A 57671-nucleotide genomic window follows, 5' to 3' on the forward strand; every position below is an offset into this window, starting at 1 on the left:
TGCCCTCCAGCCGGACCCCCTCCAGCTGCGCGGCATGCAGATCCGCGCCCCGGAAGTCGTGCGCCGCCCGGTGCACCAGGCTCACCCCCACCCGCAGGGCCACCGCCTCCCGGTGGGCCAGCTCCAGATCGTCCGCGAGATCCTGCGCCACCTCCAGCGCGCCCGACCACCGCCCCCCGCCCGCGCCGCCCGGCCGGGGCAGCAGCTCCAACTCCAGTTCGAGCAGGGTGCGGCAGTTGCGGGCGACACTCAGCAGCCGGGCCGCCCGCCCGCCGAGCAGATCCGACACCAGCTCCGGATAGGAACGGCCCACCGGCGCGGCCGGCCGCACCGGCGGCTCCGGCAGGGCGAGCACCCGGCCGATCGCCAGGTCCACCTCCGCCAGCGCGTCCCGCGCCCCCTCCGGCGGGCACTCCGCCTCCTCCAGCCGTGCCAGCAGCTCCTCCACGGCTCCCGAGGCACCGAGGATCAGCTCGTCAAGATCGTGCGGCCAGTGCGACCGCGCGATCCGCAGCGCCTCCGCCCGGTACTTGAGCCGCACCGACGCCAGCCGCCGCATCAGCCCCCCGGCGCCCCGGCCCCCGCCGCCCGGCCCCGCGCCGCGCCCGGACACCTGTTCATCCCACCGGGTCCAGTCCGTGCGCCGGACCACGGCGGCCAGCGTCTGCCGGTGCACCCCCGCCAGCAGCCGCCCCAGCGCCCGGTCCGGATCGCGCGGCTCCGGCGGACCGCCCTGGCTCATCAGCGAGTCGTAGACCGCGATCCCCAGCCCCTCGTGCGCGGACGCGAGCAGCGTGTCCAGCCGGGCGGATCCGCTCTGCCGGTCCATCACTCCACCTCCCCGCCCGGGCCGTCGCCCGGATCCTCCAGACCGAGCCACACCTTCAGCGACGCTCGGGCGCGGCTGAGGTTCTGGCGTACCGCCTCCGGTGTGATGCCCATGGCCTGCGCGCTCTCCTGCGCGGTGAAACCGTCCAGATTCCAGGCCATCGCGGCCCGCTGCTTCGCCGGCAGCCGCAACAGCATCTCCACCACCCGGCGTTCCTCCACCCCCAGCTCCGCCGCGTGCGCCGGGCTCTGCCAGTGTGCGGACCGCACATCGGGGACATCCGCGCACGGGTCCTCCGGCCGCACCTGCTGGCGTAACCAGGAGCGCCACGCCACCGTCCGCAGCCACGCCTTGGGATGGGTGATCCGTGCGCCCGGCCGGCACATCTGGGTGAAGGCGTCCTGCGCCGCGTCCTGCGCCTCGGTCCAGGACGCCCCGCTCAGCAGCAGAAACCGCACCAGCCCCGGGTACTCCGCCTGGTGCAGCCGCTCCGCGAGCTCTCTGCCCCGCACCACCGGCGCGGGCAGCTCCACCGGCGCCGACACCCGCAGTTCAGCCCCGGCCGAGTCCTCCATGACGATTCACCCCGGCTCCCCCGAAGGGCGCTGCGGACGGCCCCGCGACACCGTTCACGCCCGCGCCCGCGCCCGGTCCCGCGCCCGGCCCCGGAATCCGCCCCGCGTCCCGCAGTGTCCGCACCACGATGTCCGACACCAGCCGTTCCAGCAGGCGCCGCGCCCCCCGCACCACACTCCATGCCGCCCCGCCCGTCACGATCGCCGCCGCCCCCAGCAACACCGGTTCCACCGAATCCTCCTGACCCGCGGTCGGTGCCGCCGTTCTGCGGCACCGTGGACACTCAAGTGCCGCCGGACCGCGAAAGTGTGACATCGCCCTGCTGAGCGCGGTTCCGTCCGGGACGGCACCCGGCCCGGACACCCCCGCGGAAGCCGCGGGACGGCCTCTCCGGCCGGAGCCGAACGGGGATATGCTGCCTGCGCCCCAGGATCCCGTACGGCCGCGGCAGGGCCGGTGACGCCCTCCGGCGCCGCCGGGAACCTCTCCGAGCGCCCTGCCGGGACCCCCGCGATCCCGTCCGCCCGCCCGGCGCTCCTCACCACGGCTTCGGAGGATTTGTGACCAGCCCGCGCCCAGACGTCCCCAGCGACGGATCCGTGCCCGCGCCGCCACCCGGCTGCCCGGCGCACCGGCCGGAATCCGGAGCGCCGCACCGGCTCCACGGACCGGCCGCGGCGGCGGATCCCCGGGCGGTGTACGAACTGCTCCGCCGCGAGCACGGCCCGGTGGCCCCGGTCCTGGTCCACGGCGATCTGCCGGCCTGGCTCGTCCTCGGACACCGGGAGAATCTGGAGGTCATGCGGACCCCCTCGCTCTACTCCCGTGACTCGCGCCGCTGGTCGATGTTCGAACAGGGCAGGGTGCCCGCGGATTCCCCGCTGATCCCGATGATCGGCTGGCAGCCGGTCTGCGTCTTCGCCGACGGCGACGAGCACGCCAGGCTCCGCCGGGCGGTCACCGACGGCCTGGCGCAGTTCAACCGGCACGGGGTGCGCCGCTATGTCACCCACCACACCCGGCGCCTGGTCGCCGGATTCGCCTCCCGGGGCGAGGCCGATCTCATCGGGGAGTACGCCGAGCGGCTGCCCATGCTGGTGATGAACCAGCTCCTGGGCATGCCCGAGGAGAACGGCCCCCGCCTGGTGGAGGCGGCACGCGACGCGACGCGCGGCGGCCCGGCCGCCCCGGCGGGCGAGGACCTCATGGCGCAGACCCTGCGCACCCTGGTCCGGCGCAAGACCGAACGCCCCGGCCGCGACCTCGCGAGCCGGCTGATCGGCCACGAATCCGGGCTCACCGGGGACGAGGTCGTCGACCATCTGCGGCTGGTCCTCCTCGCCGCCAATGAGGCCACGGTCAATCTGATCGCCAACACCCTCCGGCTGGTGCTGACCGACCGCCGCTTCCGGGCCAGCCTCTCCGGCGGCCAGATGACCCTCCCCGACGCGCTGGAGCAGGTGCTCTGGGACGCCCCGCCGCTCTCGGTGGTGGCGGGCCGCTGGGCGGTCGGGGACACCGTGCTCGGCGGCCGGCGGATCAGCGCCGGCGACATGGTGCTGCTGGGACTCGCCGCCGGAAACGCCGACCCGGAGATCCGGCCGGACCGCTCGGCCCCCGTGCACGGCAACCGCTCGCATCTCTCCTTCAGCGGCGGACCGCACGAATGCCCGGGACAGGACATCGGCCGGGCCATCGCCGACACCGGGATCGACACCCTGCTGACCCTGCTGCCCGGCCTCGAACTCGCCGTCTCCGAGGCCGAGCTGGTGACCGGCGCCGCCCGCCTCACCGAGCGGCTGGAATCCCTGCCCGTCCGCTTCACCCCCGAACGCGAGGCGGTCCCCGGACCGGAGCTACGGGTGAGCGCGGCACCGCCCGTCTCCCAGCCGCTCCCGGCCGCCTCCCCGCAGCCGCCGGCCCCGCCCGCCGTCCCGGCACCGCGCGGCGAACTCTCCCGGTGGCAGCGGGTCCTGCGGGGGCGCTGAGGGACCGGCCGGACGCGCCGGCGCCACCGTCCGGAGGGCCGGGCCGGGACTCCCCGGGCCGGTACCCGCACCGGCCCGGCGCCGGCCTCCGCCCCCGGTCCGGCCCCCGCGACCCGCCGGACCGATGAGATCACGAGCCATGAGCGCACCCCAGCCCACCATCGTCGCGACCTCCGGCGGCCACCGCGTCGGAGGCCGCACCAAGGTGAGTTTCGACTCCCTGGTCCATCATGCGATCGGCCGCTCCGGGGCACACGGCCGGCGCCCCCGGGGCATGTACGCGGGCACGGCCATCGGGGACGCCGAGTTCTTCACCGCGCGGATGAGCGAGGCCGCCCGGGTGGCGGGATTCGATCTCACCCCGCTCCATCTCTTCCCCATGCCCAATCCGGAGGACGTCGAGGGCGCCGTCCTCGAACAGGACGTGGTCCGGGTGACGGGCGGCTCCGTGGCCGATCTCCTCGCCGTCCGGCGGGTCCACGGACTCGACGGGATCCTGCGCCGCGCCAGGCGGGCCGGTGTGGTGCCGAGCGGGGCCGGCGCGGGCTCCATCCGCTGGTTCCGGGGCGGCACCACCGACTCCTCCGGCCCCCGGCTCCGTCCCGTCACCAACGCGCCGGGCCCGCTCCCGTACGGAAACGGCGTCCACCACGACGTCGACCCGGGGCGCCGGCCGCTGGTGCGCGAGCCGGTCGCGGACGGAACCCTGCCCGGGACCCACCGCACCGACGACGGCGTGGGGCCGGTCCACCGGGGCACCGAGCTCGTCGAGGCCGTCGGCGAACAGGCCGGCAAGGCCGCGTACATCGTGCGCAGGGACGGCGATTCGGCGGTGGAGGAGCGCATCGAACCGCGCCGGCTCCCCGCACCGCCCTCCTGACCCCGGCGGCGCGTTCCGTGCACCCGCGTCCGGGGCGCGCCGCCCCGGCTCCTTGCCGCCGCGCCCGGCACCGCCGCATGCTGGAACCGGCCCACGGGACGGGGACATGATGACGGAACAGACCACACCCACCACGGCGGACACCGGGGCCGGGGCCGCTGCCGGGCGGCCGGTGCCGCCGCCCGGGGACCCGGGCGGCCCGCCCGACTTCGCGCGGCTGCGCGCCGAGGAGTACGGCTACCTCGACGAGACCCGGCACGTCTATCTCGACCACACCGGCGCCGGGCTCCCCGCCCGGCGCCAGCTCCTCGCCCAGACCGAGCGGCTCACCCGCGCGGTGCACGGCAATCCGCACACCCACAGCCCCGCCTCCGCGCCCACCACCGCTCTGGTGGAGGAGGCCAGGGCGCGGGTGCTGGAATTCGCCGGCGCCGACCCCGCCGAGTACACGGCCGTCTTCACGGCCAACGCCACCGCGGCCTGCCGTCTCGTCGGCGAGGGCTATCCCTTCCGTCCCGGGCGGGCCGAGCTGCTGCTCACCCTGGACAACCACAACTCGGTCAACGGACTGCGCGAGTTCGCCCGCGCCCGCCGCACCCCCACCACCTACATTCCCCTCTCCGGACCCGGCCTGCGGGTCGACGGGGAGACCCTGGCCTCGGCCCTGGCCGGGCGCCGCGGCGAACGCGGGCTCTTCGCCTTTCCGGCGCAGAGCAACTTCAGCGGGGTGCGGCACCCGCTGGAGTGGATCCCGTACGCCCGGGAGCGCGGCTGGCACACCCTGCTGGACGCCGCCGCCTTCGCCCCCGCCAACCGGCTGTCACTCCGCGAACACCCCGCCGACTTCACCGTGCTGAGCTGGTACAAGGTCTTCGGCTATCCGACCGGAGTGGGCTGTCTCATCGCCCGTGACTCCGCCCTGGCGCTGTTGCGGCGCCCCTGGTTCTCCGGCGGCACCATCCGGGCCGCGAGTGCGCAGGGTCAGTGGCACCATCCCGCCGACGGGGCCGCCGCGTTCGAGGACGGCACCGTCAACTTCCATGCCATACCCGAGGTCACCACGGGAATCGACTGGATCGAGTCCATCGGAGTGGACGCCGTGCACGACCATGTGACCGCGCTGACGGGCCGGCTGCTCACCGGCCTCACCCGGCTCCGGCACAGCGACGGCACACCCCTGATCCGGCTCTACGGGCCCCGCACCGTGCACCGGCGCGGCGGCACCGTGGCACTGAACGTCCTGGACGCCCGGGGCTCCGTGCTGGACGAGCGGATCGTCGCCCGGGACAGCACGGCCGCCCGGATCTCGCTGCGGACCGGATGCTTCTGCAACCCGGGGGCCGGTGAGGCGGCCTTCGCGATCGACCACGGGGTCCTGGTCCGCACCGGCCGGGACCGGACACTGACCAGCATGGACGACTATCTCACCAGCCTGGGGCTGCCCTCGGGCGGCGCGGTGCGGGTCTCCGTCGGGCTCTCCTCCAGTCCCGGGGACATCGACCGCCTGCTCGGCTTCCTGGAATCCTCGTACCGCGACCGGGTGCCCGGACCGGACACCCTGCTGCCGCGCACCTTCTGCTGACCCTGAGAGGGCCGGGCGATGCCGGACCGGCCGATGGGCGGGCCGAGTTGGCGGCGCGGGCACGGAAGACGGCGCGGGCGCGGAAGATCGAAACGACCGCCGCTCAACCCTCCCGCGAATTGGTCCGGACCAATTATGGTGTCGGTGATCCGGGGGCACCCCGCACCCCGTGACATCAGGAGGTGCCGGTGCTCGCTCGTCGTTCCCTGCTGCTGGGAGCCGGAGGGGCCGCCGCCGCGGCGGCCCTGCTGCCCGCCGGCGCCGCTCACGCCGCCCGCTCCGTACCCGGCGGCCCGCTGCCGCTGCCCGCCCCCGGCGGGCCTCACCCCGTGGCCACCCGGTCCCACCCGGTGGTGGACCGCACGCGTACCGACCCCTTCGCGGCCGTGCCGGGACCGCGGGAACTCATGGTCCAGCTCTGGTTCCCCGCCGGCGGACACGGCTCCGTGCCCGCCGCGTACACCCATCCCCGGGTGGCGGATGTCCTGGAGGGCGAATGGGGTGTCGCGGCCGGCTCCCTGGCCCGGATCCGCACCGGTGTCGCCACCGCCCACCGCGCCGTACGCCGCCCGACGCTGATCCTGCTCAGCCACGGGCGCGGATCGTCCCGCTCCCTCACCACCGCGCTCGCCACCGAACTCGCCTCCCGCGGACACCTGGTGGCGGGCGTCGACCACACCCATGACGCCGCGGCGGTCCACTTCCCCGACGGGCGGCTGATCCGCGGCAGCCTGCCCGCGGCACCCGACGACTGGGACGCCCAGGACCGGCTGGAGACCGCGGTCCGGGCCGCCGATCTGCGCACCGTCGCCGACGATCTGACGGCCCGCGGTCTCGCCCCGGCCCGGATAGGACTGCTCGGCCACTCCATGGGCGGAGCCGCGGCGGCCGAGGCGATGCGGCAGGACCGCCGCTTCGCCGCCGGACTCGACCTGGACGGCGGGCTCTTCGGCACCCCGGTCGCCGATCAGGGCCTCGACCGGCCGTTTCTGCTGCTGAGTTCCTCGCCGGACCACGACACCTGGGCCCGCTGGCGGGCCGCGCACCGCGGCTGGGGCCGTCATATCCACCTCACCGGCGGCGGCCATCTCAGCGGCACCGACCTGAGCGGATACGCCGACGCCATCGGGCTCCGCACGACCTGGCCCCCCGCCGTCTGGCAGGAATTCTTCGGGACCCTCGCCCCGGCGCGGGCGACCGGGCTCGTCCGCGCCGTCACGGCCGCCTTCTTCGGGCGTTTCCTCGCGGGCCGCCCGGCCCCGCTGCTGCGAGGCCCCTCCGCGCGCCACCCGGAGCTCGACTTCCGCTGGAGCCGGGGGAGATGACGCCCCGGGGCCGCCCCCGGCCGTGTGCCGGGAGCGGCCCCGGACCCCGCTGCGGGACCGGGGGAGCGGGTCAGGCGCCGCCCGCCTCCGGCAGCACCCCGGGCGGGAACTTCTCCACCCCGATGATCCGCCGCGCGCGCTCCGGCTCGATCAGCACGCTCACCCGCTGCTCGCCGGGAATCCTCAGCTCGAACCGGTCCGTGCCGAGATACTTCCGGGCCAGCCGGTCGATGTCCCGGTCCGCCCGCTCACCCTCGACGAAGCGGATCGCCCGGCCCCGGATCTGCACCCGGTCATAGGGATCGGCCTTGTCCGTGTGCGAGAGATACAGCCGGGGATCGTGCCGCAGATTGCGCTCCTTGACCCGGCCCACGGCCGTGTTGAACAGCAGCAGATCACCTTCGACACCGAGCCACATCGGACTCACGTGCGGAGCCCCGTCCGGACCGACGGTGGCGACGAACCAGATATGGGCACCCGCCACCCGCGCACGGATCTCCGGACTCAACACACTCATGGGCCACCTCTCGGGCTGTGGGTTCGGCACTTCGGAACACCTGGCGAACACACCGGCCGCACCGGGGCCGCCCGGCGGCGGGACATACCCGCCGGCGGTGTCCGGGATGACCGCCCGCCGCCCCGCAGGGGAGCCCGCGCACGGCACGGTGTGACCGCCCTCACCCTAGCGATCACCGGGCCCGTACGGACCTCCGGGGCTCACCCGATCCGGCCCCGCCGCTCGGAAATGGTTCCGATTCCGGCCGCTCACGGTGGTAATGTCGGCCGCGTACCGCACCTCATGGCGGCCTCCTCAACCGTTACTCCACGGAGGCTCCACCATGTCCGCGTCCCTTTCCGTGCGTCCCTTCCACCGGGAGGACCGCGACCAGCTCACCGACCTGGTCAACGCACACACCGCCGCTGTCGTCCCCGGCGCGGCCGTCTCGGTCAACACCGTCCTCACCAGTCTTGAGCGCCGGCCCGAGGAATACATCATCGACCCCTGGGTCGCCGAGCGGGTCACCCTGGTCGCCGAGGAGCGGCGCCGGATCGTCGCCGCCGCGCATCTGCTGCGCTACCGCAATGATCCGGACGTCGGTGAGGACTACCGCGACACCGGCCACATCGCGTGGTTCCTGCACACCCCGCCGGAGGAGCCCGCGGCACCGGGCGAGGAGTCCGGGCGGGCCGCCGAGGTGCTGATGAGCGCCTGCCTCGCCCAGCTCACCCGCTGGCACGTCCGGGCCCGCCACGCCGACGGACAGCTGCCGTCCCCGGGCGTACAGGGGGTGCCCGAGCAGTGGCCGCATGTCCGCGCCGTCCTGGCACGGGCCGGTTTCGTCCACACCGGCCCCACCGAGGTGCTCTCGCTCGCCGCGGTCCGTGATCTGCCCGCTCCGGGCCCGGCGCCCGTGCCGGGGATGACCCTGCGCCGGACCCTCGGTCCGCTCGGCACCCGGCTCACCGCCCGGCTCGGCGGTGCGGACGCCGGACACATCGAGCTGGACACCACACTCGACCGGCCCGAGCGGCATGCCAGGTCCGGCGGCATGGCCGAGATCGCCGATCTCGAACTCCCCGGCGACGCCCATCCCGAACTGCTGGGCTGGCTGCTCGGCGGGGCCCGCCAGTGGCTGGAGCTGTGCGGCTGCGACCGGCTGCTCACCTGCGCGTACGAGGACGAGGCCGGGGAGATCGAGGCCATGTCCGGATTCGGCTTCCGCGAGCTGACCCGCACCGCGCGCGGCTGGGACCATCTGCCCGACTGATGCGGGGCCGCCCGCCGGGCGGCATGACGAAGGCCCCCTGCGGCGGCAAGGCCAGGGAGAGCCGCCGCGGGGGGCCTTCGAGTTCAGAAGCGATCAGAAGTGATCAGTGGGAAGACGGGTCAGCAGGCACCCAGGTCCTGCCAGACACCCCACTGGCCGGTGGTGCCGGGCTCGTCGCCCTTCGTCCACCACTTCGACTTCCAGTTGCGGGACTTGTGCGACACGGTCTGGGCCGAGCCGTACTCACTCGCCGCGCTCCAGGCCGGGGCGGTGCAGGTGCCGTTGCCGCCGGTCGTACCCGTGGTGCCAGTGGTACCGGTCGTGCCGGTCGTGCCGGTCGTACCCGTGGTACCGGTCGTGCCAGTGGTACCGGTCGTGCCAGTGGTACCCGTCGTGCCGGTCGTGCCGGTCGTACCGGTCGTGCCCGTGGTGCCGCCCGTGGTGCCACCGCCCGGCTCGACCAGGGTGGTGCCGCGGTTCAGGTCAGCGGCGATGGCGTAGCTCTTGCCACCGAAGGTGACCGTCCAGTTCGACGGGGTCGAGACCGGCGAGTAGTAGACGAAGTCCAGCTGGACCGACGCGCCGGGGGCCAGCGACTGCCACGCGGGCAGCTTCAGGGAGACCCGGTTGAAGTCGCCCTTCAGGCCACCGATGTTGTTGCCGGTGTGGTCGCTGCGGATGATCGACGTGCCGAAGCCGGACTGGTCCTTGGCGTTGGCCGGCGCGGAGGTCGCGTAGTCGAACTGGAACTCCGTGCCACCCGGCAGGGTCGCCTTGGTGTTGTTGGTGATCTTCAGCTTGGGGCTGATCGGGTAGTTGGAGTCACCCAGCGCGAACTGTCCGAAGTCGACGTCCACATCGATGGCCTCGGTCGGCAGCGTGATGTTGGACTTCTTGGCGCCGTACGGGGCGGCGGCCTTGAACTTGTCGTACATCAGGTTGGTGAGCGTGTTGCCGGGCTCGTACTGACCCTTGGCCGCGTTGAACTGGTAGTCGCCCGCCAGCTCCCAGATCATGGTGCCGCCGATGCCCTTGTTCACCACGTAGTCGGCCTTGGCGCCGATGGACTGCTCGTCCTCGGTCGACATGAAGACCTTGGTCTGCGCGTTCCACAGCCACGGCGCGACCAGGGTCGAGTCGTACTTGCGGGCGTAGGTGCCGGTCAGCTTGGTGGTCGCGGGGAGGCCGAACTTGGTGACGTAGTCGCCGACGACGCCCTTCTCCAGGTTCTTGGCGTGCCACATCGGGTTGAAGCCCGCGGGGGCCTCCTTGCCGGCGGTGTCCTTCTCGTGCCAGACATTGTCGATGCCGACGGCGCCGTCACCGCACTTGGTGAGGTTCTGTCCGGCCGGGCAGGTGGTCGTGGCCGCCTTGCCCCACAGACCGTCCGTGCCGCCCTGGACGTTCTTCCAGCCGCGGGTGTAGTACGGCAGGCCGACATTGATGCGGCCGGCCGGCATCGAGCCGCGGAAGTAGTGGTAGGCCCAGTCGGTGTTCAGATAACCGATTCCGCCGTACTGCGCGGTGCTGTAGACACCGGCTCCGGCGAGCTCGGAGTCCTTGCCGTCGTCATTGAGCGCGGCCTGCGGGCCGACGTGCTCGTTCCAGGTGCCGTGCAGGTCGTACGACATGATGTTGACGTAGTCCAGGTACTTCTGGACCTGGAAGGTCTCCATGCCGCGCAGCAGGTAGCCGGAGGACGGCGCCGCGACGGTCAGCAGGTAGTGCTTGCCGTCGGCCGCTCCCGCCCGGTCCAGCTTCTCGCGGAGGGTCTTCATCAGGACCGAGTAGCTCTTGACCAGACCCGCGCGGCGGCCGTTGGCGAGCTGCCAGTCAAGCGGGTTGCCCGCGTCCTTCATCGTGGTCGGGTACTCGTAGTCGACATCGACGCCGTTGAACCCGTACTTCTTGATGAAGGCGACGGCGGAGTCGGCGAAGGTGTCGATGCCGGCCTGGTTCACCGAACCGTCGGCATTGGTGGTCATCGAGTAGAAGCCACCGGAGTTCACCCGCTTGCCGCTGTCGTCGTTGTAGCCACCGGTGTCGGACCAGCCGCCGACGGAGATCAGTGTCTTCACATTGGGGTGCAGCTTCTTGTACTTCGTCAGGAGGTTGAAGTGCCCCTTGTACGGAAGCGCGGGGTCCATCTCGGCCCCGGCGACGCCCGGCCAGGTCATCCCGGTGTTGGCGTTGTTCGGTCCGTCCGTGCCCACCGTGATCTTGTTGGCGGAGTCGACGGCCGCGAACGCGTAGTTGATGTGGGTGATCTTGTTCCACGGGATGTCGGACGCGAGGTACGCCGGCGTGCCGTCCTTGCCGGTGCGCCAGTTGGTGAAGTATCCGATGATGCGGCGCTGGTGGTCCGCGCCCATCTTCTCGCGGCCGTCGGCGTCGTAGACCGAGCAGTACGGGACATCGACGCCGGGCGTCTTGTAGAGGCCTTCGGGCCGACAGGTTTCCTGCGGCGTGGCGGCCTGCGACACACCTGCGGAGAGCGATCCGGCCAGCAGCGCGGCGGCGGCCGCGCCTGCTGCGGCCAGGGCCACTCTGGTACGGAAGGGGGACAGCACGGTCGGATCCTCCTGGTGGGGGGCCCGCGTGTGGAGACGCGGGGGTGGGGCGGCCTTGCTCAACTCAATGGGGGGTGGAGCGTGTTGCCAGGGTGCGTGCACACGGCCCTGACTGATCCGCGGAGGTGACGCAGAGATTAAAAGGACTAGACCAGTACGTCAATAGGTCTGGACCTTATCTCTGCATATGCGTGGGTCCGTGATGGCCGCCGATGAGTTCCGCGGGGCCCGCCGGTCTGTGTCACCGGGGCCGGAACCCCCCCCGGGCGGGGGCGGCGGGGCGGGAGGGGATCGTACGGCCTCCGCCGGCGGTGAGCACAGGGCAGTACCGGGAGAATCCGCCGGTGATATCACCGGGAGAGGACGGAAGAACACCGGACGGAAGGAGAGAATCGGCGCGGGGCGCGTACGGGAGTCGACCCGGACGGCCCCGGGTGACGGACAGTCCGGCGGGACACCGGGAACTGTCCGGGAACTGTCCGGGAAACAGCCGGAGAACGGCCGGATGGCAGCCGTCCGACAGCCCTCCGACAGTCCGGGAACGGCCCGGAACCAGCCGGGGAACGGCCGGACCGACAGCCGGGGAACGTCCCGGGAATAGGCCCGGCGGACAGACCCGGTGCCCGTCCGGGAAGCAGTACGCGAAACAGCACGGAAACAGTACGAGAACCATGGAAAAGGAACTCCGAATGACCGCGGCCGACCACAGCCACCAGCCGGCAACCGCCGACAGCCACCATGTGATCCAGGTCAGGAGAGCCCGCGAGAACAATCTCCGCGGCGTCGATGTGGATCTGCCCAAGCGCCGTCTCACCGTCTTCACCGGGGTCTCCGGATCCGGGAAGTCGAGCCTGGTCTTCGGCACCATCGCGGCCGAGTCCCAGCGCCTCATCAATGAGACCTATGCGGCCTTCATCCAGTCCTTCATGCCCAGCCTCGGCCGCCCCGACGTGGACGGACTGCACAATCTGAGCGCGGCGATCGTCGTCGACCAGGAACGCATGGGCGCCAACTCCCGCTCCACCGTCGGCACCGCGACGGACGCGTACACCATGCTGCGGATCATCTTCAGCCGGCTCGGGACCCCGCACATCGGAACCGCCGGCGCTTTCAGCTTCAATGTTCCCGAGGGCATGTGTCCCCGGTGCGAGGGCCTCGGCCAGATCTCGGACATCGACATCGACCAGCTCGTGGACCGGGAGAAGAGCCTCAACGAGGGCGCGATCACGGTTCCCGGATATGCCGTCGATTCCTGGCCGTGGTCCATCATGGCCGCCTCCGGTTTCTACGACCCCGCCAAGAAGCTCCAGGACTTCACCGACCGGGAGTGGGCCGATTTCCTCCACAAGGCGCCGGTCAAGGTGAAGGTGGGATCCAACAACTTCACCTATGAGGGACTGGTCGCGAAAATCCAGCGCAGCTGGCTGGTGAAGGACCGGGAAGCGCTTCAGCCCCATATCCGGGCATTCGTCGACCGGGCCGTGGTTTTCAGCCCGTGCCCGGAGTGCGAGGGCACCCGGCTGACCCGGGCGGCCCTGTCCTCGCGGATCCGCGGGAAGAACATCGCCGAGTGCTCGTCGATGGAGATCAGCGATCTCGCCGAGTTCGCCCGCGGCATCACCGATCCGGGCGTCGCCCCGCTGCTGGACAGCCTCCGCCATCTGCTGGAGTCCCTGGTGGAGATCGGGCTGGGCTATCTCAGCCTGGACCGGCCCGCCGCCACCCTCTCCGGCGGCGAGGCGCAGCGGGTGAAGATGGTGCGCCATCTCGGCTCCAGCCTCACCGACACGACCTATGTCTTCGACGAGCCGACGGTCGGACTGCACCCGCACGACATCCAGCGGATGAACGATCTCCTGCTGCTGCTCCGGGACAAGGGCAACACCGTCCTGGTGGTGGAGCACAAGCCGGAGGTGATCGCCATCGCCGACCATGTGGTCGACCTCGGGCCGGGCGCCGGCGAGGCGGGCGGCGAGATCTGCTACAGCGGGGATGTGGCCGGGCTGCGCACCTCCGGCACGCTCACCGGCCGCCATCTGGCGCACCGGGCGCGGCTGCGGGACACGGTCCGCACACCCCGGGGACAGCTCTCCATCAGGGACGCCGATCTGCACAATCTCCAGGGTGTCAGTGTGGACATACCGCTCGGGGTGCTCACCGTGGTCACCGGGGTCGCCGGCTCCGGGAAGAGCTCGCTGATCCACGGTCATCTCTCCGCACGGGCGGGTGTGGTGGTCGCCGACCAGACCCCGATCCGGGGCTCGCGCCGCTCGAACCCGGCGACGTACACCGGAGTGCTCAACCCCATCCGCAACGCGTTCGCCAAGGAGAACGGCGTCAAGCCCGCGCTCTTCAGCGCCAACTCGGAGGGCGCCTGCCAGCACTGCAACGGCATCGGCCTGATCTACACCGACCTCGCGATGATGGCCGGGGTCGCCTCGGTGTGCGAGAAGTGCGAGGGGAAGCGGTTCACCCCCGAGGTGCTGACCTACCGGCTGCGCGGCAAGGACATCAGCCAGGTGCTGGGGATGTCGGTCGAGGAGGCCCACGCCTTCTTCCCCTCCGGCCAGGCGCACACGATTCTCGGCCGGCTCACCGATGTGGGGCTGTCCTATCTGCGCCTCGGCCAGCCGCTGAACACCCTCTCCGGCGGTGAGCGCCAGCGGCTCAAGCTCGCCATCCACATGGCGGAGAAGTCCTCGACCTACATCCTGGACGAGCCGACCACGGGTCTGCACCTGGCCGATGTGGACAAGCTGCTGGCCCTGCTGGACCGGCTGGTCGACGAGGGCAACACGGTGGTGGTCATCGAGCACCACCAGGCGGTGATGGCCCATGCCGACTGGCTGATCGACCTCGGGCCCGGGGCCGGCCACAACGGCGGACGGGTGGTGTTCACCGGCACCCCGGCCGATCTGGTGGCCACGGGGGAGACCCTGACCGCGCGTCATCTCCGGGAGTATGTGACCGGCTGACGACCCGGGGGCCGTCCGCCCGGCAAGGACGGCCCCCGCGCCTGTTCCCGGGATTCGGCCACCGGCGAAGCGGTCAAACCACGCTTTCCGGTGAGTGAGCAGAATCGTTAAATCACCCAGAGTGACGGCTACGGTGAGTAGTGCCCGGAGTTCCGGGCGTCACTCATCCGAGAAGAGGCGACTCTCATGCGATTTCGCGCCGCCACCGCCGCCGTTGCCGGTTCGCTGCTGCTCCTGCTCACCCTGCCCGGCCGGGCCGCCGCGGCGACCGGTGACTTCACCTACGGCTTCACCGGTCCCGACGGCCGGCCCCAGCGCACGGTGCTCGCCGATCCGGTGAGCCGGGAGTGCGTCACCATCCCCGAGGCGGCCGATCCGGGCTCCACCTCGCCGGCTTTCGCCCCGGTGAACGACACCGACGAGGTGGCGGTGGTGTGGACCAACCCCGACTGCACGGGGGAGCACTATGTACTCCGCCCGCTCGGCGGCAGCGCCTCGGAGCGGCTGAAGCTCCGCTCCGTACTGTTCTTCTGACACCCCCGCACGGCTCCCGGGGCCTCCCGCGCACCCGGGTACCGCCCGCGTGTGCCGGTACCCGGGGCGGGTGAGGCCGGGGAGCCTCCCCGGAGGTCAGCCGCGCAGGAAGGCGAGCACCTCCCGCTCGAACCGTCCGCGCGCCTCCAGGTGCGGCAGATGGCCCGTGCCGGACAGCTCCACCAGCCGGGCGCCCGGGATCGCCGCCGCCGCCCGCCTGCCCAGGACGGGGAAGTTGCCCAGCCTCGCGCGGTTCTCCGGGGTGGCGTACGACTTGCCCACCGCCGCGCGGTCCTCCTGGCCGATCACCAGCAGCACGGGAAGGCCCAGTCGCGGCAGGTCGGAGAGGACCGGCTGGTGGTACGCCATCTGATAGGTGCGGGCCGACGCCATCGCCCAGCGCGGGTACTCGCCGCCGAGGGTGACCCGGTACCGGAGCTCGACATTGCGCTCATAGGCCCGCCGCCACTCCACCACATAGGAGCGGTAGAAGCCGCGGATGGCGTTGAGGTTTGTATTGGCCAGCTCGTCGGCGAAGAGCCGTTCCGTGCTCAGGGCGGGGACGAGCTCCCGGTAGTCCTCCAGGCCCACCGGGTTGGCGAGCACCAGCCGCCGCGTGCGCTCCGGGTGGTCGAGAGCGAAGCGGACGCCGACCATGCCGCCCATCGAATGCCCGATCACATCCGCGCGCTCCACGCCGAGATGGTCGAGGAGCGCCGCGGTGTTCCCGGTCAGCAGCCCGAAGGTGTAGTCGAGAGCGGGCTTGGAGGAACGGCCGAATCCGATCTGGTCGGGCACGACGACCCGGTGTCCGGCAGCCGCCAGCGAGCGGGCGGTGGGCTTCCAGGCGCCCCCGTCGAAATTCTTGCCGTGCAGCAGCAGTACGGTGCGGCCGGACGCGGTGCCCTGGGCCGGGGGGATGTCGAGATAGGCCATACTGACCGTCTCGCCCTGGTTGACCAGCCGGAGGAAGTGGACCGGGAAGGCCGAGGGCCAGCCCTCCATCGCGATGCCGAGAGCTTCGGTGTACACCGGTTCGGCACCGCCGTCCCGCCCGTGCGCTCCGGCTGCGTGCGCGGGGGAGGCCCCGCCCGCGACGGCGCCCGCGCCCATCGCCGCCACAGCCGCCCCGGCACCCGTGGTCAGGAATATCCGGCGTGAGTTCATACTCTCCCCTGGCTCGTACATCAGTACGCCGATCCTGCCCCAACTCCCCGGATGATCAAAGGAACCGACCCGCCGGACCCGGCCGCGCCCCGCGCCGCCGCCAGTCCCTCCCGTCTCCCGCGTACGGCTCCCCGCCGGGGAGCGGCACACGCCCGCCGGGCCGCGGATCGGACGGCCGTGCCAGAATGCGAGGGGCGGGTGCGGGCCGCGACCGCGGCCCCGGAAGGACGAGGAAAGGCCGGAGCCGGTGGCGGACGAGCAGTGGCTTTCGCGACGCGACCGGGCGGCCGAGAGCACGGTCGCACCGGATTTCGACCTCGACGAGTGCGTACGCGAACCCATCCATCTCCTGGGCGGAATCCAGTCCCATGGCACCCTGCTCGCCGTCGACCGGGCGACGGGCCTGATCGAGACCGCGGCGAACACCGGCCCCCTGCTGGGAACCGACGCGGCCGACGCCGTGGGCGCCCACATCGACCGGCTCCTGGGCACCGGCCCCTTCACGGAGGTCCTCGACGCCCTGGACGGCGACGGCGCCGACATCTCCGTACATCTGCTGACCCTGCCGGTCCAGGGCACCGGCCGGGCCTTCGACGTCACCGCGCACCTCCGGGACGAGCTCGTCGTCCTCGAACTGGAACCCCGGGCGGACGGCCGGCCGCTCCACTTCCCGGGCTTCTACCAGAAGGTGCGGAGCGCTCTCGCCCGGCTGCGCGCCGCCACCGACGCGGCGGAGTGCTGCCGCACCGCCGTACGCGAGATGCGCGCCCTGACCGGTTTCGACCGGGTGGTCGCCTACCGCTTCGACGGCGCCGACGGCCCCGGCGAGGTGCTCGCCGAGTCGGTCTCGGACGGCCGTGAACCCTGGCTGGGGCTCTGGTTCCCCGCCACCGACATTCCGCCGCAGGCCCGGCGCCTCTACCGGGAGAACTGGATCCGGGTCATCGGCGACGCCGAGGACAGCGGTGTCCCGCTCCATCCGCCGGTCCGCCCCGGATCCGGGGTGCCGCTGGACCTCTCCCGCTCCGTGCTGCGCACCGTCTCCGGCTTCCATCTGGAGTATCTGCGCAATATCGGCGTCCGTTCCTCCATGTCGGTCAGTGTGCTGCGCGACGGCGAACTGTGGGGCCTCATCGCCTGCCACGGCGACAGCCCCGTACGGTTCGGTCCCGAGCTCCGCGCGGCCTGCGAGTTCTTCGGAACCGCCTTCTCCCTCCAGCTCGCCGTCATCGAGGAGCGCCGGCAGCGCCGGGCCGTGGACCGGAGCAGGGAACGGCTCGCCGCTCTCGTACGGCACCTCACCGGCGACCCCGCCGATCTGCTGCGCCGCTGCGGCGACGGACTGCGGGAGCTGCTCGGCGCCGACGGACTCGTCCTGGCCGCCGGCGGAAGGGTCACGACGAACGGCGCACCGGCCGGATCGGCACTGGCCGATGCCGTACGCGAGCGCGCCGCCCGGCTCGCTCCCGGATCCGTCTGGCACACCGACCGGTTCGCCGAGACCCTCGCCGAGGAGGGCGACCCGCCGCCCGCCACCGGCCCGGACGCCCCGGCCGGAGTGCTGATGGTGCCGCTGGGCGGCTCCGGTGACTTTCTCGCCTGGTGGCGCGCGGAACGCCGGGTCACCCGCCGTTGGGCCGGCGACCCCGCCCGCCCCGTCCGTCTCGGGCCGCGCGGGGAACGGCTCACCCCGCGCGGTTCCGGCGAGGTCTTCCGCGAGGTGATGCGCGGCCGCGGCGAGCCGTGGACACCGGCGGATCTCGCCGCCGCGCAGGAGCTGTGGCGCACCCTCACCGGCATGGCGCTGCGGCATGCCGAGGAACTCGCCGCCCTCAACGACGAGCTCCGCATGATCAACACCGATCTGGACTCCTTCGCCCACGCGGCCGCCCACGACCTCAAGGAGCCGCTGCGGGGCATTTCGAACGCCGCCACGTTCGTCATGGAGGACGCGGCCCACCACCTGGACGAGGTCACCCTGCGCCGGATGGCCACCATGCGGCGGCTGGCCGGACGCATGGACGAACTCCTGAACTCCCTTCTCCAGTACGCCCGCCTCGGCCGTTCCGGACTGCGCCGCGAGCGGATCCCGCTGGACACCGCTCTCGACGCCGCGCTCGATGTGGCGGGCGAACGCCTGGCCGGATCCGGAGTGCGGGTGGTCCGGCCGCCGGAGCTCCCGGTGCTCTGGGCGGATCCGCAGCGATTGCACGAGATCCTGGTGAATCTGCTGGTGAACGCCGGGAAATACGCGGACGACACCCTGCCGGAGGGAGCCCGGACCGTGGAGGTCGGCACGGTCGCCGTCACACCGCCCGGGGAGAGCGCGCCGGTCCGCGCGGTGGTGGTGCGCGACAACGGCATCGGCATTCCGCACGAGGCCAGGGCGGAGGTGTTCGAACTCTTCCGGCGGCTCCACGGGCCCGCGGAGCGGGGCGGCGGCACCGGTGTCGGACTGGCCGTGGTGAAGCGGATCGTGGAACGCCACGACGGGCGGCTGTGGCTGGAGGGCGAGCCGGGGGTGGGCACCGCGATCCACTTCACCCTGGGGGAGGGGGCTCCGGGGGAGGACCCCCGGGGCGAGAGTCCGCCCGGGTGATGATCAGCCGAGGTCCCGCGGATCGCCCGAATCATCCGGCGATCCGGCGCCACTCCCGGACGGACCCGGCGCCGACTCCTGCCAGTAGTCGATCGCACCCTTGAGCACGGTCTTGAAGAGCTCGAAATTGACCGGCTTGTACACGTAGCTGTCCGCGCCGGCCGCATAGCAGGAGTCGACCTCGGCCGGCGCGGTGGACGAGGTGAAGACCACCACCGTCACCGCGTCCAGACTCGGCTCCGCACGGATCGCGCGCAGCACCGCATGCCCGTCCCGTCCGGGCATGTTGAGATCGAGCAGGACCAGACCGGGCCGGGGCTCCGTGCTCAGCAGCCGCTCCGCCACCCCTTCTCCCCGGGAGACGAAATCGAGCCGGAGGCGGGGATGCGTACGGCTGAGCGCCCGCTCGATCGCCTCCGCGTCCTCCGCCGAGTCCTCGACCACCAGTACGCGGCCCCGGTCCAGCGCGGCCGCGGTTTCCTGTGCGTTTCTCATCCTGCCGCCTCCACCTGCGCGGCCAGTACCGCGACATCGTCCTCGCCACTCGCCCGGAACGCGACCCCGGCTCTCACCAGCCGCTCCGCCAGCAGCGCCGGTTCGCCCGCGCCCTCACGGGCCACCACATCCGACAGCACATCCTCGAAGAACCCGCCGCCGTGCTCGCGTGCCTCGGTCAGCCCGTCGGTGAACAGCACCAGACTGTCCCCGGGGCCGAGCCGCAGCGAGGCCGGGGCGTACTCGGCGGACGGCAGCACCCCCAGCAGCAGACCGCCGCAATCGACGCTCTCCACCGCCCCGCCGGCCCGCCGGACCAGAGGCGGGGGATGGCCGGCGTTGGCGACCTCCGCCCGGAAGCCCCCCGCACCGTCCGGCACCATCGTCACCACGAGCGCGGTGACGAAACGCCCCGCTTTCTCCCGGTGCAGTGCCTGATTGAGCCGGGCCAGTGTGTGCGCGGGCGGACTTCCGTCCTCCAGCAGGGTGCGCAGGGTGTGCCTGGCCAGCCCGGTCAGTGCCGCCGCCTCGGCGCCCCGGCCGCACACATCGCCGATCAGCAGGGCCACCCGGCCGTCCGGCCCGGAGACCGCGTCGTAGAAATCGCCGCCGACATCGAGGGTGTCGTCGGCCACCTCGTAGGCGGAGCTCAGGGCCAGGCCCGGCACGGCGGGCAGCGCGGCGGGGAGGAGGTGCTGCTGGAGCGAGACGACATGCTGTCTGCGCTGCTCATAGAGAGTGCTCGTATCTATCGCGAGTGCGGCACGGGTGGCCAGGTCGGCGAGGAAGCGGGCCATCTGCGCGCTGGTGTCCTGCCGGTGGAAGAGAAACGTGAGCGTGCCCAGAACGCGGCCTCGGGCGCGGAGGGGATTGACGCTCAGCGCCCGGACGCCGCCGCCCGGTCCCCCGGCGGCCGTGCCGAGCGGTCCGCCGTCGAGCTCCTCACCGCCGAGGATCAGCCCTTCCTGGCGGTCGACCGCCTGCTGGAGCACCTTGGCGAGCCAGGGGTCCCGGCTCGCGGTGTCGGCCAGCCAGGACTGCCGGGCCGCCGCGACATGCGCGGAGGCCACCGGCGCGAGTTCGGGCCCCTGCCGCAGATGGAGCAGACAGCCCTCGGCGACGGCGGGAACCGCGAGTCTGGCCACCCGCTGCAGCGTCTCCTCGACATCGAGGCTGGCGTCCATCTGAAGGGACGCCTCGGCCAGGAAGGCGTCATGGACCTGGCGCCGCTCGTGCTGGCGCTGGGTGACGATGCGCCGGTTGCAGGTGGTGACGATCTCGGCCGCCTGCCGCAGCCGGGCGCGGAGATCGCCGACGGCGGAATCCGGCGGCCCCAGACCGATCACCAGCGCCGCCCAGTCCCCGGAGTCGAGCGGGAAGACGCATTCCACGGCCCGCTTCGACCCGGCGCCGCGCAGGACCCCGGCCTCCGGCCAGCCGTCCGCGAGCCCCGCGGCGTCGTGGTCCCGTATGAGGATGCGGCCGCCGGGGCCGCGCTCCGCCGCGCGGGGACCCCAGTCGCCCGCGGTGTCGAACAGGGTGGGGACGTCGTCCGAGGCGTGAAAACTGCGCATGTACCGCAACTGCCCGCCGTGCCAGCGGGTACCCACGACCACCACCACTCCGGGAAACTCGGCGAGAACGTGGTAGAGGCGGTCGGCGAGCGCCGTCACATCCTCGGCGGCGTCGGCCGCGCACCACAGTTCGTGCACGGCCTCCGACCACTGGGCCGAGATCTCCCGAGCCGGAGCCCCGGGGGAGGAACCGGCCTCCCCGGGTGTGCTCGGTACACCGGGCACACCGGCCCCGTCGGGCACACCGGTCGCACCGCCTGCACGGGACGCACCATCTGCACGGGACGCGCCGTCCGAACCCACACTGTCCGAACCGGACGCACCGTCCGAACCGGACGCACCGTCCGAACCGGACGCACCGTCCGAACCGGGCGTGCCGAACTCCCCTTCCCGCATACCGACTCCCGCTCCGCTTCCGCATCATCGACGACTCGCGACCGTACCCGCGATGCGGAACTCGAACCGGTTTCCAGCCGGAAGGCCGCGCGGGAATCAAGAATACTTGTGCCCACCGGGTGGGTCGGCCGGACCCGGCCGGCCCGCCGTCCCGGCGCGGCGGCAGTGTCCTGTACTGCCCGAAAACCGCCCGGAACCCTGTCGGGTCATCGCGCTCCCGGTCCTGCCGCGCTCCTGCTCCCGTACCCGGCCCCGGCGGTGACTCCGAGGCGGGCTGCCACTCCGCCCGGCCGGCGGCACCCGGCGAGTGGCCGGAAGTCGACGGTTTGGGAGCCCGGGTGGTGAGGATGCGCCGATGGTGACATTTAGGTAAGCCTCACCTAATATGATCGCTGTCGACTTCGGGTCCCCCACTCCGAGAAGCCGGTCCAGCTGTTTTCCCTTTTGTTCACGTCTTGTACTGCTTGTACGGCATGAACCGTTTTTGCGTAGCCCACACCACGCATCCCCGTATGCCCCTCTCCCCGAAGGAGACATGCAGCGCATGTCCATGCCCCGCAGCACCCGCCTGGCCGCCATCGCCGCGCTGACCGCCGTCTCGATGGGCGCCGGTGTTCTGACGGCCACCGCCGCCTCCGCCGCCCCCGCGCAGTCGGCGACCGCCGGAACGCAGGCCGAGGCCCCCAAGCCCGGCAGTGCCGCCGCGCCCTCCCCGATCCTGCTCACCGGCCAGGCCGGCTGGAGCTTCAAGGCCACCTGGTTCGGCTACATCACGGGCAACGGCGGCACGGTCGCCGTGGCCGACGGCGCCACCCAGGGTGCGGGCGGAGTCGTCTCGTACCCCGTGCGCCACGGCGCGGTGAACCCGGCGGGCAAGAGCGCGGACGTCCGTTTCTCCGGCTCGGTCACCTACGCGCTCGCCAAGCACGGCATCAACGAGGTCACCTTCGCCAACCCGCGCGTCGTGCTGAAGGGCGGCACGGGCACGCTGTTCCTCGATGTCCGCACCGACCTGGAGGGCACCAAGACCTCCGCCGACGCCGTGCCCTTCGCCACCCTGAAGGCGTCCGCGAGCGCGCTGAGCGGTTCCACGCTCAACTGGAACGGCATCACCGCCGCGCTGACCGAGCAGGGTGCGGCCGCCTTCACCCGTGACGGCGCCCCGATGTACGAGCCCGGATCCGAGCTGGACAAGCTCGCCCTCGGCGGCACGGCCAGTGTTCCCACCCTGACCGTCAGCCAGGTCCGCGGCCTCGGCGCCGAGACTCAGGTGACGGTCACCGGCAAGGGCTACCAGCCCGGCCGCGGCGTCTATGTCGCCCAGACCATCGCGCTCCCCGGCACCACCTACCCCGGCGTCTTCGGCAACGCCGCCTATGTCCGCAAGGTCGGTGCCGACGGCACTTTCACCACCAACCTGAAGCTCACCGAGACCTTCACCCCGTCCGGCGCCGCCGCCATCGACTGCCGCACCACCGCCTGCTTCGTCGCCACCTTCAACTCCTTCGACGGCACGGACAGCACCTGGATGCCCTCGCGCGCCCAGGACGTGGCCCGCGCGGTCTCCTTCGGCGAGACGAAGATCACCCGTCAGCCCGCCGCCTCCTCCGTGCGCTCGGGCGCCACCGCGGCCTTCTCGGCCGCCGCCGCCGGCGCGGACACCGTCCGCTGGGAGCGCAGCACCGACCGCGGCGCCACCTGGAGCACCATCGCCGGAGCCGAGGCCCCGACGCTCTCCGTCAAGGCCGCCATCGCGCTGAACGACACCCGCTACCGCGCCGTGTTCACCAACGCCCTCGGCTCCGTCACCACCGACCCGGCCGCCCTCACCGTCGCCGCCGTGCCGAGCCGGATCACCGGCATCAACGCGGCCCCCGAGCCGGTCGCCAAGGGCGGCAGCCTCACGGTCACCGGCACCCTCCAGACCGCCGGCGTCTCGGACGATGTCTGGCGTCCGCTGGCCAAGAGCCCGGTGGTCGTCGAGTTCCGCGCCCAGGGCAGCACCGCCTGGACCAAGGCCGCGAGCGCGGTGTCCGGTTCCACGGGCGCCTTCTCCGCGAAGACCACCGCCGCCAAGGACGGGGACTGGCGCGCCCGTTACGCCGGCACCGCCGACCGCGCCGCGTCCGTGAGCTCGGGCGACACCGTGGACGTCCGGCTGCGCACCGGCATCGTGAGCTTCAACGCCAAGCCGGAGCCGGTCCGCAAGGGCCGTCCCATCACGGTGACCGGCACCCTGCGCACCCTCGACGGTACGTGGAAGAACACCTCCGGCCAGACCGTGACGATCTGGTTCCAGGCTTCCGGTTCCAAGACCTGGACCAAGCAGGCCGGTGTGCGCACCAACAGCAAGGGCGCCTTCTCGAAGGCGTTCACCGCGAAGAAGGACGGCTCCTGGAAGGCCGTCTTCGACGCGACCTCCGCCCGTCTGGGCACCAACAGCGCGGCCGACCACGTCGACGTGCGCTGAGCCGAGCCGGATCCGGCTCTCCCGTACGGCCCAACCGCTGTGCGCGAGTGAATGACGAGGCACCCCCCGATCGCGATCGGGGGGTGCCTCGTTCTCATGCCCGCGACGGCGGCATCGGGGCCGCTCCGGTGCGCTCTCGCGGAACGCCTCTCACACGGCCTCCGGCGCCGTTTCGGTGCCCCGCTCGGCGCGGATCCCCATGACGACCACGGTGATCAGGCAGAACGCGATGACCGTCTCGGCCCAGAGGAAGGCGACATAGTCGAGCAGACAGCCGATCGGAGGCATACCGGGAGCGGTGTTGCGGAAGGCCGCCAGGGCGAAGAGCGTGGCGGCCATCCAGCCCAGCGCGGGCCAGACGAGCCCCCGGCGCCGGGTGACCAGGAACCAGCTGCCGATCAGGACGGACACCGCGAGCGCCCACATGGCGATCATCATGAAGACCGCGAAGACGAGAACGCTGTTGGAACGGGCGAGTCCGATGTCGAGAAAGGCCACGCCGGCCGGTGCGGCGGCGTCCACGGTGGCCGCGAAGAGCACGTCGTTGTTGGCGAACACGACTCGGACCGGCACCTTCTCGCCGCCGAGTTCGGCACCGAATTCGACGGCGGTCTCATACGCGTCGAACGGATAATCCGCGATCGACCCGTTCCGCAGGGCGACCGGGACATCCCTGGTCGAGATGCGCTGATGCGCCTTGAAGTTCAGATCGCCCCTGGTCGCCGTGGACGTCTGAAGGGTGAGGTCATCGGCGGGGGAGATGCCGCCCGCCTCGGCCAGGGCGCCCCGGGGGGTCACCTGGACGCGCAGCACCAGCTCCCGGCCGGCGGCGTCGACACGCTGGACCGTCGCCTCGACGTCCACCCGGTCGGGCTCGGCGCGGCCCACCGTGTGGACCGTGTCCAGGGCCTGGCGCTCCCCGAACTGGAGCCATGCCCCCAGGGCGACCGCCGCCACGACGGCGAGTACGACCAGACCGGGCAGCAGCGGGACACGGCGCGCGGCGAAGCGGCGTCCGGACTGGGGCACATCGACTCCCGTGGTCGCGCGGTGCGTGTGGCGTGTGGTGTGTGATGCGTCGCGTGTGGCCTGTGCGGTGCGTACGGTCAGGCAGCGGGCTCGCCGGGCTGGTCATGGGTCGCGCAGTGGATGCCGCCGCCGCCCGAGGCGACGGTGTCGATCACGACCGGCACGATGTCCCGGTCGGGGAAGTGCTCCCGCAGGATCGAGCGGGCGCGGCTGTCGGCCTTGCGGTCGCCGAACCGGGGCATGAAGACGGCGTCATTGGCGATGTAGAAATTGGCGTAGGTGGCCAGGAAGTCGTCTCCCTCGCCGGTGATCCTCCTCAGGTCGGGCTGCGGGAGATCGATGACCTCGAAGCGCCGGCCGCGGGCGTCCGTCGCCTTCGACAGAACGGATTTCGCCTGGTCGGCGGAGCGTGACCAGGAATCCGGCGGGGTGCCGGGGTACGCGCGGTCCAGCAGCACCACACCGGGCTCGGTGAACCGCACCAGGCTGTCCACATGGGCGTCGGTGATGTCCTCGCCGCGCACACCCTCCAGCCAGATCACCTTTTCGAGCCCCAGGATCCGCTTCAGCTCCGCCTCGATAGTGTCCCGGCTCTTCCCCGGGTTGCGGTTGACATTGACGATCGAGCTCTCGGTGATCAGCAGGGTGCCCTCGCCGTCCGGCTCGAAGGAGCCGCCCTCGGAGATCAGCGGCGCCCGCTCGCGGGGGATCCGGTACTGCTCCAGTACCTTGCGGCCGACCAGGGCGTCGTTCTTGTGCTCCTGCTTGTCGCCCCAGCCGTTGAAGTTGAAGTCGACACCGATGACCTCGCCCGCCTCCTCGACGAACACGGGGACGGTGTCGCGCGCCCAGAGGTCGTCCACGGCCAGCGGGATCACCTCGACCTGCGAGCCGCACGCCCGCTGGGCCGCCTTCACCTGCGAGGGCCTGGCCATCATGACGACCGCCTCGTACTCCCCGACCGCCCGGGCGATCCGCGCGATGTCCTCGCGCACATAGGGCAGGTCCTCCTCCCAGACCGAGGTCAGGGCGGGCCAGGACATGAAGGTACGGGTGTGGCTCTCCCACTCGGCGCCGAGACGGCGCTTGGAGTCCGCCGAGGCCGGCCGGGGGGAACCGGCGGTCGAGCCGGCCCGCATGGTGCTGTCGGAGCGACCGCAGGCCGCGGCGCCGAAGGCGAGGGCGCCGCCGAGCCCGGCGAGGGCACGGAGGGCGGTCCGGCGGGTGGAGGGACGGTTCGGCACGAGTGACTCCGATCGTGAACTGGCGGGACGGTCTCATCCGGCCAGGGCGGGCACGGGAAGCGCGGCGCGGGCGGACAGCCCCGGGCCCCTGGGACCAGGGTGCGCGCTCGACCCGGCAAATGACCGGTATGCCGGAAAAGCCGCGCGGCCACGTGTCGCCACTGTGGCACTGACTGGATTTTCAGTCAAACTTGGAGATGGTTCGGGGTGTCGCCGGGAGAGCCTTCGGGGGTGGTCCCGGGGGTGGTCCCGGGGGTGGTGGGAGTCGGGCCGGTCGGACTCGCCCGGATCGCCTGCCCCCGCGCTGGTGGGTGCAGGGGGCCGGCTGATGCGGCGGACGCTCGGCTGCTCGGCCGGTCCGGGGTCGGGGTCCACCGGTGCGGCCGGATGCTCGGCGGGTGAGCGGCTTCACTTTCTCCGGCGTCCGGCTCGTGTGTGCCGGTGCGGGCTGCGCCCTCGAGGGCGCATTCGTCACCCTCCGTCATCATACGATCTCATGCGGCAGTGTCGCACCCGGCGTGGTCATCCGCTGGCTGAAAATTCAGTCAGGGTGCGAGGGGGTGCGGGCTTCCTGTCGTTGCCGGCACATCCCGGCGCGCCGGTCCGCCCTGCCCGTGGTCACCCGCTGCCACTCCGCGGGCGGGCGCGTACCCGCTCTCTGCCCGGCGGTGCTCTCCCGGTTCCCGGCGGCCCGGCCGCCGCCCGGCTCCCGGTGGCCGGCTCCCCGTGACCGGGGCGCGGTCTCCAGGCGCGCATCCGCCCCATCCGTACCGTCCCGTCCGGGCCGCAGGGCACCCGCACGGGCCCGGGACGCCGGGCACCCGCACGGGCCCGGGACGCCGGGCACCCGCACGGGCCCGGGACGCCCGGGTAAAGTGCCGGTCATGGCCTCTCGCAGCACTCAGATCCTTGAAGCGGCCGCCCGGGTGATCGCCCGGCGCGGAGTCCGCGGGCTGCGCGTGGAGGAACTCGCGGCCGAGGCCGGTGTGTCGACCGCGCTGATCTACTACCACTTCAAGGACCGTACGGGCGTTCTGCGCCAGACCCTCGAATTCATCAGCGACCGTGCCGAGCGCTACACGACCGACCGACACCCGGACGATCCGCCGCTCACCCCCGCGGAGCAACTGGAGGAGAGTCTGCTGCTGGAGCTTCAGGACACCACGGAGGTGCGGGAGAACAGCTCGGCCTGGGGTGAACTGCGAGCCAGCGCCGTCTTCGACGAGGTACTGCGCGAGGATCTGGCCAGGGCCACCCTGGAGTGGGTCCAGGAGGTCGCCGCGCTGCTGGGCCGGGTTCTGCCGATGGCCCCGGCCTCCTCGCTCGCCGCGGCGGCCGAGCGGCTCACCGCCCTGCTGGAGGGGCTCAGCATGCGCTGGCTCAGCGGCGGTATCGGAATCGGTTACGCGCGGCAGCTGATGCGCGGTGCCATCGAAGCCGAACTCGCCGGACTGCGGCAGGGCTGAGCCCCCCGGCGGCCGTCTGCCGCCGCATGCCCCTCATGGCACGCCCCTCGCCGTGCGCTCTCCGCCGGAACCGGGCCGGAAGCTCTCAGCCGTGCTCATCGAGCCAGTCGCCCGGTATCAGCTCGCGTATGCGATCGAGCCCCTCCAGGGTCCGGCCGCGGGCGAGGAGCGACATGCCCCCGCCGTCGTACAGAAGGACGTCCCCGGCGAGGAACCACCGGCCCCCGTTCTCCTCCTCACCGATGGGGTAGGGCGGGAAGGGCAGTTGTACGGCGTGCTCCTCCAGCAGCTCGATATCGCCGTCGTCCGGGTCCAGGGCGTCGCAGCACGGCTCCGGCGCGTGCAGCGACTCGGAGAGCACGATCTCCACGAAGCAGAGCGAGAGGCGCCCGAGCCAGCCCTCCCAGCGCTCGGCGTCCTTGTCGGCCAGGTCCGCGCGGATAAAGACCGGGGGATCGTCCTCGCGGAGGTCACCGAGGAGGAGGCCCCAGGAGGCAGCCCCCTGATTCTCGTGCCGGAAGACCAGCGCCTCCTTCGCCCGGTCCACGTACAGTTCCGCCGGGGCGAGCAGAATATCCTGATGATCCGTCAGGTCGCTGCGCCGCCCGAACAGCAGATACGCCTCCCGCAACGCCGCCGGCAGCGCCACCCCCAGCCGCTCCTCGGCTGCGGCGAGATCGCTCTCGGCCCACCCATCCCCGCTCTCCAGCGGCCGGACCCAGTGCGCGGCGAATCCTCGGATGAAATCCCACGCGCCGCCCCGGTCCGCGACACCGCGGGCCAGTGACTGGGCGAGATCGAACTCCTTCGTCATGCCGAGACGATATCCGGCGGGTCTGACAGTGGGCGGCGTCGACCGTGGTGAGTGAGCTCTGTTACGGCTGGTTGCTCAGGTGGCAGACTGCCGCGGAAGTCTCAAGAGATGAGGAAGAGCATGGACTTTCGACGTGCGACTGCCGCCGTGTCCGTACTGCTGGCATCGGCGGTTGTGCTGGTCGGCATGGGCTCACAGGCCCATGCCGAGTCGGCCGGGGACAAGAAGGTCGAGGTGATCAAGGCGGTGGTGATTCCCGGCGAGTGACGTTGTCGCCGGGGTGAAGGTCGCCCGGCTGTGTGGTGCCCGGCGCGCCCGTTTGTTATGGGCGCGTTGGGTGTTTGTGTGGTGGGTGTGTTGAGTGGTTGTGGATTGGGTTTCGTGGGGGTGGGGTTTGGGTGGGGTGTCGTTGTCTGTGTGGGGAGGTTGGTATGTGGGGTTCGGGTTGGTTGTCTGGTGCCGGTGGTGGTGGTGCTGGTGGTGCGGGTGCTGCTGGGTCTGGTGCCGTGGGTTCCGGTGGTGTGGGTGAGTCGTCTGCCGGTGGGTTGTCTGCCGGTGGGTCTGGTGGTGCTGCGGGTTCCGGTGCCGCGGGTTCCGGTGCTGGTGTGGCTGCCGGTGGTTCTGGTTCTGCTGGTGGTGGTGGGGTGTTGGGGTCGTTGACGGGTTTGCGGTTTGTTGCGGCGTTGTTGGTGTTTGTGGCGCATGTGTCGGCGGGGTGGTTGTTTGTGGATGGTGGGGTGAATGGGGTGTTGGATCGGTGGTTGGGGTCGTTGGGGGGTGTGGGGGTGTCGTGTTTCTTTGTGTTGTGTGGGGTTGTGCTGGTGTGGTCGGTGCGGGAGGGAGACCGGGTGGTGTTGTTCTGGCGGCGCCGGTTCATGAAGATTTATCCGAATCATGTGGTGGTGTGGGTGGCGGGTGTGGGGCTGGCGTGGGGTGCGGGGCAGGCGTTGTCGGTGGGTGGGGTGGTGCCGGGGTTGTTGTTGGTGAACGCGTGGTTTCCGGAGTATGAGGTGATCCGGGGGGTGAATGGTGCGGCGTGGTCGCTGGGGGTGGAGTTGGTGTTCTACGCGTTGTTCCCGTTGTTGTGGGTGTGGGTGCGGCGGGTTCGGGTGTCCGGGTTGTGGGTGGTGGCGGGTGTGATGGTGGCGGGGATGGCGGTGGTGGCGGTGGTGGCGGAGGTGTGGCTGCCGCGGGAGGTGTTGCCGGGGCTGCGGTATGGGTGGTGGCAGTTCTGGCTGGTGTATTTCGTGCCGGTGTCGCGGTTGTTCGAGTTCGTGCTGGGGATGGTGGTGGCGCGGCTGGTGGCGGGTGGGCGGTTCCCGCGGGTGCCGTGGTGGGTGGCGGTGGGGGCTGTGGTGGCGGGGTATGGGCTGGTGCTGGTGATTCCGGGGGTGTTCGGTCTGGTGCTGCCGGTTGTGGTGCCGTTGTGTCTGGTGGTGGTGTGGGGTGCGCAGGCGGATGTGGAGGGGCGGAGCGGGTGGCTGGCCCGCGGGTGGATGGTGCGGCTGGGGGAGATCTCGTTCGCGTTCTACATCCTGCACATGGTGGTGGGGTATTACGGTCCGGCGCGGTTCGGGAGCGGGCGGCAGTGGGGTGCGGGGGAGGCTGTGGCGCGGATCGGGGGGTGGTTCGCGCTGACGCTGGTGCTGGCGTGGGTGCTGTACCGGGTGGTGGAGCTTCCCGCGATGCGCCGCTGGTCCCGCCCCCGCCGTGCTGTTGCGGGTGCGCGTTCCGTGATCGTGGCCGGTTCCGGGCCGGGGGCTGTTCCCGTCCCGGTGTCCGTGTCTCCTGCCGGGGCGCCGGCCGCGGTGGCGGTGCCGTCCGCGGCCGGTGAGGCCTCCGGGCCGGTTTCCGGGCCGGGCGGGGCGGCGGAGGAGGGGGTGCCGGGTCCGGAGTCCGGGAGGTGACGGGCCGGGCGGCGGGTTGTGGCGTGTGTGCCGCCATCCGCTGCCGCTGCCGCTGCCGTCGCCGCTGCTGTTGCCGCTGCGGGGTGGGGTGGCTGGTGGTGGGGTGTGCCGGGCGGGCAGGGTGGACTCGGGTGCCCGGTGCGGGGTTTCGGGTGCCCGTTCGGGTGAGGGCGGTCCCGCTTCCCGGGTGTGCGGCTTCCCGTGCCGGGGGTGTGGTGTTCCGCCTGCCCGGTGTGGATCCGTCGGTACCGTGACGCGGGCGGGTGCTGGTGCCGGACGTGTCCCGGTACGGGGAGGGGCCCTTGCGGTGGCGGCTCGGTACTGTGCCGGCGGATGGCGCGGATGGCGCGGATGGCGCGGGTGGGGTCTGGTGGGGGGCTGTGCGGGGGGGCCGGCGCAGGGGAGGTTTCCGGCGTTCGTGTCCGTGCGCGTCCGGTGGCCTCGTCCTCCCTCCCGTCCCCGGTGCCCGGCGTGTACTGCGCGTCCGTGTCGGGCGCCCCGTGCCCGTACGCGATGGTGAACGCGTCCCCGGTGTCCCGTCCCTGCCCGTAGGCCGTCTCTTTCGGATCAGGCTGGGTTCGCGTGCGTCCGCCGGCTGCCGCTGGGGGTACTCCCGGGCGCCGCGCTCCGCCTGGGCCTGGCGGCCCGGGTGGTGCCCCCTCGCCGCGTTGTGGTCCATCATCCATGGCCCTCTGTGCCCTGCGGGCATGGGTGCGGGGTTCCCCGGCGAGGCCAGGGGGTGTGTCCCCTCCGCGGTGGCTCAATCCTCCGCCTTGCGATCCACGGCACCGGACCCTCCCCCTGCGCCCGAAGGGCGCGTGGGGGTGCCCCCGTTCTCTGATCCGGCCTGATCCGTAGGAAACGACCCAGGCCGGGAGCGCCGTTCCCGGCCCGGGAGTTCGCACCCGGCCTGCGCTGTATCCGCGCCGGCCCGTCCCGGTCGTGCCTGCCCCCGGTCGTGCCTCTTCCCGGTCTCCCGCCCGTACCGGCCTGTGCCCTACCCGTACCGGCCTGTGCCCTATCCGTGCCGAGTCGTACCCGACCCGCACCCGCCCGTGCCCTGCCCGTACCGGGGCCCTGCCCCTGCCCTGCCCCTGCCCCTGCCGTGCCGGCCTGTGCCGTATCCGTGCCGGGCTGTGCCGGGTCGTACCCCACCCGCACCCGCCCTGCCCGTGCCCGTGCCGTGCCCGTGCCCCTCCCGTGCCGGGGGTCTGTACGCGGTTTGTGCCCTGCCCCCGGCCCTGCCCGTGCCGTGCCCGTGCCCGTGCCCTGCCCCTGCCCGTACCCCTCCCGTACCCCGCCCGTGCCGTGCCCCTTCCGTACCGGAGCCCGTGCCGTGCCCGTACCCCTCCTGTACCGGGGGTCTGTACGCGGTTTGTGCCCTGCCCCTGCCGTGCCCGTGCCGTGCCGTGCCGGCCTGTGCCCTATCCGTGCCGGGCTGTGCCGGGTCGTACCCCACCCGCACCCGCCCTGCCCGTGCCCGTGCCCCTTCCGTACCGGGGCTGTGCCCTGCCGTGCCCCTTCCGTACCGGGGCCCTGCCCCTGCCCCCTGCCGTGCCGTGCCCGTGCCGGCCTTGTGCCGTGCCCTGCTCGTGCCGGCCTGTGCCCTATCCGTGCCGGCCTGTGCCGGGTCGTACCCCACCCCCACCCGCACCCGCCCTGCCCGTACCCGTGCCCCTTCCGTACCGGGGCTGTGCCCTGCCGTGCCCCTTCCGTGCCGGGGCCGTGCCTGTGTCGTGCCCGGCCGCGTGCCCGGCCCGGCCTTGTGTCGGGGTTGTGTCCGGCTTTCCGGTTTCCGGTGTGTCCGGGGGGTGTTCGTGGCTGTGCCCCGGGCCGGGGGTGCGGACCGGGGCACGGGCACGGGCATGGGCATGGGTATGGGTACATGTGGCGGGCGGGCGCCGGCTCCCCGGGGTCCGGGGGGGGCTCCCGGCCCCCGGAGGGGCGGGAGACCTCCCGGCTGCCCGCCCCCCGGGGGGGAATCCCCGGCCCCCGGGGTCCGGGGGGTCTGCTCCCGGAGGGGCGGGGGACCCCCGGCTGTCCGTCCGTCCGGCTGTCCGTCCGTCCGGCTGTCCGGATAGCCGGACAGCCTGGCGGCCTGGCGGCCTGGTCTGTCTGGTCTGTTTGGCTGTCCGGGCGGTTTGGTCTGCCGGTGTTTCGCCCCGGGGTGGGTGGCCGGGGTGGGTGGTCGGGGTGGGTGGGGTGGGTCAGGGGGTGACGTCGATCCGGCCCATCTGACCGCCCGAGGAATGACCCAGCTGATGGCAGTGATACAGATACTGACCCGTGTACGGACCCCACGTCATCGAGATTTTCACCGTTTCTCCCGGGCCGAGGGTGACCGTGTCCTTCCAGCCCTGGTCCGCGATTCCCGCGGGTGCCCCGTTGCGTTCCAGGACCCGGAAGAACGTCAGATGGGTGTGGAAACTGTGCCACAGATGGAAATCGGGCAGCCCCGGACCGATCGGCGCTTCCGCGTTGCGGACCGTCCATGTCTCCGTGGTCCCCAGCCGGGTCGTCACGTCCACCCGGTTCGGGTCGTAGGACAGCCCGTTGATCGTCATCGCGGGGAACGTGCGGATCTCGAAGTCCCGCTCCACCGTCGCGGCGGGCAGCACCGCCGACCGGGACAGCCTGCGCGGGATACGCGAGCGGTCGGCGACACGGTTGCCGATGTCGAACCGCATCACCTCCGGACGCTCGGTGCCCAGCGCGCCGGTGTTCTCCAGCACCACCGACCGGCCCGTGCCCCAGCGGGCGAAGTCGACCACGATGTCGACGCGTTCACCGCCGAGCATCGTCACCTCGGTCCGGGTGACCGGCGTGTCCAGGAGCCCTCCGTCGGACCCGATCTGGGTGAACTCCGCCCCGTCGGCGAACCGCAGCCTGATGTACCGGTTCGCGCACGCGTTGTACAGGCGCAGCCGGTACTTGCGGGCCGCGACCCGGAAGTAGGGCCGCTCCTTGCCGTTGACGAGCATGTGCGGGCAGTCCGAGGGGCGGGTGTAGCGCAGGGTCCCGTCGATCTCGACACGGGCGTCACGGATGACCAGCGGCACATCGAACGCGCCCCGCGGCAGCGGCAGGAGCTGCTCGGCCGTGTCCGTCAGCAGATACAGGCCGTGCAAACCCATGTAGACGTTCTCCGCCTCCAGGTGGTGCGCGTGGTCGTGGTACCACAGGGACGCGGCCCGCTGCTCGTTGGGATAGTGGTAGGTCCGTGTCCCGCCGGGGGCGATGGTGTCCATCGGCAGGCCGTCGTGCTGGGAGAGCACATGCGCGCCGTGGAGGTGGACGGCCGTGTTCACGGTGAGGTCGTTGTACTGGCGCACCACCACCTCACGGCCCCGCACGGCCCGGATCGTCGGCCCGGGGAACGTGCCCCCGTAGGTCCGCACCCGGGAGACCAGGCCCTGCACGATCTCGGCGTCGGCCTCCCTCATCCGGACCTCGTACACGTCCGACAGCGCGGTCTGGGACACCGGGCTGAGGACCTGCGGCAGCGGCATCGCGTGCGCGAACGGCACCACGGGGGCGGGTGCCGCCGCGGCGGCACCCGCCGCCGCGGACGCCGGCGGCGCGGTGACACCCAGGCGTCCCCACGGCACGACCGCGGCCGCACCGCCGACCGCGGCCGCCTTGAACAGATTCCTTCGATTCAGCATGGATCAGGCTCTCTGTGTGGGAATGGTTGTCTCAGCGCCGGGCGTGCGCCACGGCACACCCGCGCAGAACACGAGGAGCAGCGCGGCGGGCCCGCACAGCCGTACCGCGGTCGTCACGTCGGCGCGGACGGCCGGCCCCAGGGCCGTGCCGTCCGGGCCGAGCCACACGGCCAGCCACACCACGGGCACCGCCGCGGCCGCGGGGTGGCCCGCGGCCGCGAACAGCAGCTGCCCCGCCGCCCCGCCCGCCCTCGCGGCGGCGGCGGGTGCGCGGCGGCGCAGGACCTGCCCGGCCGCGGCGGCCAGGACCAGGACCGTGTAGAACGCGACGACCACCAGGACCAGGAACACTCCCGTCCGGAACGGCTCGTCCACCGCCGCCCGCGCGGGGCCGGACCCGTGCCACCACGCGTGGTCACCGGCCTGCGGCACGGGCATCCGCGTCCGGTCGTAGGCGATCCAGGCCACCGCGAGCGACTGGACCAGCGCGAACACACCCAGCGGCACCGCCCGCAGCGAACCGAACAGCCCCCGCCGCCGTGGAACACCCCCGCCGGCACCGGACTCCGCCGCCCCGCCCGCCCGCGCGGACACGCCCGCGGCCCCGCCGGCACCGGGCTCGGATACGGCGACAGCCCCGCCGGCCCGGACCCCGGCCCCGCCGGTACCGGCGGCCCCGGGCGCGGGAACAGCCGTGTTCACGGCCCCCGCCGCCCCTGCCGCCGCGTTCCCGTTGCCGGCCGCGTTCCCGGACCCGGACCGGTGTCCGGCCGTGGCTGTCGCGTCACCGGCGTCACCGGCGTCACCGGCTCCGGGCACGGCCGCGGCCGCGGTCGCGGGTGCGGGTGCGGTCCTCGCGGGACCGGCGGCTCCGGGTACGGTTCCGGCTCCGGGCGCGGGAACGGACCCGGCCCGGGCCCCGGACCCGGCCGTCCTCGCCACCGCGTTCCCGCTCCCGCTCTCGTTCGCGGATACGGACGCGGGCCCGGTCGCGGCTGTCGCGGTGCCGGCGGTACCGGCTCCGGGCACAGCCGGGTTCGTGCCGCCGGCCGCCCCCGCGCGGGGCGATGAGGCCGCCGGTCCGGCGGTGCCGCCCGCCGGTGCGGCTCCGGGGGCGGGAACAGCCCCGGCCGCGTCCGCGGTTCCGGACCCGGCCGCCCCTGCCGCCGCGTTCCCGTTGCCGGCCGCGTTCCCGGACCCGGACCGGTGTCCGGCCGTGGCTGTCGCGTCAGCGGCCCCGCCGGCTCCGGGCACGGCCGCGGTCGCGGTCCTCCCGGGGCCGGTCGCGCCGGGTGCGGCAACGGCCCCGGTTCCGGACGTGGTCCGGGCTCCGGTCGCCGCTGCGGCCCCGGCCCCGGCCCCGCTTCCGCTTCCGCTTCCGGCCGGTGTTGTGTCCGCGGTTCGGGTTCCGGTCACCGGTGCTGTTCCGGTTCCGGCCGTGGTCCGGGCCGTGTCCGCGCCGGCACCGGCACCGGCAGCGGTCCCGGTTCCGGGTGCGGCCGTTGCCGCCGCCCCGGCCCCGGAGACGTCCCCGGCGCCGGCAGCGGCCCCGGCAGCGGCGGTGGTGGCGGCGGTGGTGGCGGTGGTGGGTGTTGTGGTGGTGGTCATGGTGTCGTCTCCTGTGCGGGGAAATCCGTCGTACGGGCCAGCGCGTCCCATTCCCGCCACCGCTCCAGCCGCTCGCCCAGGACCCGCGGGGCGAGATCGGCCGCGCTGTTGCCCAGCAGGAGCCGGACCGGCGGCGCGGCGGAGCCGACCAGCTTCAGCAGCGCCTCGCCGGCCTTGCGCGGGTCTCCCGGCTGGAGATGCGCGTACGCGCCCGACAGCCCGTGCCGGCGCCTGGCCAGGACCGTGTCGTACGCCGATTTCGGTACCGCCCGCACCATCGAGCCCGCGCTCCAGTCGGTGCGGAACTCGCCCGCCTCCACCAGCGTGACCCGGATCCCGAACCCCTCGACCTCCTGCGCCAGGGTCTCCCCGACCGCTTCCAGCGCCCATTTGCTGGCGCAGTACAGGCCCAGGTTCGGATAGGTGGTGACCCCGGCGATGCTCGACATCTGCAGCACATGACCGCTGCCCTGGCGCCGCATCACCGGCAGGACCGCCTGGGTCACCCACAGCGCCCCGAACACGTTCACCTCGAACTGGTCGCGGACCTGCTGCTCGGACACCTCCTCCACCGCGCCGGCCAGGCCGTATCCGGCGTTGTTGAGGACCACGTCGATCCGGCCGGCCCGTTCGGCGGCCTCGGACACCGCGGCGAACACCGCGGCCCGGTCGGTGACATCGAGTTCCATCGGCACGACCCGGTCGCCGAACTCCCCGGCCAGCTCCTCCAGCGCCCCGGCCCGCCGCGCGGTCGCGATCACCGTGTCACCGGCCTCCAGGACCACCTGGGCGATCGCCCGCCCCAGGCCCCTGGACGCCCCGGTGATCAGCCACACCCGCGGCCCGGGCCCGTTCACATTCCCGCCTTCGTCAGGCCCCGCACCACACCCGCGACCGTACCCGCGCCCGTACCCGCGCCGGCATCCGGGGGTGCGGCGGGGGAGGGGCGGGGGGGCCGGGCCGCGCGCCGGGCCCGTTCACGGGCCTCGGCGTGGTCCCGGGCGTGGACGAGGGTGGCCCGGCTGTCGGTCCGCAGCAGGGTCCGCAGATGGCGGCGGGCGTCCCCGGGGGATGCCCCCGGTCCCGCAGCGGCCGCGACCGCGCCGGGGTCGAGGGTGACGGTGTGCCGGGCGGCGGCCCACACACCCCCGCCGGGAGCCGGGGTGATGGTCCACTGCCCGGTGTGCAGGGACATCAGGGCCGGCAGCGGGGTCTGTTTCCAGGTGATGCGCCGGCAGGGGTCGCTGACCCGGTAGGAGGTGACCGTCCGCACGGAGCCGTCCGCGCCCCGTACGTCCAGGGTCAGCTTCCGCAGCCGGGACGTGGCCTCGGTGAGCCGGGCGCTGAGCACGTGCGGCAGGACCCGGGGCCACTGGTCCGCGCCGTCGAGGAATCCGTGGACGTCCGCGGCCGGCGCGTCGACGCGCAGCCGGTCCTCGAAGGAGAAGGTCCAGCCGGTGTTCCCGCGGCCGTCCTCGGCCGCCCGTTTGACCGCGTCGAGTTCGCCGCGCGAGTTGCGGTCCACGGCCGCGCCGATCCAGGCGAGCGCGTCCGTGTCGTCGTTGAGGGCGCGGTAGGCGTGGAGCAGCCGCACCCGGCAGCGGGACGCGCCGAGCGGGACGACGGTCCAGGAGCCGCGCATCACGGCGGCGGGCGGCGCGGGCGTGTGCTGCGCGAAGGTGACGCGCAGCCGGCCCGCGTCCAGGGTGCGGTGCGAGGTCCACGTCTTGGCCTGCCCGTTGGCGACCGCCCAGACCCGGATGTCCTCGGCCCCGGGCCCGGCGGGGACGCTCTCGGCGTGGACCGCGGCGGGAAACACTCCCGGCCAGGTCCCGACATCGGCGATCAGCTGGTGGACCGCGGGGGCCGGGGCCTCCACGGTGATCTCGTGCTCGACTTCCCGCAGACCGGGCTCGGACATCGTCAGTTCACTCCTCAGCACAGGGGACGACAGGGACGGCACACACGGCACACACGGCACACACCCCCTGGCACGGCGGCCCGCACCGCCCCGCCCGCCCGCCCGGCGCGGGGCATGGAGGCACGGGCCCGGCGGTACGGGGCGAAGAGGCGGTACGGGGCAAAGGGGGGCGGCGGTGCGGGGGCCGGTGTCCCCGGGCCCGTACCGCGCCGGACAGCTCCCCGGCCCGCATCGGCCCGCACCGTGCCGGCCGTGTGCGCACCGGCCCGTACCCGGGCCCGGGCCGTGCGGACCGGCCGCGTACGGCCGCCCCGGCCGCCGTACCCCCGCCGCCCGCACCGGACCGGACCGGCCGTGCGCGCACCGCCGCTGCCCGCTGCCCGCTGCCGGGTGCCGGGTGCCGGGCGGGGTCAGAAGTTCCCCAGGCCGCCGCAGACGTTCAGGGCCTGCGAGGTGATCGACGCGGCGGTGTCCGACGCCAGATAGCCCACCAGCCCGGCCACCTCCTCCGGTGTCGAGTACCGGCCCAGCGGAATCTTGGCCCGGAACTTCTCCAGGATCGCCTCCTCCGTGGCGTCGTACGCGGCCGCGTACCCCTGCCGCACCCGCTGCGCCATCGGGGTCTCCACATATCCGGGGCAGACCGCGTTCACCGTGATCCCCGTCGGCGCCAGCTCATTGCCCAGCGCCTTGGTGAACCCCACCACCCCGTGCTTGGACGCCGAGTACGGGGCACCCAGCACCACACCCTGCTTCCCCGCGGTGGAGGCGATGTTGATGATGCGGCCCCGGTCCTTGCCCCGCATCCCGCCCGTGGTCAGCACCTCACGGGTGACCCGGAAGACACTGTTCAGATTGGTGTCGATCACGTCGTTCCACAGCTCGTCACTGAGGTCCGCGGTGACACCGCCGCCGGAACGGCCGGCGTTGTTCACCACCACGTCGACCGTGCCGAACCGGCCGACCGCCGCCAGCACCCACGCGCGCACACTCGTCCCCGAGCGCACGTCCAGCGCCTCGCCGGCGACCTCCAGCCCCTCACCGGACAGCTCCTTGACCGTCCGCTCCACGTTCTGCGCGTCCCGCGCGCCGATGAACACCCGGTGGCCCGACGCGGCCAGGACCCGGGCCACCTCCAGCCCGATACCACTGGTCGCCCCCGTCACCAGAGCGACCCGCTTGTCCTGATCCGACATGTCCGTCTCCTCGGCAAAGTTCGACAGCATCGCAGGCGAAGGATTTTGTTCCCCCCTGGAAAGACACTCGAAGGCGCCTTGGAACCACCCCCTCCCACCGCCCCGCACCCGCGCCCCGCACCTGTTCCGGACCGTTCCCGCCGCCCCGCCCGGGCCACCACCGGGCCTCGATCGATGGTCGAGCGCCTGTTCGCAAGCTCGACCGCGACATCCGGACGTGAGAGGCGGCTATGATCAATCTCTTTCAGCCCCAGGTGGGAGCTGAGGAACTCGACGCGGTGGCCCAGGTGTTCAACGACCGCTGGCTCGGCCACGGACCCCGCACCCAGGCCTTCGAAGCGGCCTTCGCCGAACACCTCGGCGTCGGCCCCGAACACGTCGTCTTCCTCAACTCCGGCACCTCCGGCCTCTTCCTCGCCACCGAATCACTCGGCCTCACCGCCGGCGACGACGTCGTCCTGCCCTCCCCGAGCTTCCTCGCCGCCGCCAACGCCATCGCCACCAGCGGCGCCCGCCCCGTCTTCTGCGACGTCGACCCCCGCACCCTCAACCCCACCCGCGAGGACATCGAGGCCGCCCTCACCGAGAACACCAGAGCCGTCATCGTCCTCCACTACGGCGGCCACCCCGGCGACATCATCCGCATCGCCGAACTGTGCCGCGAACGCGGCGTCACCCTCATCGAGGACGCCGCCTGCTCCGTCGCCTCCCGCGTCGGGGGCCGCGCCGCCGGCACCTTCGGCGACCTCGCCATGTGGAGCTTCGACGCCATGAAGGTCCTCGTCACCGGCGACGGCGGCATGATCTACGTCAAGGACCCCGCCCAGGCCGCCCGGGTGCGCCGCCTCGCCTACCACGGCCTCGCCCAGCCCAGCGGATTCGGCTATGCCAAGGTCTCCGCCCGCTGGTGGGAACTCGACATCCCCGAGCCCGGCCGCCGCGTCATCGGCAACGACCTCACCGCCGCCATCGGCGCCGTCCAGCTGCGCCGCCTGCCCGAACTCGTCGCCCGCCGCCGCGACATCGTCGCCCTCTACGACCGCGAACTCGCCGACACCGAAGCCCTCCTCACCCCGCCGCCGCTGCCCGCCGGCCACACCTCCACCCACTACTTCTACTGGGTCCAGATGGACCCCCGCATCCGCGACCAGGTCGCCTCCGACCTCCTCGCCGACGGCATCTACACCACCTTCCGCTACGCCCCCCTCCACAAGGTCCCCGCCTACGGCCACACCGGACCCGAGCTCCCCGCCTCCGACTGGGCCGCCGACCGCACCCTGTGCCTGCCCCTGCACCCCGGGCTCAGCGACACCGACGTGGCCACCGTCGCCGCCCGCCTGCGCGCCGCCGTCGCCCGCCGCCGCACCGAATCCGCCGCCTGACCCCCGCCCCGCCCGCCCGCCCGGCCCGCCCCGCCCGGCCCCGCGCCCGCCGGACCGCCGCGTCCACCGCCTCCGCCCGCCCGCACACCCCGGCGAGCCGCACCCGCACCGCCTCACCGCACCGCACACCGCACCGCCCCACCGCCTCACCGCGTCACCTCCACCGCCCCACCGCCTCACCGCACCGCACACCGCCTCACCGCACACCGCCCCACCGCACCGCACGCGGCGCGTCCGATCGCCGCGCACCCACCCAACCCAGGCCGGACCGCCTCCCCGGCACCGGCCTCCCCGGGCTGAACCGACCGCCCCGCAAAGGACTCAACCGTGAAGGACACCCCATGAGCCGACGCGTCGTCATCACCGGAATCGGCGTCGTCGCGCCCGGGGGAGTGGGCACCAAGGAGTTCTGGTCCCAGCTCACCTCCGGCCGCACCGCCACCCGCGCCATCACCCTCTTCGACGCCTCCGCCTTCCGCTCCCGCATCGCCGCCGAAGCCGACTTCAACCCCCTCGCCCACGGCTTCACCCCCGAAGAGGCCGCCCGCCTCGACCGCGCCGCCCAGTTCGCCGCCGTCAGCGCCGACGAAGCCCTGCGCGACAGCGGACTCACCCCCGCCGAAATACCCCCCACCCGCACCGGCGTCACCCTCGGCAGCGCGGTCGGCTGCACCATGGGCCTGGACACCGAGTACAACACCGTCTCCCGCGGCGGCAGCACCTGGAACGTCGACCACACCCTCGCCGTCCCCCACCTCTTCGACTACCTCGTCCCCAGCTCCATGGCCGCCGAAGTCGCCTGGCGCACCGGCGCCCAGGGACCCGTCTCCATGGTCTCCACCGGCTGCACCTCCGGCCTCGACGCCCTCGGCCACGCCGTCGAGCTCATCCGCGAGAACAGCGCCGACATCATGATCGCCGGCGCCACCGAAGCACCCATCTCCCCCATCACCGTCGCCTGCTTCGACGCCATCAAAGCCACCTCACCCCGCAACGACGACCCCGCCACCGCCTCCCGCCCCTTCGACGCCTCCCGCAACGGCTTCGTCCTCGGCGAGGGCTCCGCCGTCCTGGTCCTGGAGGAACTCGGCTCCGCCCGCCGCCGCGGCGCCCACATCTACGCCGAGATCGCCGGCTTCGCCTCCCGCTGCAACGCCTACCACATGACCGGCCTGCGCCCCGACGGCACCGAAATGGCCGAAGCCATCACCGTCGCCCTCGACGAGGCCCGCCTCACCCCCGCCGACATCCACTACATCAACGCCCACGGATCCGGCACCAAACAGAACGACCGCCACGAGACCGCCGCCTTCAAACGCAGCCTCGGCCACCACGCCCGCACCACCCCCATCAGCTCCATCAAATCCATGATCGGCCACTCCCTCGGCGCCATCGGCTCCCTCGAAATCGCCGCCAGCGCCCTGGCCATCGAACACAACACCATCCCCCCCACCGCCAACCTCCACACCCCCGACCCCGCCTGCGACCTCGACTACACCCCGCTCACCGCCCGCGAACAGCGCACCGACACCGTCCTCAGCGTCGGCAGCGGCTTCGGCGGCTTCCAGAGCGCGATGATCCTCACCCGCCCGCGCCCCGGAGACCCCACATGACCACCACCGCCACCCACACCACCACCGCCCCCGCCGCCGCACCGGCGCCCGCCGCACCCGGCAACGGCGTCCCCGCCGTCACCGGCATCGGCGTCACCGCCCCCAACGGCCTGGGCACCGAGACCTGGTGGGCCAACACCCTCAACGGCACCACCGGCATCCGCCCCCTCACCCGCTTCGACCCCGCCTCCTACCCCGCCCGCCTCGCCGGCGAGGTCCCCGGCTTCGACCCCGCCCAGCACATCCCCAGCCGCCTCCTGCCCCAGACCGACCACATGACCCGCCTCGCCCTCACCGCCGCCGACGAAGCCCTCGCCGACGCCGGCATCGACACCGCCGCCCTGCCCCCCTACGCCGCCGGCGTCATCACCGCCAGCTCCGCCGGCGGCTTCGAATTCGGCCAGCGCGAACTCCAGGCCCTGTGGAGCAAAGGCGGCCAGTACGTCAGCGCCTACCAGTCCTTCGCCTGGTTCTACGCCGTCAACACCGGCCAGATCTCCATCAAGAACGGCCTCCGCGGCCCCAGCGGCGTCATCGTCACCGAACAGGCCGGCGGACTCGACGCCATCGCCGCCGCCCGCCGCCAGCTCCGCAAAGGCATCCAGCTCCTGGTCACCGGCGGCGTCGACTCCTCCCTCTGCCCATGGGGCTGGGCCGCCCACCTCGCCACCGGCGACCTCTCCACCGCCACCGACCCCGACCGGGCCTACCTCCCCTTCGACGACCGCGCCCGCGGCCACGTCAACGGCGAGGGCGGAGCCCTCCTCATCGTCGAGGACGAAGCCCGCGCCCGCGCCCGCGGAGCCACCAGCTACGGCACCATCGCCGGCTACGCCGCCACCTTCGACGCACCCCCCCACGCCCGCGCCACCCCCCGCCTCGCCGACGCCGCCCGCCTCGCCCTCGCCGACGCCGGCGCCGAACCCGGCGACATCGACGCCGTCTTCGCCGACGCCGCCGGCACCCGCGACCTGGACCGCGCCGAGGCCGACGCCATCACCGCCGTCTTCGGCCCCCGCGCCGTGCCCGTCACCGCCCCCAAGACCATGACCGGCCGCCTCGCCGCCGGCGGCGCGCCCCTCGACGTCGCCGCCGCCCTCCTCGCCATCCGCGACCAGGTCATCCCCCCCACCGTCAACACCGCCGGCCCCGCCGCCGACTGCCCCATCGACCTCGTCCGCCGGCTCCGCCGCCCCGCCCGCCTGCGCACCGCCCTCGTCCTGGCCCGCGGCCGCGGCGGCTTCAACGCCGCCATGATCGTCCGCGCCCCCTGACCCCCCACCCCGCACCGCACCCGCACCCGCCCGCACCCCCGCGCCGCGGCACCCCGCGGACACCGCCCGCCCGGCCCCGCCCCGGACACCCGCACCACCCGCCCCCGGACACCGGCCACCGCCCCCGGCCGCGCCCCCCCCGGGGGCGGGCACCGCACCACACGTCCCAGAGCCAGGAGGACCGTTGCCCGCCATCGACCCCGCCGACTTCGCCCGCACCATGGCCCACGTCCCCACCCCCGTCACCATCGTCACCACCCTCGACAGCACCGGACAGCGCTGGGGCTTCACCGCCAGCTCCTTCAGCTCCCTCTCCCTCACCCCGCCCCTCGTCCTGGTCTGCCCCGCCAAAACCGCCTCCTGCCACGACGCCTTCACCACCACCGACCGCTTCCTCGTCAACGTCCTCGCCTCCCGCCACGCCCCCGTCGCCGCCGCCTTCGCCCGCTCCGGCCACGACAAATTCACCAACAGCCCCATGGAACCCTGCGAACTCGGCCTCCCCGGCCTCCCCGACGCCACCGCCCGCATCGCCTGCACCCTCCACGACGTCCTCGACGGCGGCGACCACAGCATCCTCATCGGCCGCGTCGAATCCGTCCAGGCCGGCGGCGCCGAACCCCTCGTCTACTACAACCGCCTCTTCACCAGCCCCGCCCTCACCCCCGCCCTCACCCCCTGACCCCCGGGGTCTTTCTTTCCGGCCGGCCCGGGACAGCGAACGGGGCCCGGCCCCGCGGACCCGCGAGGCGCAGGAACCGGCCACCGCGGACCACCGGCGACCGGCGACCGGCGACCGGCGGCAACGCGGCGGCGCCCGGCGCCCGGGGACACCCCCGGCGGCAGCCGCGGCGGACACGCGAACCCCGGCAGGACCCGGAAGAGAGGCCCCGGGCCGGCCCATACCGCACCGGGAGCCAGCACGTGACCCACCAGCCCCACGCACCCGCACACCTCACCGAGATCGCCGACGGCGTCCACGCCTACATCCAGCCCGACGGCGGCTGGTGCCTCAACAACGCCGGCCTCGTCACCACCGGCGGCCGGCCCGCCCTCATCGACACCGCCGCCACCGAGACGCGCACCCGCGCCCTCGCCGACGCCATCGCCCGCGTCACCCCCCACCCCCCGCGCTACGTCGTCAACACCCACCCCCACGGCGACCACACCTTCGGCAACCGCCTCTTCGCCGATGACGCCGTCATCATCGCCCACGAGGCCACCCGCGCCGAGATGGACCTCGCCGGACTCCACCTCACCGGCCTGTGGCCCCAGGTCCACTGGGGCGACGTCGGCGTCGAACTCCCCTCCCTCACCTTCCGCGACCCCATCACCCTCCACCTCGGCGACACCCCCGCCCACCTCATGCACCTGGGCACCGCCCACACCACCAACGACACCGTCGTCTGGCTCCCGCGCCAGCGCGTCCTGTTCACCGGCGACGTCGTCATGTCCGGCACCACCCCCTTCTGCCTCACCGGCTCCGTCACCGGCTCCCTCGCCGTCATCGACCGCCTCCGCGCCCTCGACCCCGCCGTCGTCGTCTCCGGCCACGGACCCGTCGGCGGCCCCGAACTCCTCGACACCACCGCCGACTACCTCCACCACATCCGCCGCCTCGCCGCCGACGGCATCGCCGCCGGACTCACCCCCCTGCAGACCGCCCGCGAGGCCGGACCCGGCCCCTTCGCCCACCTCCTCGACAGCGAACGCCTCGTCCCCAACCTCCACCGCGCCTACGCCGAAGCCCACGGCGCACCCCCCGGCCACCCCCTGGACATCGCCGAACTCTTCTCCCAGATGGTCGACTTCCACGGCGGCCTCCCCGCCTGCACCGCCTGAACCGCCCCCGCACACCCCCCGCAGCGAACGGACCCCCCGCCCCCGCACCCCCCCCGCAGCGAACGGACCCCCCCCCGCCGCGAACGGACCCCCGCCCCGGGAACACCCCCCGCGACCGCCCGGAACACCACCCCGCCCCCGCCCCCGCCGGCACCCCGGCCCCGGCACCCCGCCCCCGCCGGCCCCCGGCCGCCGCGCGGTCAGCGGGAGAGCCGCCCGCCCTCCACCGGCACGGCCGCACCCGTGACATAGGAGGACCGGTCACTGCACAGCCACGCCGCCGCCTCCGCGATCTCCCGCGCCTCCGCGAGCCGGCGCAGCATCGCCTTGCCCGCCATCGCCTCCTCCCGCGCCGGATGATCCCCGGCCAGCCACCCGGCGAGCATGTCGCTGCGGGTCCCGCCGGTCGCCAGCGCGTTGACCCGGATCCCCGCCGGCCCGTACTCATTGGCCGCCGCCCGCGTCAGCCCGATCACGGCGTGCTTGGACGCGATGTACGGGGAACACGCCACCGTCGCCACCAGCCCCGCGGTACTGCTGTTGTTCACGATCGACCCCCCGCCGCCGCCCTCCAGCATCGCGGCCACCTCGTACCGCATGCAGTTCCACACCCCGCGCACATTGGTGTCCATCACCGTGTCGTACGCCGCGTCGTCCATCAGGTGCATCGGCTCCGCGGGCACCGACACCCCCGCGTTGTTGAACGCCGCGTCCAGCCGCCCGAACTCCCGCACCGCCACCGCCACCGCACGCGCCGCGTCCGCGGCCCGGCTCACATCCGCCACCGCGTACCGCGCCCGGTGCCCCGCCGCCGCCAGCTCGGCGGCCAGCGCGGCCAGCTCCGCCTCCCGCCGCGCCACCAGCGTCACCGCCGCACCCTCACGGCAGAACACCCGCGCCGCCGCGGCGCCGATCCCCGCACTGGCACCCGTGATCAGAACCGACTTCCCCGCGAGCAGACCGCTGACCGAACTCATGCCGCACGACGGTAGCACCGCCCCCGCACCCGCCCCGGGCCCTTCCCGCACCCCGCACCACCCCCGGCGAAAACCATCCGGGCGGTTCACTTCCCGGCCAACCTCCCACCGGACGGGGCACTTTCACGCCAGGAGGGCCGAACACCCGTCCGGCCGTCCCGAAACCGCCCCCGTACGCCGCTGACCTGCACCGCCCCCGCCCGGCCCCCGGAACGGACCCGCCGGGAGAGCCGGTCCGCACCGCCCGCCGGGCCCCCGCACCCGCCCGGGGACGGACGGATCCGCCCTCCCCGGACCGCGAGCCCTTGCTAAAATACGGACCTTCTGGTTGATTTTTGGAATGCTCATGATCCATTAGGGGATCGCCGGGCAGTCCGCTGTCGACAAACGGAGGCCCCATGGCCCAGCAGGAGCGTGCAGTGCGCACGCGTCGCGCCATCCTGGAAGCGGCCGCCGCCGTGTTCGACGAACGCGGCTACGAGGCCGCCACCATCGCGGAGATCCTGGACCGCGCCGGCGTCACCAAGGGCGCCCTCTACTTCCACTTCTCCTCCAAGCAGATGCTCGCCCGGGGAGTCCTCGACGAGCAGTTCGCCGAGGGCGGCGTCCCGCCCCGCGAGAGCAGGCTCCAGGAACTCATCGACATGGGACTCCTCCTGGCCCACCGCATGAAACACGAGCCGATGCTCAGCGCCGGCGCCCGGCTCTCCCTGGGCCCCGACATGCGCGACACCTTCGGCGGCGGATCCATCCCCGGCTGGATCAAACTCGTCGAGGAACTCCTCGTCCAGGCCCGCGAACAGGGCGAGGTCCTCTCCCACGTCGACCCCGCCGAGACCGCCTGGGCCCTGTGCGCCGGCTGGACCGGGGTGCAGATCGTCTCCCAGACCCTCACCGGCCGCGGCGACATCGAGGCCCGGGTCTCCCAGCTCTACCAGCACATGTACCCGAGCATCGCCACCCCCGCCGTCCTCGCCCGCCTCGACATCTCCCACGACCGCGGCACCCGCGTCGCCGCCGAGATCGCCGCCCTGCAAGCGGAACCCGCCCCCGCCCTCACCTGACCCCCGCACCACCCGCCCCGCACCCCGCCCCCGCCCGCACCCCGGCCAAACCGCAGCGACGGTTTCCCCCGGGCCCGGCGGGGGACCGGACACCCCGGCCCCGCACCCGCCGCCTCACCCCCGCGGACCCCGCCCCGCCGGCTCCGCGCGCCCCGCCGCCCCGGGACCGGGCAGCACCGCCGCCACCGCCCCGCCCCCCGCCACCGGGCCCGCCGCCGCGCCGCACTCCGCCGCGCCCGCCGCCGCGTGCCGGCCCGCCGGATCCAGCCCCCGCAGCGCCTCGGGAGTGGCCAGACACGGCAGCGTCAGCTCCCAGAACCCGGTCACCATCCGCCGCGAGATCCACGTCCGGTCGTGCTGCCCCAGCGCCTCGAACCCGATCGTCGTCGCCACCACCATCGCCGCCGCGTGCCCCCGGCACAGCCCCGGCAGCAGCGCGCCCTCCCCCTCCGCCTCACCCAGCAGCCGCAGCACATACCGGTGCCACTCCCCGCGCAGATCGAACTCCGGGGCATAGGTCGCCTCCCGCCCCAGCTGCAGCCCCGCCCGCACCACCGCGTCCCGCGCCAGCGCCCGCGCCAGCACGTGCGAGGCGTCGGCCAGCGCCTGGAGCGCCGAGGACCGCTCCGCGTACACCGCGCACGCCGCCGCGCGCAGCGCCCGCGCCGCGGTCCGCTCCACCGCCGCCGCCACCGCCGCCTTGTTCTCGAAGTGGAAGTGCAGCGCGCCCGTGCTCACCCCCGCCCCGGCGCTGATCATGTGCAGCGTCGCCTCGGTGTAGCCGCGCACGCCGAAAGCCTCCGCCGCCGACTCGATCAGCGCACGGCGGGTACGGACAGCGCGTTCCTGTTTGATCACGGATAGCTCCTGTGCCAGATCACGTCCCCTTATTAAACCGTCGCGTTGGTATTGTCCAGCGCCCAGGGTCCCCTGTACAGGTCGGCACGCGCCCCGTTCCCGTGCGCCCCGCCCCCGGCACCCCCGGCCCCGCGCACCCCCGGCCCTGCCCAAGAACCGTATGACCCCCCTCAATTGGGGCGGAGACCGGCAATCCCCGGGCTTCCCCCGCCCGGCCCCGCACGGACCGCTTGAGCCGTGCCAAAAAACCGGGAAGTCTGTATCTTTATGTTTCGACAGGTGCCAGAGGTGACCGATCCCAGGGGGGCAAGCAGCACATGGCCTTTGCCGACCGCTCGTTCGACTTCCGTCCCCCCGGCGGGGCCATGGCCCCGCTGTCCCCGCGGCAGTGCCACCGGGCCCGGGCACAGGACGCCTTCGCGACCGGCTGGACGGCGCTCGGCCCGAACCGCTTCCTGGTCCGGGCCGCCTGGCCGCGGGAGCACCCCTTCTTCACCCCCCTCGGCGGCCGCGTCCACGACCCGCTGCTGATCGTGGAGACCATGCGCCAGTCCGCCATGGCCGTCCTGCACGCCGCCTTCGGCGTCCCCCTCGGCCACCACTTCCTGCTCACCGGCATCGACTACGCCTGCCACCCCCGCCACCTCGCCCCCGGAAACGGCCCCGGCCCCGGCGCCGCCGACGCCGACGACGCCGACGGTGCCGAGGTCGAGCTGGTCTTCCCGGAGCTGAAATACCGCGGCGGCCACCTCTCCCAGCTCCTCGTTCAGTGGACCGTGCGCCGCGGCGGCGCCGTCGCCGCCACCGGCACCGGCCTCTGCCGCATCACCGCCCCCCAGGTCTACCGCCGGCTGCGCGGCCCGCACACCGCACCCGTCTCCCACCACCCCGCCGCCCCGCCCGTGCGCGCCGCCCTCGCCGGCCGCACCCGCCCCGCCGACGTCCTGCTCACCCCCGCCGGCCGGGCCGGCACCTGGGAACTGCTCGCCGACACCCGCCACCCCACCCTCTTCCAGCGCCCCGGCGACCACATCCCCGGCATGCTCCTGCTGGAGGCCGCCCGCCAGGCCGCCTGCGCCGCCGCCGGCCCCGACCCCTTCCTGCCCCAGCGCGGCGCCGTCTCCTTCCACCGCTACGCCGAGTTCGACACCCCCTGCGTCCTCCAGGCCGCCGCCATGCCCGCCCCCGGCGGCGCCCGCGTCGTCCGCGTCACCGGCCACCAGGGCGGCGCCCCGGTCTTCCTGTGCACCCTCGCCGGCCCCGGCCCCGGCGCCGCGGCCACCCGTACCCGCCGCCCCGCCGCCGTCCCGGCCGCCCGGTGAGCCCGCCGCCCGCCCGCGGGGCGGCCCGGGCGTCCGCTCCCGTACCCGCTCCCGTACCCGCCGCCGTGCCCCGGCCGCAAAAGAAGTAGACCATCTGGTTTCTTATGGCTGCCATCGGGAACATGTCCCTTCGCCCGCCGGGGCCCCGCCGCCCCGCCCCGCACACCCGTCCCATCAGCACCTTCACCCGGTATTAACGCGTTTGGTGTCCGGATTTGACCCCTCTGGCCGACGGACTTGCCCGGGCCGCGTGCTCCCCGTAACCCTTTGACAAACCGACGGGGCGGTTTATATATTTGCTGACGTTGGCGCAACTGAGCTTGAAGTAGGGGGACAGATGAACCAGCGTCCGACCGCCGTGCTGGAACCCCGCGCATCCGCCGGGACGAGCGCCCAGCAGACCGCCCCCGCACCGGCCCCGCCGGCCGCGGGCGGCCCCTCCGCACCCGCCTCCGCGTTATGGCGCGTCCTGATCGTCGAATCCAGCGCCCGCGAGGCCGAGACCCTGGCCCGCGGACTGCGCCGCCACGGCCACGAGGTCGACATCGTCGCCACCGGCAGCGAGGCCCTGCGCACCTACCCGGAAGCCGACCTCGTCCTCCTCGACCTCGAACTCCCCGACCTGGACGGCCTGGAGGTCTGCCGCCGCATCCGCGCCGCCGGCCAGACCCCCGTCATCGCCGTCACCGCCCGCGGCAGCGAACTCGACCGCGTCCTCGGCCTCCAGGCCGGAGCCGACGACTACCTCGCCAAGCCCTACGGCTTCCGCGAACTGATGGCCCGCATGGAAGCCGTCATGCGCCGCGTGCGCCCGCCCCGCCCCGCCGCCACCGCCATCACCTGCGGACCCCTGCGGATCGACGCCGGCACCCGCGAGGTCACCCTCGACGGCCGCCAGGTCGAAACCACCCGCAAGGAGTTCGACATGCTCCACCTCCTCGCCTCCCACCCCGACACCGTCATCCCCCGCAAACTCCTCATGCAGCAGGTCTGGGGCGACTCCTGGTCCCGCCGCACCGTCGACACCCACGTCTCCACCCTGCGCAACAAGATCGGCGCCCACTGGATCATCACCGTCCGCGGCGTCGGATTCCGCTTCGGCCAGGGCTGACCACCCGCCCCCCGCCCCGCGCGACAGCCGCCCCCCGCCCGCCACCCGCGCACCGCGCCGCACCGAGGGAAGCAGGAATGACGACGACGGCGCCGTGCCACGGCGAGGACTGCCGCAGCGGACGGACCGACGGCCGCGCCCCCCGCCGCCCGGCCCCCGGCAGCCTCCTGTGCCACCCCTGCCGCGACCGCCTCGACGCCGCCCTGGCCGAACTGGCCCACCTCTACCGCGAATGCGGACGCATGCTCGGCGGCCGGGCCCCGGGCAGCCTGCGCGAACGCACCACCGGCGGCGAACTCCCCGGCCTGCCCTTCAACGCCGCCGCCGCCGACGCCCGCACCCGCATGATCTCCGTCCTCGGATCCTGGAGCGGACTCGTCGCCCAGCAGCGCCGCCTCACCTCCCCGCCCCGCACCATCGACGGCCTCACCGCCTTCCTGCGCCGCAACACCGACTGGCTCGCCGCCCACTCCGCCGCCGCCGAGGCCACCCACGAGATAGCCCGCCTCGTCACCGCCGGACAGCGCGCCGCCTTCCCCGACCCCGCCCGCAGCATCCGCCTGGGCACCTGCCCCCAGCCCCGCTGCACCGGAGCCCTCACCCTCGAACTGCGCACCCGCGAACGCCCCGCCAACCCCGAGATCGCCTGCGACGCCGACCCCGGCCACCGCTGGACCACCGACCAGTGGAGCGCCCTGAGCCACCGCATGGACCAGAGCGCCCACCCCGCCGGCACCGCCCCCGCCGAACGCTGGCTCACCGCCGCCGACATCTCCCGCCTCTGGAACACCCCGCCCGGCACCGTCTACCGCCTCGCCAGCCAGGAACGCTGGCGCCGCCACACCCGCGCCGGCCGCGCCTACTACAGCGAGAGCGACGTCCGCGCCTGCTTCACCCGCCGCGCCGCCCCCCGCCCCGACACCCCCGCCCCCGCTCCCGCCCCCGAACCCCCCTCCTGACCGGTACTTGACACCGCCTTGGCGGCCCGGTGAGGAAACGGACAGGCCCTTGTCAAACCTGACCGAACCCTGAAACCGGCGCCATTGATCGCCGCACCGGGGGCGAAGAACCTGGAAACCACGATCCGGTGCGCTGTCCCCGGAACCCCCCCCGGCGGCCCCGGCCGCCTCCCCGGACACCCCCGCCCCCGCCCTGCCGCGCGCCCCCGCCCCGTACCGCCCCTCCCGCCCGCCCGCAGAGCCGGCCACCGGGAGAGCCGCGAGAGCCCCGGGGCCGCCGCGCGCCGCGGAACCGGACCGCCGGACGGACAGACCACCCGGCAGCCCGGGGGAGCGGGGCAGGAGTTCCCGTACGCCGCGCCCCGTACGCCCCACCGCCGCGCCCCGGCACCCGGCCGCCGCACCACCCCGGCACCCCCGGCCCCCGGCCCCCGCGCCCCGCCCGGCCGCTCCCGCGACCGCCGCCCCACCGCCGCGCACCGCACCTCCCGCACCGCACCGCCCCCGCCCGGCCGCCCCGGCCCCGGGCCCCCGCGGTCCGAACGCGCCCGCCCCGCCCCGCACCCGCGCCGCCGGACCCACACCACCCTCCCCGTTCCCCAAGGACCCCCCATGGCCACGCCCCACACCCTCACCCAGCGCCCCCGCCCCGCGGCCGCGCGCCCCGCCATCGTCCGCGCCGCCCGCACCCTGCTGGCCCGCGACGGCTGGACCCACTGCACCGCCGACGCCATAGCCGCCGAGGCCGCCCTGCCCCCCGGCACCGTCCGCGACCACTTCCCCGACCAGGAAAAGCTCCTGCTCAGCGTCCTCCTGGACTCCACCGCCGCCGTCGCCGCCGCCCTCGCCCACGTCGCCGACAGCCACCTCACCGAGGTCACCGACCTCGAAGCCGACCTCATCGCCCTCGGCCGCGCCTGGCTCGCCCCCCTGGACGCCTTCCGCGAACACTTCGCGATCGTCCGCCACATCAGCGCCGAAGTCACCCGCCTGCCCGTCGAAGCCGTCGAGAAATGGCAGGCCGCCGGCCCCCGCCAAGCCCGCCGCCACCTCGCCCGCCGCCTGCGCCACGTCGCCGACCAGGGCCTCCTCGACATCACCGACGCCGACCAGGCCGCCGAACGCTTCATCCTCCTGGTCCCCTCCGGCGTCGTCCAGCGCACCTTCCACGGCGCGCTGCCCCTGACCCGCCGCGAAACCGACACCCTCATCGCCGACGGCGTCACCGACTTCATCCGCCTCTACGCACCCCCCGCCCCCCGACCCGCACCCTGAACCCCCCCGCCCGGACCGCCGGACCGCCCCCGAACCCGCAGAGAGCAGACACACATGCACAGCAACCTGATCGTCGCCCGCATGGACAGCCGCTCCAGCGACAACGTCGCCCAGCTCTTCGCCGCATTCGACCAAACCGACATGCCCCACCGCATGGGCACCCTGCGCCGCCGCCTCTTCACCTACCAGGGCCTCTACTTCCACCTCCAGGACTTCGCCCAGGACGACGGCGGCCGGCGCATCCAGGACTCCCGCAACGACCCCCGCTTCCTGCGCATCAGCTACGAACTCCAGCCCTTCATCCAGCCCTACGACCCCGCCACCTGGCGCTCCCCGGCCGACGCCATGGCCACCCGCTTCTACGACTGGACGGCCTCGGAGTGATGAACCCCGCCAACACGCAAGGAGGACGGCGCACGTGGCCCGCCGGGTAGTCATCACAGGCGTCGGCGTGCTGGCGCCCGGCGGCATCGGCACCAAGGCCTTCTGGAGCCTGCTGAGCGAGGGCCGCACCGCCACCCGCGGCATCACCCTCTTCGACGCCTCCGCCTTCCGCTCCCGCATCGCCGCCGAAGCCGACTTCGACCCCCGCCTCCACGGCCTCACCGAACCCGACACCCGCCGCCTGGACCGCGCCGCCCAGTTCGCCGTCGTCACCACCCGCGAAGCCCTCGCCGACAGCGGCCTCGACCTCACCCCCGCCGACCCCCACCGCACCGGCGTCAGCCTCGGCACCGCCACCGGCGCCGCCACCTCCCTCGACACCCACTACCGCACCCTCACCACCCCGGGCACCACACCCGGGCCCCACCTCCACACCCACACCGTCCCCAGCTCCATGGCCGCCGAAATCGCCTGGACCGCCGGCGCCGAAGGCCCCGCCGCCCTCATCTCCACCGGCTGCACCGCCGGCCTCGACGCCGTCGCCCACGCCGCCGACCTCATCCGCGACAACACCGCCGACATCATGATCACCGGCGCCACCGACGCCCCCATCACCCCCGCCGTCCTCGCCTCCTTCGACGCCATCAAAGCCACCTCACCCCGCAACGACGACCCCGCCACCGCCTCCCGCCCCTTCGACATCACCCGCAACGGCTGCGTCCTGGGCGAGGGCGCCGCCATGTTCGTCCTGGAGGAACTCGGCTCCGCCCGCCGCCGCGGCGCCCGCATCTACGCCGAGATCGCCGGCCACGCCTCCCGCTGCAACGCCCACCACATGACCGGCCTGCGCCCCGACGGCGCCGAAATGGCCCAGGCCGTCACCGCCGCCCTCGACGAGGCCCGCCTCACCCCCGCCGGCCTCCACTACATCAACGCCCACGGCTCCGGCACCAAACAGAACGACCGCCACGAGACCACCGCCCTCAAACTCGCCCTCGGCCACCACGCCCGCACCACCCCCGTCAGCTCCGTCAAATCCATGATCGGCCACTCCCTCGGCGCCATCGGCTCCATCGAGATCGCCGCCTGCCTCCTGGCCATGGAACACCACACCGTCCCCCCCACCGCCAACCTCCACACCCCTGATCCCGAATGCGACCTCGACTACGTCCCCCTCACCGCCCGCGCACACCGCACCGACACGGTGCTGACCGTGGGCAGCGGCTTCGGCGGCTTCCAGAGCGCCATGGTCCTGGCCCGCCCCGACAGGAGCCCGGAATGACCAGGACCCTCGTCACCGGAATCGGCGTCGCCACCCCCAACGGGCTCGGCATCGACGACTTCTGGGCCGCCACCCGCGTCGGCACCAACACCATCGGCCCCCTCACCCGCTTCGACCCCGGCGGCCACACCGCCCCCCTCGCCGGCGAGATCCGCGGCTTCGACCCCGCCGACCACCTCCCCGGCCGCCTCATCCCCCAGACCGACCGCATCACCCAGCTCGCCCTCCTCGCCGCCGACCGCGCCTTCACCGACGCCGGCATCACCCCCGGCGACCTCCCCGCCCACACCCTGGGCGTCGTCACCGCCGCCACCACCGGCGGCATCGAATTCAGCGAACGCGAACTGCGCAAACTCTTCACCCAGGGCCCCCGGCACGTCAGCGCCTACCACTCCTTCGCCACCTTCCACGCCGCCGCCACCGGCCAGCTCTCCATCCGCAACAACACCCGCGGCCCCGCCGGCGTCCTCGTCACCGACCACGCCGGCGGCCTCGACGCCATCGCCCACGCCCGCCGCCGCATCCGCGCCGGCACCCGCCTCGTCCTCACCGGCGGCGTCGACGCCTCCCTGTGCCCCTGGGGCTGGGCCGCCCAGCTCTCCACCGGACTCATGTCCACCGCCACCGACCCCGCCACCGCCTACCTCCCCTTCGACGACCGCGCCCGCGGCTACATCCCCGGCGAAGGCGGAGCCCTGCTCATCCTCGAGGACGAACACAGCGCCCGCGCCCGCGGCGCCGCCACCATCCACGGCGAAATCGCCGGCTGCGCCGCCACCATGGACCCCCGCCCCGGCACCGGCCGCGAACCCGGCCTGCGCCGCGCCCTCGAACTCGCCCTCGCCGACGCCGCCTGCCGGCCCGGCGACGTCGACGTCGTCTTCGCCGACGCCGCCGGCACCCCCCGCCTCGACCGCGAGGAAGCCGACGCCATCACCGCCGTCTTCGGCCCCCGCGGCGTCCCCGTCACCGCCCCCAAGACCATGACCGGCCGCCTCGCCGCCGGCTCCGCGCCCGTGGACGTCGTCACCGCCGTCCTCGCCATGCGCGAGGGCCTCATCCCGCCCACCACCAACGTCGAGACCTCACCCCACTACGCCCTCGACCTGGTCACCACCACCCCGCGGACCGCCTGCGTCGACACCGCCCTCGTCCTCGCCCGCGGCCACGGCGGCTTCAACTCCGCCGTCCTCATCCGCAGCACCTCCTGACCTCTCCCGCACCCCGCCCGGGCCCGCCGCGGCGGCCCCGCGCACCCCGTGCCCCCGCACCCCTGTCACCCACACGTGCGGCAACCCAAGGAAAGGAACCACCTTGTCCAAGCAGGAATTCACCATCGACGACCTCAAGCGCATCCTCCTGGAGGGCGCCGGCGCCGACGAGAGCGTCGACCTCGACGGCGACATCCTCGACACCGACTTCGAGGAGATGGGCTACGAATCACTGGCCCTGCTGGAGACCGGCGGCCGCATCGAGCGCGAGTTCGCCATCACCCTGGACGACGACGTCTTCACCGACAACCGCACCCCGCGGACCCTGGTCGCCGCCATCAACGCGAGCCTCCGGGCCCTCATCGACGCCTAGCCCCACCCGGCCCCACCCCGGCGCACCACCAGGGGCTCCGCGCGGCCGACCCGCCCGCGGAGCCCCTCTCCCGTACTCCCCGGCGCCCCGGGCACGGCGGGGGAGCGGCCCCGCACCGCCCGGGCCACCGGGCCCGCCCCGAACGGAAAGCACCGACACCATGACCACACAACAGCTCTCCCAGACCTACGAGACCGACTCCGGCACCGTCCGCATCCACACCCCCGACCTCGCCGTACTCGCCGCCGTCGACCTGCCCGAACGCACCCGCATCCTCGACCGCTACGTCCGCGCCGAACTCGGCCGCATCCTCGGCATCACCCCCGACCTCGTCGACACCACCGGCCGCCCCATGGGCTGCCTCGGCATCGGCTCGATCTCCGGAATCGAACTCCAGTACCGCATGGAGGCCGCCCTCGGCGTCGACGTCAACCTCCAGCGCCTCCTCCTCGCCAACAGCGCCCAGGAACTCATCGACTGCCTCGCCGGCCAGCTCGGCCCCTCCGGCACCGGCCACCGCCACGGATCGCCCGTACCGGCATGACCACCGCGACCCTCCTGCCCTCCGCACGCCCGGTGGTCCGCCACCAGGACCTGCCCCGGCCCGACTTCACCCTCAGCCCCCACCGCGTCGACCTGTGGATCATCCGCCGCCCCGCCGGAGCCGACGCCGAGGCCCTCGCCACCGCCGACCTCGACGACGCCGAACGCACCCGCACCGCCGCCTTCATCCGCCCCGCCGACGGACTCCTGTACGCGGCCGCCCACATCGCCCTGCGCCGCATCCTCGGCGCCTACACCGCCACCACCCCCGGCGGCGTCGAATTCATGCGCGAACCCTGCCCCGGCTGCGGCGAACCCCACGGCCGCCCCGCCCTCGCACCCCCGCCCCCGCCCCTGCACTTCTCCCTCTCCCACAGCGGCGGACTCGCCCTCATCGGCGTCGGCACCGTCCCCCTCGGCGTCGACATCGAGAAACTCCCCGGCGCCGAGACCGTCGACGTCTGCTCCAACGCGCTCCACCCCGACGAACAGAGCGAACTCGCCGCCGCCCCCGAGGACGAACGCCGCCACCTCTTCGGCCGGATCTGGACGCGCAAGGAAGCGTTCCTCAAGGGCCTGGGGACAGGGTTGAGCCGCTCCCCGGCCCAGGACTACCTCGGCACCGACGACACCCGCCACCCCGCGGGCTGGACCATGGCCGGCATCCCCGCGGAAGGCGGCCACGCCGCCGCCGTCGCCGTCCGCGGAACCGCCCTCACCGCGGTCGACGTCCGCTGGGCCCCCGCCGCCTGGCTCCTGACCGGCTCAGCGGTGTGCGGCGCGCCCGGCACCCGCCCCGGCCCGGCCGCCGGAACGGAACCGCCAGCAGACCGTGACTCAAGGACGTGACCCGATGACCCTCACCGCCTTCGTCTTCCCCGGGCAGGGATCCCAGCGGTCCGGCATGGACCTCGAACTGCTCGCCCGGCGGCCCGACCTCACCGCCACCTACTACCGCACCGCCGACGACCTGCTCGGCATACCCCTGTCCCGGCTCTGCGCCCACGGCACCCCCCGCGACTTCGAGGACCCCGCCGTCCACCAGCCGGCCGTCTTCCTCAACAGCCTCGTCATCCTCGACGCCCTGCGCGCCGAAGGACTCCGGCCCGACGCCGTCGCCGGCCACAGCCTGGGGGAGTACGCCGCCCTCGTCGCCTCCGGAGTCCTGGAATGGACCGAGGCCCTGTGGCTGGTCAGACTCCGCGGCGAACTCGTCGCCACCGTCGGCGACCGCGTCCGCAACGACACCGTCGCCGTCATCGGCCTGCCCCGCACCGACATCAGCGCCCTCGTCGCCGCCGCCGTCACCGCCACCGGCGCCCTCGCCGAGATCACCGGCGACAACGAACCCCGCCAGACCGTCGTCTCCGGCGAACGCGCCGCCGTCGCCCACACCGCCCGCGCCGCCCGCGCCGCCGGAGCCAGAACCGTCCGCCTCCACACCGGCGGCCCCTTCCACTCCAGCCTCCTGCGCGAGGTCGAGGCCGAATTCACCGAAGCCCTCATCGCCACCGAATTCCGCAACCCCGGCATCCCCCTCGTCTCCAGCGTCACCGGCGGCCGCGTCACCACCGCCGCCGAAGCCGTCGTCGCCCTGCGCTCCCAGCTCACCAGCCCCGTCC

General features: G+C 73.5%; 48 protein-coding genes (2 of these 48 cut by a window edge). 30 read left to right on the forward strand and 18 right to left on the reverse strand.

Annotated features, from left to right (window positions below; all coding sequences use genetic code 11):
• The 3 genes in view from AAFN69_RS14415 to AAFN69_RS14425 are tightly spaced (each overlapping or abutting the next) and all read right to left on the reverse strand, a layout consistent with a single transcriptional unit that may run on beyond the window.
• Positions 1–829, reverse strand: the 5' portion of a protein-coding gene (locus AAFN69_RS14415) for a hypothetical protein (protein WP_347728851.1). It extends 131 nt beyond the left edge of the window; only the first 829 of its 960 coding nucleotides appear in the window; the start codon lies at positions 827–829; its stop codon lies off the left edge, out of view.
• Positions 829–1404: a sigma-70 family RNA polymerase sigma factor gene (locus AAFN69_RS14420; RefSeq protein WP_347728852.1), complete on the reverse strand. Its 576-nt coding sequence runs from the start codon at positions 1402–1404 to the stop codon at positions 829–831. Before AAFN69_RS14420 ends, AAFN69_RS14415 begins: the two co-directional genes overlap by 1 nt.
• Positions 1382–1636: a hypothetical protein gene (locus AAFN69_RS14425; protein ID WP_347728853.1), complete on the reverse strand. Its 255-nt coding sequence runs from the start codon at positions 1634–1636 to the stop codon at positions 1382–1384. Before AAFN69_RS14425 ends, AAFN69_RS14420 begins: the two co-directional genes overlap by 23 nt.
• 329 nt (positions 1637–1965) lie before the next feature.
• Between AAFN69_RS14425 and AAFN69_RS14430 the strand changes: the two genes are divergently transcribed.
• From AAFN69_RS14430 to AAFN69_RS14445, 4 genes are all read left to right on the forward strand, one after another.
• On the forward strand, positions 1966–3393 hold the full coding sequence (locus AAFN69_RS14430) for a cytochrome P450 (RefSeq protein ID WP_347728854.1): 1428 nt from the start codon (positions 1966–1968) through the stop codon (positions 3391–3393).
• Between the two features lie 139 nt (positions 3394–3532).
• On the forward strand, positions 3533–4273 hold the full coding sequence (locus tag AAFN69_RS14435; RefSeq protein WP_347728855.1) for a Type 1 glutamine amidotransferase-like domain-containing protein: 741 nt from the start codon (positions 3533–3535) through the stop codon (positions 4271–4273).
• Positions 4274–4379: 106 nt separating this feature from the next.
• Positions 4380–5855: an aminotransferase class V-fold PLP-dependent enzyme gene (locus tag AAFN69_RS14440; protein ID WP_347728856.1), complete on the forward strand. Its 1476-nt coding sequence runs from the start codon at positions 4380–4382 to the stop codon at positions 5853–5855.
• A gap of 188 nt (positions 5856–6043) precedes the next feature.
• Complete coding sequence (locus AAFN69_RS14445; RefSeq protein WP_347728857.1) at positions 6044–7180, forward strand: alpha/beta hydrolase; 1137 nt, start codon at positions 6044–6046, stop codon at positions 7178–7180.
• Positions 7181–7250: 70 nt separating this feature from the next.
• Here the strand turns inward: AAFN69_RS14445 and AAFN69_RS14450 are convergent, their stop codons facing one another.
• Positions 7251–7697, reverse strand: coding sequence for a PPOX class F420-dependent oxidoreductase (locus AAFN69_RS14450; RefSeq protein WP_347728858.1), 447 nt, complete (start codon positions 7695–7697; stop codon positions 7251–7253).
• A 322-nt stretch (positions 7698–8019) separates the two neighbouring features.
• On the opposite strand from AAFN69_RS14450, the gene AAFN69_RS14455 reads away from it, so the two are divergent.
• Positions 8020–8949, forward strand: coding sequence for an N-acetyltransferase (locus AAFN69_RS14455; protein ID WP_347728859.1), 930 nt, complete (start codon positions 8020–8022; stop codon positions 8947–8949).
• A 119-nt stretch (positions 8950–9068) separates the two neighbouring features.
• Here AAFN69_RS14455 and AAFN69_RS14460 read toward each other — a convergent pair whose 3' ends face one another.
• Positions 9069–11519, reverse strand: coding sequence for a chitinase C-terminal domain-containing protein (locus tag AAFN69_RS14460; protein ID WP_347728860.1), 2451 nt, complete (start codon positions 11517–11519; stop codon positions 9069–9071).
• A 689-nt stretch (positions 11520–12208) separates the two neighbouring features.
• On the opposite strand from AAFN69_RS14460, the gene AAFN69_RS14465 reads away from it, so the two are divergent.
• Together AAFN69_RS14465 and AAFN69_RS14470 are read left to right on the forward strand one after the other, a co-directional pair.
• Positions 12209–14494: an excinuclease ABC subunit UvrA gene (locus AAFN69_RS14465; protein ID WP_347728861.1), complete on the forward strand. Its 2286-nt coding sequence runs from the start codon at positions 12209–12211 to the stop codon at positions 14492–14494.
• 186 nt (positions 14495–14680) lie between these two features.
• Entirely contained in the window at positions 14681–15028 is a 348-nt protein-coding gene (locus AAFN69_RS14470; RefSeq protein ID WP_347728862.1) for a hypothetical protein, read from the forward strand.
• Between the two features lie 96 nt (positions 15029–15124).
• Here the strand turns inward: AAFN69_RS14470 and AAFN69_RS14475 are convergent, their stop codons facing one another.
• Positions 15125–16195 (reverse strand): alpha/beta hydrolase, encoded by a 1071-nt coding sequence (locus AAFN69_RS14475; RefSeq protein WP_347728863.1) that lies wholly within the window; start codon positions 16193–16195, stop codon positions 15125–15127.
• A 247-nt stretch (positions 16196–16442) separates the two neighbouring features.
• Here AAFN69_RS14475 and AAFN69_RS14480 point away from each other — a divergent pair, with 247 nt between their 5' ends.
• On the forward strand, positions 16443–18794 hold the full coding sequence (locus AAFN69_RS14480; protein WP_347728864.1) for an ATP-binding protein: 2352 nt from the start codon (positions 16443–16445) through the stop codon (positions 18792–18794).
• Between the two features lie 3 nt (positions 18795–18797).
• On the opposite strand, the gene AAFN69_RS14485 is transcribed toward AAFN69_RS14480, so the two are convergent.
• Positions 18798–19289: a response regulator gene (locus tag AAFN69_RS14485; RefSeq protein WP_347728865.1), complete on the reverse strand. Its 492-nt coding sequence runs from the start codon at positions 19287–19289 to the stop codon at positions 18798–18800.
• Positions 19286–21001 (reverse strand): GAF domain-containing SpoIIE family protein phosphatase, encoded by a 1716-nt coding sequence (locus AAFN69_RS14490; RefSeq protein WP_347728866.1) that lies wholly within the window; start codon positions 20999–21001, stop codon positions 19286–19288. Before AAFN69_RS14490 ends, AAFN69_RS14485 begins: the two co-directional genes overlap by 4 nt.
• Positions 21002–21803: 802 nt before the next feature.
• Here AAFN69_RS14490 and AAFN69_RS14495 point away from each other — a divergent pair.
• Positions 21804–23729: an HtaA domain-containing protein gene (locus tag AAFN69_RS14495; protein ID WP_347728867.1), complete on the forward strand. Its 1926-nt coding sequence runs from the start codon at positions 21804–21806 to the stop codon at positions 23727–23729.
• A gap of 150 nt (positions 23730–23879) precedes the next feature.
• Here AAFN69_RS14495 and AAFN69_RS14500 read toward each other — a convergent pair whose 3' ends face one another.
• Positions 23880–24758 (reverse strand): DUF4436 family protein, encoded by an 879-nt coding sequence (locus AAFN69_RS14500; protein ID WP_347728868.1) that lies wholly within the window; start codon positions 24756–24758, stop codon positions 23880–23882.
• A gap of 77 nt (positions 24759–24835) precedes the next feature.
• Positions 24836–26002: an agmatine deiminase family protein gene (locus tag AAFN69_RS14505; protein ID WP_347728869.1), complete on the reverse strand. Its 1167-nt coding sequence runs from the start codon at positions 26000–26002 to the stop codon at positions 24836–24838.
• Positions 26003–26886: 884 nt separating this feature from the next.
• Here AAFN69_RS14505 and AAFN69_RS14510 point away from each other — a divergent pair.
• The gene (locus AAFN69_RS14510) at positions 26887–27468 is read left to right on the forward strand and encodes a helix-turn-helix domain-containing protein (RefSeq protein ID WP_347728870.1); all 582 of its coding nucleotides are present in this window, start codon (positions 26887–26889) and stop codon (positions 27466–27468) included.
• A gap of 85 nt (positions 27469–27553) precedes the next feature.
• Here the strand turns inward: AAFN69_RS14510 and AAFN69_RS14515 are convergent, their stop codons facing one another.
• Positions 27554–28282, reverse strand: a complete 729-nt coding sequence (locus AAFN69_RS14515) for an SMI1/KNR4 family protein (protein ID WP_347728871.1) — start codon at positions 28280–28282, stop codon at positions 27554–27556.
• Between the two features lie 120 nt (positions 28283–28402).
• Between AAFN69_RS14515 and AAFN69_RS14520 the strand changes: the two genes are divergently transcribed.
• From AAFN69_RS14520 to AAFN69_RS14530, 3 genes are all read left to right on the forward strand, one after another.
• Positions 28403–28549, forward strand: a complete 147-nt coding sequence (locus tag AAFN69_RS14520) for a hypothetical protein (protein ID WP_347728872.1) — start codon at positions 28403–28405, stop codon at positions 28547–28549.
• A gap of 195 nt (positions 28550–28744) precedes the next feature.
• Positions 28745–28942 carry a hypothetical protein gene (locus AAFN69_RS14525; protein WP_347728873.1) on the forward strand — a complete coding sequence of 66 codons (198 nt, stop codon included), beginning with the start codon at positions 28745–28747 and terminating at the stop codon, positions 28940–28942.
• Positions 28943–28986: 44 nt separating this feature from the next.
• Positions 28987–30189, forward strand: a complete 1203-nt coding sequence (locus AAFN69_RS14530) for an acyltransferase (protein ID WP_347728924.1) — start codon at positions 28987–28989, stop codon at positions 30187–30189.
• A gap of 2207 nt (positions 30190–32396) precedes the next feature.
• Here AAFN69_RS14530 and AAFN69_RS14535 read toward each other — a convergent pair.
• The 5 genes from AAFN69_RS14535 to AAFN69_RS14555 all read right to left on the reverse strand — a co-directional run bounded on the left by AAFN69_RS14535 (position 32397) and on the right by AAFN69_RS14555 (position 38579).
• Complete coding sequence (locus AAFN69_RS14535) at positions 32397–33854, reverse strand: multicopper oxidase family protein (RefSeq protein WP_347728874.1); 1458 nt, start codon at positions 33852–33854, stop codon at positions 32397–32399.
• 3 nt (positions 33855–33857) lie between these two features.
• Positions 33858–34361 (reverse strand): hypothetical protein, encoded by a 504-nt coding sequence (locus tag AAFN69_RS14540; protein ID WP_347728875.1) that lies wholly within the window; start codon positions 34359–34361, stop codon positions 33858–33860.
• A 1097-nt stretch (positions 34362–35458) separates the two neighbouring features.
• On the reverse strand, positions 35459–36319 hold the full coding sequence (locus AAFN69_RS14545; RefSeq protein ID WP_347728876.1) for an oxidoreductase: 861 nt from the start codon (positions 36317–36319) through the stop codon (positions 35459–35461).
• Complete coding sequence (locus AAFN69_RS14550; RefSeq protein ID WP_347728877.1) at positions 36316–37383, reverse strand: SRPBCC family protein; 1068 nt, start codon at positions 37381–37383, stop codon at positions 36316–36318. Before AAFN69_RS14550 ends, AAFN69_RS14545 begins: the two co-directional genes overlap by 4 nt.
• A 410-nt stretch (positions 37384–37793) precedes the next feature.
• A complete protein-coding gene (locus AAFN69_RS14555) occupies positions 37794–38579 on the reverse strand; it encodes an SDR family NAD(P)-dependent oxidoreductase (protein ID WP_347728878.1) in 786 nt (261 codons plus the stop codon).
• Between the two features lie 230 nt (positions 38580–38809).
• Between AAFN69_RS14555 and AAFN69_RS14560 the strand changes: the two genes are divergently transcribed.
• The 5 genes from AAFN69_RS14560 (at position 38810) to AAFN69_RS14580 (ending at position 44690) form a co-directional block, all read left to right on the forward strand.
• Positions 38810–39961 (forward strand): DegT/DnrJ/EryC1/StrS family aminotransferase, encoded by a 1152-nt coding sequence (locus AAFN69_RS14560; protein ID WP_347728879.1) that lies wholly within the window; start codon positions 38810–38812, stop codon positions 39959–39961.
• 341 nt (positions 39962–40302) lie between these two features.
• Positions 40303–41574 (forward strand): beta-ketoacyl-[acyl-carrier-protein] synthase family protein, encoded by a 1272-nt coding sequence (locus AAFN69_RS14565; protein WP_347728880.1) that lies wholly within the window; start codon positions 40303–40305, stop codon positions 41572–41574.
• Complete coding sequence (locus AAFN69_RS14570; RefSeq protein WP_347728881.1) at positions 41571–42848, forward strand: ketosynthase chain-length factor; 1278 nt, start codon at positions 41571–41573, stop codon at positions 42846–42848. Before AAFN69_RS14565 ends, AAFN69_RS14570 begins: the two co-directional genes overlap by 4 nt.
• Positions 42849–43032: 184 nt before the next feature.
• Positions 43033–43530, forward strand: a complete 498-nt coding sequence (locus tag AAFN69_RS14575; RefSeq protein WP_347728882.1) for a flavin reductase family protein — start codon at positions 43033–43035, stop codon at positions 43528–43530.
• 242 nt (positions 43531–43772) lie between these two features.
• On the forward strand, positions 43773–44690 hold the full coding sequence (locus tag AAFN69_RS14580; protein ID WP_347728883.1) for an MBL fold metallo-hydrolase: 918 nt from the start codon (positions 43773–43775) through the stop codon (positions 44688–44690).
• 200 nt (positions 44691–44890) lie between these two features.
• On the opposite strand, the gene AAFN69_RS14585 is transcribed toward AAFN69_RS14580, so the two are convergent.
• Positions 44891–45667 (reverse strand): SDR family oxidoreductase, encoded by a 777-nt coding sequence (locus AAFN69_RS14585; RefSeq protein WP_347728884.1) that lies wholly within the window; start codon positions 45665–45667, stop codon positions 44891–44893.
• Positions 45668–46086: 419 nt separating this feature from the next.
• On the opposite strand from AAFN69_RS14585, the gene AAFN69_RS14590 reads away from it, so the two are divergent.
• Complete coding sequence (locus AAFN69_RS14590) at positions 46087–46731, forward strand: ScbR family autoregulator-binding transcription factor (protein ID WP_347728885.1); 645 nt, start codon at positions 46087–46089, stop codon at positions 46729–46731.
• Positions 46732–46845: 114 nt separating this feature from the next.
• On the opposite strand, the gene AAFN69_RS14595 is transcribed toward AAFN69_RS14590, so the two are convergent.
• The gene (locus AAFN69_RS14595; RefSeq protein ID WP_347728886.1) at positions 46846–47589 is read right to left on the reverse strand and encodes a ScbR family autoregulator-binding transcription factor; all 744 of its coding nucleotides are present in this window, start codon (positions 47587–47589) and stop codon (positions 46846–46848) included.
• A 317-nt stretch (positions 47590–47906) separates the two neighbouring features.
• Between AAFN69_RS14595 and AAFN69_RS14600 the strand changes: the two genes are divergently transcribed.
• The 11 genes from AAFN69_RS14600 to AAFN69_RS14650 form a co-directional block, all read left to right on the forward strand.
• A complete protein-coding gene (locus tag AAFN69_RS14600) occupies positions 47907–48911 on the forward strand; it encodes a ScbA/BarX family gamma-butyrolactone biosynthesis protein (protein WP_347728887.1) in 1005 nt (334 codons plus the stop codon).
• Between the two features lie 337 nt (positions 48912–49248).
• Positions 49249–50022 (forward strand): response regulator transcription factor, encoded by a 774-nt coding sequence (locus AAFN69_RS14605; protein ID WP_347728888.1) that lies wholly within the window; start codon positions 49249–49251, stop codon positions 50020–50022.
• Between the two features lie 77 nt (positions 50023–50099).
• Positions 50100–50981 (forward strand): hypothetical protein, encoded by an 882-nt coding sequence (locus AAFN69_RS14610; RefSeq protein ID WP_347728889.1) that lies wholly within the window; start codon positions 50100–50102, stop codon positions 50979–50981.
• A gap of 612 nt (positions 50982–51593) precedes the next feature.
• Positions 51594–52256 (forward strand): TetR/AcrR family transcriptional regulator C-terminal domain-containing protein, encoded by a 663-nt coding sequence (locus tag AAFN69_RS14615; RefSeq protein ID WP_347728890.1) that lies wholly within the window; start codon positions 51594–51596, stop codon positions 52254–52256.
• Positions 52257–52310: 54 nt separating this feature from the next.
• The gene (locus tag AAFN69_RS14620) at positions 52311–52640 is read left to right on the forward strand and encodes a TcmI family type II polyketide cyclase (RefSeq protein WP_347728891.1); all 330 of its coding nucleotides are present in this window, start codon (positions 52311–52313) and stop codon (positions 52638–52640) included.
• A gap of 34 nt (positions 52641–52674) precedes the next feature.
• A complete protein-coding gene (locus AAFN69_RS14625; RefSeq protein ID WP_347728892.1) occupies positions 52675–53922 on the forward strand; it encodes a beta-ketoacyl-[acyl-carrier-protein] synthase family protein in 1248 nt (415 codons plus the stop codon).
• Positions 53919–55133, forward strand: a complete 1215-nt coding sequence (locus tag AAFN69_RS14630; protein ID WP_347728893.1) for a ketosynthase chain-length factor — start codon at positions 53919–53921, stop codon at positions 55131–55133. The genes AAFN69_RS14625 and AAFN69_RS14630 overlap by 4 nt, the downstream gene beginning before the upstream one ends.
• A gap of 103 nt (positions 55134–55236) precedes the next feature.
• Positions 55237–55506 (forward strand): acyl carrier protein, encoded by a 270-nt coding sequence (locus AAFN69_RS14635; RefSeq protein ID WP_347728894.1) that lies wholly within the window; start codon positions 55237–55239, stop codon positions 55504–55506.
• 160 nt (positions 55507–55666) lie between these two features.
• Positions 55667–56050, forward strand: a complete 384-nt coding sequence (locus AAFN69_RS14640) for an acyl carrier protein (protein ID WP_347728895.1) — start codon at positions 55667–55669, stop codon at positions 56048–56050.
• Positions 56047–56898 carry a 4'-phosphopantetheinyl transferase superfamily protein gene (locus AAFN69_RS14645; RefSeq protein ID WP_347728896.1) on the forward strand — a complete coding sequence of 284 codons (852 nt, stop codon included), beginning with the start codon at positions 56047–56049 and terminating at the stop codon, positions 56896–56898. Before AAFN69_RS14640 ends, AAFN69_RS14645 begins: the two co-directional genes overlap by 4 nt.
• Before the next feature lie 4 nt (positions 56899–56902).
• A protein-coding gene (locus tag AAFN69_RS14650; protein ID WP_347728897.1) for an ACP S-malonyltransferase crosses the window boundary here: on the forward strand, positions 56903–57671 show its 5' portion. Its footprint extends 182 nt past the window's final position; 769 of the gene's 951 nt are visible here — the first part of the coding sequence; it begins with the start codon at positions 56903–56905; the stop codon falls past the right edge of the window.

The sequence above is a fragment of the Streptomyces sp. CAU 1734 genome, from assembly GCF_039888735.1.
Taxonomy (GTDB): Bacteria; Actinomycetota; Actinomycetes; order Streptomycetales; family Streptomycetaceae; genus Streptomyces.

Coding starts and splice junctions, on each gene's coding strand:
- AAFN69_RS14485 (WP_347728865.1), bottom strand. CDS start 19,289: ATGAGAAACGCACAGGAAACCGCGGCCGCGCTGGACCGGGGCCGCGTA.
- AAFN69_RS14465 (WP_347728861.1), top strand. CDS start 12,209: ATGACCGCGGCCGACCACAGCCACCAGCCGGCAACCGCCGACAGCCAC.
- AAFN69_RS14605 (WP_347728888.1), top strand. CDS start 49,249: ATGAACCAGCGTCCGACCGCCGTGCTGGAACCCCGCGCATCCGCCGGG.
- AAFN69_RS14585 (WP_347728884.1), bottom strand. CDS start 45,667: ATGAGTTCGGTCAGCGGTCTGCTCGCGGGGAAGTCGGTTCTGATCACG.
- AAFN69_RS14510 (WP_347728870.1), top strand. CDS start 26,887: ATGGCCTCTCGCAGCACTCAGATCCTTGAAGCGGCCGCCCGGGTGATC.
- AAFN69_RS14435 (WP_347728855.1), top strand. CDS start 3,533: ATGAGCGCACCCCAGCCCACCATCGTCGCGACCTCCGGCGGCCACCGC.
- AAFN69_RS14565 (WP_347728880.1), top strand. CDS start 40,303: ATGAGCCGACGCGTCGTCATCACCGGAATCGGCGTCGTCGCGCCCGGG.
- AAFN69_RS14455 (WP_347728859.1), top strand. CDS start 8,020: ATGTCCGCGTCCCTTTCCGTGCGTCCCTTCCACCGGGAGGACCGCGAC.
- AAFN69_RS14550 (WP_347728877.1), bottom strand. CDS start 37,383: ATGTCCGAGCCCGGTCTGCGGGAAGTCGAGCACGAGATCACCGTGGAG.
- AAFN69_RS14520 (WP_347728872.1), top strand. CDS start 28,403: ATGGACTTTCGACGTGCGACTGCCGCCGTGTCCGTACTGCTGGCATCG.
- AAFN69_RS14600 (WP_347728887.1), top strand. CDS start 47,907: ATGGCCTTTGCCGACCGCTCGTTCGACTTCCGTCCCCCCGGCGGGGCC.
- AAFN69_RS14640 (WP_347728895.1), top strand. CDS start 55,667: ATGACCACACAACAGCTCTCCCAGACCTACGAGACCGACTCCGGCACC.
- AAFN69_RS14450 (WP_347728858.1), bottom strand. CDS start 7,697: ATGAGTGTGTTGAGTCCGGAGATCCGTGCGCGGGTGGCGGGTGCCCAT.
- AAFN69_RS14440 (WP_347728856.1), top strand. CDS start 4,380: ATGATGACGGAACAGACCACACCCACCACGGCGGACACCGGGGCCGGG.
- AAFN69_RS14535 (WP_347728874.1), bottom strand. CDS start 33,854: ATGCTGAATCGAAGGAATCTGTTCAAGGCGGCCGCGGTCGGCGGTGCG.
- AAFN69_RS14620 (WP_347728891.1), top strand. CDS start 52,311: ATGCACAGCAACCTGATCGTCGCCCGCATGGACAGCCGCTCCAGCGAC.
- AAFN69_RS14615 (WP_347728890.1), top strand. CDS start 51,594: ATGGCCACGCCCCACACCCTCACCCAGCGCCCCCGCCCCGCGGCCGCG.
- AAFN69_RS14630 (WP_347728893.1), top strand. CDS start 53,919: ATGACCAGGACCCTCGTCACCGGAATCGGCGTCGCCACCCCCAACGGG.
- AAFN69_RS14470 (WP_347728862.1), top strand. CDS start 14,681: ATGCGATTTCGCGCCGCCACCGCCGCCGTTGCCGGTTCGCTGCTGCTC.
- AAFN69_RS14570 (WP_347728881.1), top strand. CDS start 41,571: ATGACCACCACCGCCACCCACACCACCACCGCCCCCGCCGCCGCACCG.
- AAFN69_RS14475 (WP_347728863.1), bottom strand. CDS start 16,195: ATGAACTCACGCCGGATATTCCTGACCACGGGTGCCGGGGCGGCTGTG.
- AAFN69_RS14555 (WP_347728878.1), bottom strand. CDS start 38,579: ATGTCGGATCAGGACAAGCGGGTCGCTCTGGTGACGGGGGCGACCAGT.
- AAFN69_RS14420 (WP_347728852.1), bottom strand. CDS start 1,404: ATGGAGGACTCGGCCGGGGCTGAACTGCGGGTGTCGGCGCCGGTGGAG.
- AAFN69_RS14495 (WP_347728867.1), top strand. CDS start 21,804: ATGTCCATGCCCCGCAGCACCCGCCTGGCCGCCATCGCCGCGCTGACC.
- AAFN69_RS14560 (WP_347728879.1), top strand. CDS start 38,810: ATGATCAATCTCTTTCAGCCCCAGGTGGGAGCTGAGGAACTCGACGCG.
- AAFN69_RS14610 (WP_347728889.1), top strand. CDS start 50,100: ATGACGACGACGGCGCCGTGCCACGGCGAGGACTGCCGCAGCGGACGG.
- AAFN69_RS14645 (WP_347728896.1), top strand. CDS start 56,047: ATGACCACCGCGACCCTCCTGCCCTCCGCACGCCCGGTGGTCCGCCAC.
- AAFN69_RS14515 (WP_347728871.1), bottom strand. CDS start 28,282: ATGACGAAGGAGTTCGATCTCGCCCAGTCACTGGCCCGCGGTGTCGCG.